The organism is Streptomyces sp. NPDC056296, from assembly GCF_042268605.1.
GTDB lineage: Bacteria > Actinomycetota > Actinomycetes > Streptomycetales > Streptomycetaceae > Streptomyces.
This window is the reverse complement of the sequence record NZ_JBHJRX010000048.1, coordinates 1-57671: the sequence shown is the minus strand read 5'-3', so window position 1 is coordinate 57671 and position 57671 is coordinate 1. Positions and strand designations below refer to the sequence as shown.

The following is a 57671-nucleotide window of genomic DNA, read 5'->3' as shown; positions in this document are numbered from 1 at the left end:
CGCCGAATTGGCCGCGCTTCACCCCGACCACCAGCGCGTCGACCTGCCCGACGGCGCGTCCGTCGACGACATCGCCGCACTGATCCGCTCCGCCTGTGCCGCGACCGGCGGCCGGATCGCCCGGATCGTCTGGGTCGCACCCGCCGAGCACCCCGACGGCATGGTCCAGGGCCAGGAGCGCGGCGCCGTCGAGGTCTTCCGGATCGTCAAGGCCCTGCTGGCCCTCGGCCACGGTACACGCGACCTCGCCTGGTCCCTCTACACGTTCGGCACCCAACTCGTCCGCGACCTCGACCCGGTCGCGGCCACCCACGCGAGCGTCCACGGCCTGGCGGGCAGCCTCGCCCGGGAGCACCCGCGCTGGACGGTCGACCTCGTCGACCTGCCGCACCCGGACTCCGGCGACCGCGCCGGCGACCGCCTGGGCGAGGAGCGGCACCTCACCGGCGTGCGCCCCGGCACCACCGTGGCCCTGCGCGGCGGCCGCTGGTTCTCCCAGGAGATGCTGCCCACCACCGCCCCGGAACCGGCCGCGGGCCCCTACCGGCACGGCGGCGTCTACGTCGTCATCGGCGGCGCGGGCGGCATCGGCGAACTGTGGAGCCGGTACATGGTCGACCGGTACCGCGCGACGATCGTGTGGATCGGGCGGCGCCCCCTGACCGACGCGGTCGGGCGGAGCCTCGCCGACCTCGCCGAGCGGGCCCGCGCCGCGGGCGCGGCCGCCCCCTCCTATGTCCAGGCCGACGCCCGCGACCACGAGAGCCTGCGGGCCGCCCACGCGCGCGTCAAGCGGGACCACCCGCGCGTCGACGGCGTCGTGCACTCCGCGATCGTCCTCGCCGACAAGACCCTCGCGCACATGGACGAGGACCGCTTCCGCGCCGCCCTGACCGCGAAGGCCGACGTCGGTGTCCGCGTCGCCGACGTGTTCGGGGCCGAGCCGCTGGACTTCCTGCTGTTCTTCTCCTCGGTGGAGAGCTTCGTCAGGGCCCCCGGGCAGGCCAACTACGCCGCGGGCTGCACCTTCAAGGACGCCCTCGCGCACGCCCTGAACCAGCGCGGCACCACCGTGGCCAAGACGGTCAACTGGGGCTACTGGGGCGTCGCCGGCGTCGTCAGTGACGCCTTCTACCGCGAGCGGATGGCCGCCGCCGGAGTCGACTCGCTCGACCCCGACGAGGCGTTCACCGCCCTGGAGTCCTTCCTCGCGGGCGAACACGGACAGATCGCGCTGATGCGTACCTTCGGCGACGAGGCGCTGCGCGGCCTCGCCCTGGACGAGCGGCAGGGGCACCACCGTCCCGCGCTGCCCTCCGTGCGCGACGCCGTCGTGGCCGCCCACCGCGCGCCGCACGGCGAGGTGGAACGGCTGCGCCGCTTCCTGCCGCACCCGCGCATGCGCGAACTCACCCTGCACCTGCTGTACGCGACGCTCCGCGACCTCGGTGCCGAACGCCCGGACAGGTCCGGGCACCGCGTCCTGCCCCGGTACGCGCGCTGGCTGGCGGAGAGCCACCGGCTGTTCGCCGAGGCCGGACCCGGTCTCGCCGCACATGACCTGGACAGTGCGGAGCTGTGGCGCCAGTGGCGGGCCGACCGCGACGGCCGGCAGGCGGGCGACAACCAGCGCGCGCAGACCGACCTGGTCGAGTCCTGCCTCGAAGCCCTGCCGGACGTCCTCACCGGCGCGCGCCAGGGCACCGAGATCCTCTTCCCGGGCTCCTCGCTGTCCCGCGTCGAGGGCGTCTACCGCGGCGACCCGGTCGTCGACTACTTCAACGACCGGCTCGGCGTGCTCGTCGCCGACGCCGTACGCGCCTGGGGCGCGGCCGAGCCGGAGCGGCGGCTGCGCGTCCTGGAGGTCGGCGCCGGGACCGGCGCGACCAGCGTCAAGGTTCTTCAGGCCCTCGAACCGTTCGGCGACCGCATCGTCGAATATCACTACACCGATCTGTCCAAGGCGTTCCTGTTCCGCGCCGAGGAGCGCCTGAAGCCCCGCTACCCGCACGTGACCACCGGCATCTTCAACGCCGAGCACGCGCCCGGGCCGCAGGGCGTCGACCTCGGCGGCTTCGACGTCGTCGTGGCCACGAACGTCCTGCACGCCACCGCCGACATCTCCCGCACGCTGCGCAACGTCAAGGCGACCTTGCGGGAGGGCGGCCTGCTCCTCCTCAACGAGATGAGCCGCAACACGCTCCTCGCGCACGTCACGTTCGGCCTCACGGACGGCTGGTGGCGGTACCGGGACGCGGCCCTGCGCATCCCCGGCAGCCCGGTGCTCTCCGCCGAGAGCTGGCGCGAGGTCCTGGAGGACGAAGGGTTCCGCACCGGCGCCCAGCCGGACACCGAGGCCCACGCCCTGGGACAGATGCTGCTCGTGGCCGAGAGCGACGGACGGTTCCGCACGACGGACGCCCCCCGGGCACCCTGGGTCCAAGCCCAGACCGCGCCCCGCCCCGCCGCATCCTCCGGCACGCAGCACGAGCCCGCCGTGGCCGTGCCCCTCGCGGACGACGAAACAGAGTTGCGCGCACGGACCGCCGACTACTTCGAGCAGTTGCTGCGCGAGGCCCTGCACTTGGCGGACGAGGACCTCGACCCGGCCAAGGACCTGCACGACTACGGCCTCGACTCCATCCTCGTATCGGGCATGAACAGCACCGTGGCCCGCGACTTCGCAGATGTCAGCAGCACCCTGTTCTTCGAACTGCGCACGCTGGACGAGCTCGTCGAGCACTTCCTGGAGCGGCGGCGCCCGGAGTTGAGGACGCTCTTCGGCCTCGGAAGCCGGGGCTCCGACGCCTCCCTCACCGACCGGGCCGTCGCGTACGTCACCGGCCTCGTCGCCGAGACCCTGAAGCTCGACCCCGAGCGGTTCGACGCGGACGCCGACCTGTTCGGCCTCGGCCTCGACTCCATCCTCGTGGTCCAGCTGAACAACACGCTCGGACGGGACTTCGAGGATCTCAGCAGCACGCTGTTCTTCGATCACTCGACGGTCCGCGACGTGGCCGCCTACTTCACACAGACGCACGCGGCACGCCTGGCCGAGGTCCTGGGTGCGGGTGCCCCGGAGGCCCCGCCGCGGGCAGACACCCACCCAGCACCGGTGATCACAGAGGTCCGGGAGGCCCGGTCGGCTCCCGAGGTCCGGCGCGGGCCCGAGCGGCAGTCCGCCGACATCGCCGTCGTGGGCCTCGCGGGACGCTACCCGGGCGCCGAAAGCCCCGCGCGCCTGTGGGAGAACCTGACCCGGGGCAAGAGCGCGACCGCGCCCTACCCGGCCGACCGCTGGTGGTGCGACTGGCAGGACGGGGAGCGCCCCTGGGGCGGCTTCCTCGACGAAGTGGCCTCCTTCGACGCCGCGTACTTCGGCATCGACGAGCGTCAGGCCGCGGCCATGGACCCGCAGGAACGGCTGTTCATCGAGACCGCGCACGGCGCCGTGCAGGACGCGGGCTACACGCCCGCGGCCCTCGCGGGACACGGCCGCGTCGGCGTGTTCGTGGGCGTCATGAACGCCACGTACAACGGACGCACGGCCTACTCCTCCATTGCCAACCGCACCTCGTACCTCTTCGACTTCCAAGGGCCGAGCGTGGCGGTCGACACGGCCTGCTCCGGGTCGCTGACAGCCCTGCATCTGGCCGTGCAGAGCCTGCTGTCCGGCGACAGCGCCTGTGCGGTGGCGGGCGGCGTCAACCTGGTCCTGAACACGGACCACTTCGAAGTGCTCCGGGAGCACGGCCTGCTGTCGTCGGGCGAGCGATGCCGCCCCTTCTCCGAGCACGCGGACGGGTTCCTCGTGGCGGAAGGCGTCGGCGCCGTGGTGCTGCGGCCGCTGCGCGACGCGGTGGCCGCGGGCGACCACGTCTACGGCGTGATCAAGGGAAGCGCCGTCAACTCCGGGGGCCGCACCAGCCGGTACAGCATGCCGAGCCTGGACGCGCAACGCGACGTCGTCACCCTCGCTCTGGCCCGCGCCGGGGTCACGCCGGACACGGTCAGCTATGTGGAGGCCCACGGTACGGCGACGCCCCTCGGCGACTCCCTGGAGATCTCCGCGCTCAGCCGCGCGTTCGCCGGCGACCGCCCGGGGCAGTACTGCGCGGTCGGCTCGCTCAAGTCCAACCTCGGCCACTGCGAGAGCGCCTCCGGCATCGCGGGCCTCACGAAGGTCCTGATGCAGCTGCGCCACGGCACGCTCGCGCCCTCGATCAACGCCGAGGACCTCAACACCGGCATCGTCTTCAAGCAGTCGCCGTTCCACGTCCAGCGCGAACTCGCCCCCTGGAACCCGGTCGACGCCGACGGGCGCCCCCTGCCGCGGCGCGCGGGCATCTCCTGCTTCGGCGCGGGCGGCTCGAACGCACACCTGATCATCGAGGGATACGAGAACATGCCCGACGACCAGGCACGGACCGACGAGGTGGCGGCCGACGAGGCCTGCCTGGTCCCGCTGTCGGCGCACACCCCCGAGCAGCTGCGCACGGCCGCCGGGCGGCTGGCCGCACACCTGGGCGACGTGGAGCGCGAGCGGCGCCCGCTGCCGCTGCGCGACATCGCGTACACCCTGCAGACCGGCCGCGACGAACTGCCCGTACGCCTTGCGCTCCTCGTCCGCTCCACCGCCGAACTCGACGCCTTGCTGGCGGAGTTCAGTGAGCACGGCGTCGCGGGCCCTGGCCGGTACGCCGACCTCACCAGCACCAGCACCAGCACCAGCACCAGCACCAGCAGGAGCACCAGCACCAGCAACAGCAACAGCAACAGCACCGGCACGGGTATGTGGCCCGCGGCGGGTGGCGTGGCCAGTGACCCGCACGCGGCGGCCCGTGCCTGGCTGACCGGAGCGAGTGTCCCGTGGGGCGAGCTGTACACCGGGCGCCCGCCGCGCCGCGTCAGCCTGCCGACGTACCCGTTCGCGCGACGCGCCCACTGGTACGAGCCCGCCGGGCACGGGGACGAGCCCGCTGCCGACGCGCTGCCCCGGGCCGCCGAACCCGCGTCCGCCACCTCGGACGAGGCACACCCTGAACCGCGCCCCGAGCCGCGCCCCGCGAGCGGCACCGCCGACCTCCGCGCCTGGCTGCGCGCCGCGCTGGCCGACGAGCTGGACGCGGCGCCCCACGAGGTGGCCACCGGCCGCGAGTTCGCCGCGCTCGGCGTCTCGTCGATGGGCCTGGTGCGCCTGGCCAGGCGGGTGCGCGACGAGCTCCACGCGGACTTCGCATCGGCCGCGCTCTTCGAGCACCGGACCGTGGACGCCCTGGCCGCGCACCTCGGCGGCCTCCTCCCGCCGGTGGCGCGGATCCCGGTCGAGGCCGACGCGTTCGTGCCGCACCCGCTGTCCGAAGGGCAGCGGGGCCTGTGGAGCCTCCAGAGGTCCGCACCCGACGCGAGCGTGTACAACGTGCCGCTCTGCTTCGAGGTGACCGGCCTCGACCTCCGCGCCCTGCGCACCGCCTTCGACGGCGTCCGCGTCCGCCACCCGCTGCTCGCGGCCGTCGTACGACGGGACGGCGACCGCCTCGTGTTCGCCCGGCCCGAGACCGCGCGGGCTGCGCTCACCGAGCACGAACTGACCGCGACGGACCCCGGCGAGGTGCGCGCCCGGCTGCGCGCCCACGCCCGGGAACCGTTCGACCTGGAGAACGGCCCGCTGTGCCGGCTGAGCGTCTTCCACGGCGCCCCCGGCACAGACACCTCCTGGGTGCTCCTGAACGCCCACCACCTCGTCCTGGACGGCGCCTCCGCCGTCACCCTCGTCAAGGACCTGCTGGCCGCCTACCGGAGCGCCGCCGAGGGTGTCGCGCCGTCGCCGGCCGTCGAGTCCGCGTCGTACGCCGAGTTCGTCGCCGCCGAGGCCGCCCTGCTGGCCGGGGACGAGGGCGCGGCCCGGCTCGCGTTCTGGCGCGGCCAACTGGCCGCGCTGCCGCCCGTCCCCGCCTTCCCCACGGACCGGCCGCGCTCCGCCCCGGAACGGGGACGGCACGGCGCCACCGAGGTCCTGCGGCTGCCCGCGGACCTCGGCGACCGCGTCGCGCGGTTCTCCCGCGAGCGGGGCGTCTACCCGTCCGCGGTGTTCCTCGCCGCGCACCAGGTCCTGCTGCGGCAGTACACGCAGCAGGACGACCTCGTCGTCGGCATGCCGGTCAGCACCCGGCCCGGCGGCCGCTCCGACGGCACGGTCGGCCACTTCGTGACCATGGTGCCGGTCAGGACCAGGACGTCCGGCGGCCGCACGTTCGCCGAACTGTGCGCGGACGTCCAGGGGACTCTGCTCGACGCCCTGGCGCACGCCTACCCGTTCGGGCCGCTGGTCCGCGAGCTCGGCCTGGGCACGGCCGACGGCTCCGCGCCGGTGTTCCGCCACGCCTTCATGTACCAGGACTGGCACGAGGACGTCACGGCGAACACCCCCGGCGTCCGCTACGTCGAGGGCATCCACCAGGAAGGCGAGTACGAGCTCGTCGTGGAGGTCATCGAGCCGCACGCCGCCGAGGACGCGTACACCGTCAAGGCGAAGTACGACCCTGCCCTGTTCGACGCCGCGACCGTGGACCGGCTGCTGCGGCAGTACGCCCACCTCCTGGAGTCGGCCCCGGCCAAGGACCCGCGCCGGTCGCTCGACGACTGCTCGGCGGCCTCGCCGCAGGAGCTCCACACACTCGCGGTGGAGTGGAACGACACCGCCGTCACGCAGCCCGAACGGTGCGTCCACGAGCTGTTCGCCGAGCAGGCGGCCCGCACCCCGGACGCGGTCGCGCTCGTCGCGGGCACCGAGTCCGTGACGTACGCGCGCCTCGACGAGCGCACCCGGGCGCTCGCCGCACGGCTGCGCGCGAACGGCGTGGGGCCGGGCCGCCTCGTGGCCGTGCACCTGGAGCGCTCCGTCGACCTCGTCGTCGCCCTGCTCGCCACGCTGCGCGCCGGGGGCGCCTACATCCCCCTCGACCCGGACTACCCACGCGAGCGGATCGTCCACATCCTCGACGACGCCGCGCCCGCCGTGCTGCTCACCCACACCGCGCTGCGCGCACGGTCCACGGACCTCGACCGGCCCGGCCAACGGCTGCTCGTGCTCGACGACCCCGGCGCCGACCCGGCGGCCGAAGAGCCGGGCGAGGGCGCGGCTCCCGGCGCCGAGGACCCCGCGTACGTCATCTACACCTCCGGCAGCACGGGCCTGCCCAAGGGCGTCGTGGTGCCCCACCGCGCGCTCACCAACTTCCTGTGCGCGATGGCGAAGCAGCCCGGCCTCGGCGCGGCCGACCGGGTCCTCGCGGTGACGACGCACAGCTTCGACATCGCCGCCCTGGAGCTCTTTCTGCCGCTGGTCACCGGCGCCGAGTGCCACCTCAGCGACCCCGCGACCGCGCGCTCCGGCGATCGGCTCGCCGCGCTGATCGCGCGCGTGCGGCCCACCGTGATGCAGGCGACCCCCGCGACGTGGACGATGCTGCTGCACGCGGGCTGGACCAACGCCGAAGGCCTGCGTGTGCTGTGCGGCGGCGAGGCGCTGTCCGCGTCCCTCGCCGAGCGCCTCACCGGACTCGGCGGCGAGGTGTGGAACCTGTTCGGGCCCACAGAGACCACCGTGTGGTCCACGGTCGCCCGCGTCGAGGCGGGCCGCCGCGTCACCATCGGGCACCCCATCGACAACACCCGGATCCACATCCTCGACAAGAGCGGCGCCACGGCCCCCGTCGGCGTGCCCGGCGAGCTGTGCATCGCGGGCGACGGGCTGGCGCTCGGCTACCTCAACAAGCCCGAGCTCACCGCCGAACGGTTCCCCGCCGACCCCTTCGCACCGGGCGGCAGGCTGTATCGCACCGGCGATCTGGCACGGCGCCTCGCGGACGGCGCGATCGAGTGCCTGGGGCGCATCGACTCCCAGGTGAAGGTGCGCGGCTTCCGCGTCGAACCGGGCGAAGTCGAGCACGCCCTGACCCGGCACCCCGCCGTACGCGAGTGCGCCGTCGTCACCAGGGACGAGCCGGCGACCGGCGCCACTCAGCTCGTCGCCTACTGGACCGGAACGGACGCCACCGCGCGCGAGCTGACCGAGCACCTGCGCCGCACCCTGCCCGCGTACACGGTGCCCGCCTTCGTCCTGCCGGTCGAAGGACTGCCGCAGACCCCGAACGGCAAGGTGGACCGGCTCGCCCTGGCGCGCCGGCCGATCACGCTGCCGGACGAGCCCGCGGCGGAGCCGGGCACGGCTCGGCAGCCTGCTGACGGCGCTGTGCTGGAGAGCGACGTCCTCGCCGTGTGGCGGGACGTGCTCGGCGTCGCCGGACTCCGCCCCACCGACGCCTTCCTGGACGCGGGCGGCAACTCCGTCCTCGCGGTGGTGCTCGCCGACCGCGTCGCCGAGCGCTTCGGCGTGCCCTTCACGTCGGCGGACGTCTTCGGCTGCGTCGACGCGGCCGGCACGGCCGCCCGGCTGCGCAAGGACCTCGGCGCGGAGCGCCGGCCGGACGCCGAGGCCCACACCGGCCACGTGCCCCACACCGGCCACGTGCCCCACACCGGCCACGTGCCCCGGGCCGAGCACGCGGCCCCGGCCGCCCCGGAGCTGCCCGCCCCGGAGCTGCCCGCCCCGGAGCTGCCCGCTCACCTCGAAGGCGCCGTCGCCGTCATCGGCGTCTCCGTCGGCCTTCCCGGCGCCGACGACCACCGCGCGTTCTGGCGCAACCTCGTCGCGGGCACGGAGAGCGTGGAGCTGTGCACGGCGGACGAGCTGCGCCGCCTCGGCGTCGACGAGGGCCTGATCCAGGACCCGGCGCACGTGCCGGTCCGCGCGAGCATGCGGGGCAAGGGCCACTTCGACCACGCCTTCTTCCAGGTGTCGGCGCGCGACGCCGAACTGATGGACCCGCAGGCGCGCCAGCTGCTCCAGCACGCCTGGAAGGCCGTCGAGGACGCCGCGTACCTGCCCGATGACATCGCCGACGCGGCGGTGTACATGTCCACCGCCAACTCCCTCTACCAGGCGCCCGTCACGGGCCCCGGCACACGCCGCGACTCGGAGGCCCTCGTCGGCTTCCTCCAGGCCCAGCCCGGCACCGTGCCGACGACCGTGTCGCACCGGCTCGGCCTGCGCGGACCGAGCCTGTTCGTGCACAGCAACTGCTCATCGTCGCTCGCCGGTCTCGCCCTCGCCTGCCAGGGCATCCAGTCGGGCCAGACCACGCACGCCCTGGTCGGCGGCTGCGCGATGTACGGCGAGGAGACCGTCGGCTACCTCTACGAGGAAGGCATGACGCTGTCGCCCGACGGGCACTGCAAGCCGTTCGCGGCGGACGCCCGCGGCATGGTCGGCGGCGAGGGGACCGTCGTCGTCCTCCTGAAGGACGCCCGTGCGGCCGTGCGCGACGGCGACCACATCCACGCGCTGGTGCGCGGCGTCGGCATGAACAACGACGGCGCCCGCAAGGCGGGTTACTACGCGCCCAGCCTCACCGGCCAGAGCGAGCTCATCGCCTCCGTCCTCGACCGCGCGGGGGTGCGCGCCGAGTCCGTCCGCTACCTGGAGGCGCACGGCACCGGTACCGTCATCGGTGACCCCGTCGAGGTGAACGCCGTGTCCGAGGCGTTCCGGAGGCACACACGGGCCACCGGCTTCTGCGGCATCGGCTCGGTGAAGGCCAACCTGGGCCACCTCGACGCGGCGGCGGGCCTCGCGGGCCTCGTCAAGTCCGCCCTCGTCCTGAGCCACCGCACGGTGCCGCCGACCATCAACCACGAGGCGCCCAACCCGCAGATCGACTTCGCGAACTCCCCGTTCCACGTGGTGGACCGGCTCACCCCGCTGCCGCCGTCGGACGAGCCGCTGCGCGCCGCCGTCAGCTCCTTCGGCATCGGCGGCACGAACGTCCACGCCGTCCTCGAAGAGGCCCCGCCGCGCGAGGGCCCCGGAGCGGACCTGCCCGGCCCCCACCTCGTACCCCTGTCGGCGCGGACCCCCGACGCCCTGCGGCGGTACGCCCGTGCCCTGGCCCGGCACCTCACCGACGAGCGGGACGCGCACCTCGCCGACGTCGCCTTCACCTTCCAGGTCGGCCGCACCGCCATGCCCTGCCGGGCGGCGTTCCTGGCCGGGACGGTGGCCGAACTCGTCGCGGCCCTGACGGACTTCGCGGAGCGGGGGCAGGTTTCCGCTCCGGCGCCCGGCGCCCTCGACGTCCTGGACGACGACGACCGGCGCGCCCTCCTCGACCAGTGGCTCGCCGAGCGCAGGCTCGACAAGGCGGCCCGGCTGTGGGAGGCGGGCGAGCCCGTCGACTGGCGGCGGCTGTACGCGGACGGGCCGCGCCCACGGCGCCTGAGCCTGCCCGCCTACCCGTTCGACGAGCGGCACTTCTGGCTGCGCGCGGAGCAGCCGCGCCCGGCGCGGGACGCCACCGCCCCGCACCTGTTCGAGGAGCACTGGGTGGCGCGCGCCGCCGCACCGGTCGCGGACGCCGCCGCCCGGCGCGTGGTCGCGGTCTTCCTGTCCGACCCCGCGGCCCAGGACGCCTACCGGGCCGCGGCGCTCCGGCACGCGCCCGGCACCCGCCTGGTCTTCCTCGCCAGGACCAGCAGCCCGGAGCCGGTCCCGGCGACTGGCACCCCGGAACCGCCCGCGGCCGAACTGCCGGTGTACCGCGTCGACTCCGCCGACGAGCACGCGCTGGCGCGGGTGCTCAACGCCGTCGCCGAGGCCCACGGTTCCGTCGACGCCCTGCACTACCTGTGGCCCACCGAGCGTGCGGACGGCGGGCCGCCGCTGCGCGAACTGGCCGACGTCGGCGTGCTCGTACGGGCCCTCGCCGCCACCCGCCGCCCCGTCCCCGACGCCCTCGTCGCCGGCCACTTCGACGACGCCGTGGAGCAGGCCGCCCTTGACGCCCTGATCGGTTACGAGCGTTCCCTGTCCGGGCCGCTGCCCGGCACCGCGCTGCGCGTCGTGCTGCACGAGGGCGCCGCGCCCGCGGGCCGCTGGGCGGAGTTGCTCCTGACCGAGCAGCACCAGGAGCCGAGGACCGCCGCCCTGTACCGGGGCGGACAGCGGCACGTGTGCGCGGTGCGGAGCCTGCCCGACACCGCCGCACCCGTCGCGGGCGCCCTGCGCGAGGGCGGCACGTACCTGATCACCGGCGCTTTCGGCGGCCTGGGCCGCCGCGTCGCGGAGCACCTGGCCCGCGGCTACCGCGCGAACCTCGTCCTGCTCGGCCGCTCGCCCCTGAGCCCCGCCGATGAGACCTGGGCCGCGGAGCTCGGTGAGCACGGAGGGGCGGTCGTCTGCCGCCGCGCCGACGTCACCGACGAGGACGCCCTCGTCGAGGCACTCAGCACGCTGCCGCCCGCGCTGCGCGCCATCGACGGCGTCGTGCACGCCGCGGGCACGGCGCAGCGGCACGCCGTGACGGACTCGACCCGCGACGCGGCACGGCGCGTCCTCGCCGCCAAGGTGGACGGCACCCTCGCCCTCGAACGGGCCCTCGCCCGCACCCGGGCCGGGCGCTCCGCGGAGTTCGTCTGCCTCTTCTCGTCCAGCTCCGCCACCCTCGGGGACTTCGGCAGCTGCGACTACGCGGTCGCCAACCGCTTCCAGTCGGCGTACGCGCGCGCCCTCGCCGAGCGCGGCGAGCGACGGCTGCTCGCCGTCGCCTGGCCGCTGTGGGAGGACGGCGGCCCGTGCGCCCCCGCCCAGCGCTCGGTCGAGCAACACCCCGTGGACACGTACCTGGGCGCCAGCGGCCAGCGGCCCCTGACCGCCGGCACCGCGCTCGCCGTCCTCGAACGGCTCCTCGTGGAGCGGCCCGGCACGGCCGCACCGCTGGTCCTGCACGCGCCCGCCGAGCAGGCCAGGGCCCTGGCCGAGCGGGCCGTCACGCCCGCGCCGCGCCGCCCGGAACCCGTGGCCGCCGCAGCCGTCGCACCGGACCCGGTCGCCGCTCAGGACCCGGCCCCCACACGCGAGTCGGCCGTGGCGCACGACCGGCGGCGCGCCGCCCTGGCCGACACGGTCCGCGAGGTCGTCGCGCACGTCCTGAAGTCCCCCGTGGACGAGCTCGACGACGACAGCGGCTTCCACGACCTGGGCCTGGACTCCCTCCGCCTCACCCAGCTCGCCCACCGGCTCGCCGAACGCCTCAGCGCGCCGCTCCAGCCGACCGACCTGTACGACCACCCGTCCGTGCGGCGCCTGACCGACCACCTGGTGGACGAGCCGGGCGTCCGACTGCCCGCGACCGCCGAGCCCGTCGCGGCTCCGTCCCGCCCGCGGCCCGCCGCCCCCGAAGCCGGCCGCTCCGGCTCCGGTCCCGGCACGGACGCCATCGCCGTCATCGGCATGAGCGGCATCTTCCCGGGCTGCCGCGACGTGGACGCCTTCTGGGCCGCGCTCGCCGACGGCAAGGACCTCGTCCGCGAGCTGCCGCCCGCCCGCTTCGGCGCGGCGCGGGACGGGGACGAGGGCGCGCCGCGGCCCTACCGGTGGCTGGGCGGCATCGACTGGGCGGACGAATTCGACGCCGCCTTCTTCGAGATCGCCCCCAAGGAGGCGCGCGCCCTCGACCCGCGCCAGCGCCACCTCCTCCAGGAGTGCTGGAAGGCCCTGGAGGACGCCGCCCTCGGCGCGCAGGAGCTGGAGGGCCTCAAGGTCGGCGTGTTCGTCGGCGTGGAGCAGGGCGACTACCAGCTCCTCGACGGGGCGGGCGGCAACCTCACCTCGAACCACGACGGCGTGCTCGCCGCGCGCCTGTCGTACTTCCTCGACCTGAAGGGGCCCGTCCTCGCGGTCAACACCTCCTGCTCGTCGGGCCTGGTGGCCCTGCACCAGGCACGCGCGAGCCTGCTCCAGGGAGAGTGCGACATCGCCGTCGTCGCGGCGGCGAACTTCGTCCTGACCCCGCAGGCCCTCGCAGCCATGAGCGACGCGGGCATGCTGTCGGTCACCGGCAGGTGCGCCACGTTCGACCAGCACGCCGACGGCATGGTCCCCGGCGAGGCGGTCACGGCCCTGGTGCTGCGCCCGCTGGCGGACGCGGAGACAGCGGGCGACCCCGTGCACAGCGTGATCGCGGCCAGCGGCCTCAACCACGACGGCCGGACGAACGGCATCACCGCGCCCTCGGGCGACGCCCAGCGCGAGCTCCTGGAGTCCGTGTACGCGCGCGGCGGCATCGACCCGGCGGACCTCGGCTACGTCGTCACCCACGGCACCGGCACGAAGCTGGGCGACCCCGTCGAGGTCGGCGCCCTGCACGCGGCCTTCGCCCGGCACACCGACGAGCGCGGGTTCTGCGCCCTCACCTCGACCAAGCCCAACGTCGGCCACACCTTCGCCGCCTCCGGCCTGGTCGGCCTGGTCTGTCTGTCCGAGGCGCTGCGCCACCGGGCCATCCCGCCCAGCCTGCACTGCGAGCGCGACAACGAGTACATCGACTGGAGCACGAGCCCCTTCTACGTCAACAAGGCGACGAAGGAGTGGCCCGCCCCCCGGCACGGCCACCGCACCGGCGCGGTCAGCGCGTTCGGCATGAGCGGAACCAACGCCCACGTGGTCGTACGGGAGTACACCGGCCGGCCGGACACGGCCGGCCCGGCCCGGCCCGCCTACCTCCTCCCGGTCTCCGCCAAGACGGACACCGCTCTGGAGGGGATCGTCGACGCCCTGCTCGACCGGATCGCGAGCGGCGCCCTGACGGACACGGACCTGCCCCGACTCAGCGCCACACTCCTCACCGGCCGGCACCACTTCCGGCACCGGTGCGCGCTGGTGGTGGCCTCCCTCGACGAGGCCGCCGCGCTCTGGCGCGCCTGGCGCCGCTCGCGGACCGCCGCGCCCGGCGCGTACTTCGAAGGCGTCGTGCCGCGCGGCTTCACCGCGCGGGTCCAGGACGCCGACCGGCTCCTGGCTGCGGCCGACCGCGCCCGGGACACCGGCCTCGACCCGGCCGCGCGGCGGGAGGCCCTCGTCGAGGTCGCGCACGGCTACGTCGCGGGACACACCGTCCCGACCGCCGTCGCCCGGCCCGACGGCCGCCGCGTCACGCGCCTGCGGCTGCCCGCGTACCCGTTCGCGCGCAGCCGCTACTGGGTGCGCGCCGATCAGCAGGCTCCGACCCCCGCGGTCGTGACCACGGCGGAACAGAGCCCGACCCCCGCTGCTCCGGCACCCGCCGCCCTGGCTGCCCCGGCCTCCCCGCCGGCGCCCCGCAAGCCCGTCGTCCTGCGGGACTTGGCGGACGTACCCCACCGGATCGACACCGCGGACGCCGCACCCGCCGCCGCGAAGCCGCAGGTCTCCCTGGCGCCCCTGGCGCCCGCGTCGCCCCACCCGGAATCGGAGCCCGAGGCCCCATCGGCACGCCCCGTCACGCTCGAGCACGACGTCCTGGAGGACCTCAAGGCGGCGGCCGACCTGGACTTCGGCGGGATGGTCGCGACCCTGAACCGCACCGGCGTGATGGTCGAGCGGCTGATCCCGTACTCCGAGGAGTTCGCGGAGTACGCGGGGAACAGCGGCGCCGAGGCCCTCGACCTGGGCTGTGCGTACGGCGTGGCAAGCATCGCCGCGCTCGAACGCGGGGCGCGGGTGGTGGCGCTCGACATGGAGCAGAAGCACCTGGACATCCTCGGACAGCGCGTCAACGACGAGGCCAGGCAGCGCCTGTCCCTGCGCCGGGGCATGCTGCCCGACGTCGACTTCGAAGCAGGACGGTTCACGGCCGTACACGCCAGCCGCGTGATGCACTTCCTGGCTCCGGACGACTTCCGGCTCACCCTGCGCAAGATGTACGACTGGCTCGCGCCGGGCGGCAAGGCCTTTCTCAGCTCGGACTCGCCGTACTTCGGCTACTGGGCCTCCAAGGCCGCCGACTACGAGGCGCGCAGGGACGCGGGCGACCCGTGGCCCGGCTACATCGACGACGTCGCCGCGCACTTCGAGGCGGCCCACGTCGTCGGCGGTCCGCCGCTGATCAACGCCATCGACCCCGAGGTGTTCCGCAGGGAGTGCGAGGCCGCCGGATTCGTGGTGGAGCGGGCCGGGTTCTTCGGCACCGTGGGCGTGGACCGGGAGGCGTACGGCGCGCCCGCCCCCGACATGGAGCACGTCGGCATCATCGCCCGCAAACCGGACGGGCCGGCCTCTCCGTCCGCCGCCGCGGCCACCTCCGCCGACGGCAACCGGATTCACTACCGGGTGCGCGGCGACGGGCCCACGGCCCTCGTCCTCATCCACGGCCTCGGCTGCGACGCGTCGTACTGGGACCGGCAGCTGGAGCACTTCGCGGACCGCTTCACCGTGGTCGCCCCCGACCTGGCCGGGCACGGCGGATCGGGGAGGTCCCGGCGGCGGTGGACCGTCGAGGCGTTCGCCGAGGACGTGGTGTCCGTCGTCGAGCAGGAGGGCCTCGGCGACGTGATCCTCGTCGGCCACTCCCTCGGCGGGCCCGTGATGGTGGCCGCCGAGCGGCTCCTGGGCGGCCGGGTCCGCGGCCTGATCGGCGTGGACACGCTGCACAACTTCGAGCCCAAGGTGCTGTCGGCCGAGCAACTCGACCGGTTCGTGCGCACGTTCAGCGAGCAGCCGGTCCAGGCGCGGGAGCTGTTCCTCGACGGCGCGCGCGACGACCTCGTCGCCCTGGTCGAGCGCACCCGCGAGGAGACCGGTGCCGCCGTGGTGGACGGCGCGTTCCGCGAGATGCTCACCTACCTCCAGGACGTGCCCAAGCACGTCGACGTACCGCTCGTACTGATCAACTCGACGTCCTGGATGCCGACGAACCTGACCGCGGCGCGTCGGTACGGCGCTGAGGTGGAACTGGTCGACGACGTCGGGCACTTCGTGATGCTCGAAGCGCCCCTCACCTTCAACGCGATCCTGCGCCGCCGTCTTGAGCAGCTGGCGCCGGATGACGCCGCAGGCCGGCACGGCAGCGGGCGACCCGCAGCCACGGTGGAAGGGGCCGATGCCTGATGCCCGCGCCACGTATGAGGATCCACACGAGAAGCGACCTGCATCGGTATCTGCGCGACACGCTCGCCGTCGTCCTTGGAACCGAAGTGGCTCCGAGCCGTGACGACGTCTCCCTCGTGGAGCTGGGTCTCGACTCGTTCGGCTGCGCCCAGTGGCTGCACGAGGTCAACCGAACCGTCGGGCTTTCCCTCACAGTGGCCCAGGTCTGCGGTCACCCCACGTTCCGTACGTTGTCCGCCCTGATCGAGGGCGCCATGGGAGAACAGATGAGTGCCACACCCCCTGGGGCCTCCGCCGCCAGCGGCACGTCCGCGCCGGGGCGCCCGGCCATCGCCGCGCACCTCCGCGAGAGCCTCGCGGCGGAGCTGGAGCTCGTCGCGGCGGACATCGACGACGAGGCGCCCTTCGTGGAGCTGGGACTCGACTCGATCACCGGTGTCACCTGGACCCGCAGGCTGAACACACACTTCCAGCTGTCGCTCTCCGCGACGCAGGTCTACAGCCACCCGACGGTCGACGACCTCGCGGACCACCTCGCCGAGCTGCTCGATGGCGGGGGAGAGGCGCGACCGGCCGCCGCCGTGGCCGGGCCCGAGCCGGAGCCCGAACCCGTGCCGGGGCCCGGCGAATCCGCCCCCGTGCCTCCGGTCGCCGCCGAGTCCGCGCTCGCCGCGGAGTCCGCGCTCGCCGCCTGGCTGCGGGCCAGCCTCGCCAAGGAGCTTGAGCTCGACGCGGCCGAACTGGACGACGAGGCGCCCTTCGTGGAGCTGGGTCTCGACTCGATCTCCGGCGTCACCTGGACCAGGGCCCTCAACACGCACCTTCGGCTCTCGCTGTCCGCGACCACGGTCTACGGGTATCCGACCATCAGCGACCTGGCGCGGTATCTGACGCGGGAGCACGGCGCCGCAGCCCCCGACGCGGGGGCGGCCGCACCGCCCGAGTCCGCACCCGAGGCCGCCGCGACAGGGGTGCCCGAGCCCGCCGCCGAGCCCGATCCCGTCCTGGAGGCCGAGCCCGCCGACGAGTCCGAGCCCGCCGGGGCGGCGGAGCATGAGGCCCTCGCTGAGCCCGCGCCCGCGCGCGTTCCCGGCCTCGTGGACATCGCCGTCATCGGCGTCTCCGGCGCGTTCCCCCAGGCGGAGAACGTCGACGCGTTCTGGCGGAACATCCTCGAAGGCCGCGACTGCGTATCCGAGGTGCCCTCCTCGCGCTGGCCCGTGGAGAAGTTCTACGACGAGCGGCCCGGCGTACCGGGGAAGTCCTCCAGCAAGTGGATGGGCGTCCTGGAGCACGCGGACCGGTTCGACCCGCTCTTCTTCTCCATCTCGCCCGGCGAGGCCGCCGCCATGGACCCCCAGCAGCGCCTCCTGCTCCAGGAGAGCTGGGCTTGCGTGGAAGAGGCGGGCTACGACCCCGACGACCTCTCCGGCACCCGGTGCGGCGTGTTCATCGGCTGCTCCGTGAACGGCTACGGCGCCACGGCCGACGCGACCGGGCTGAGCGCGCACCAGAACCTCGGCACCAACAGCGCCATCCTCGCCAGCCGTGTCTCCTACACCCTGAACCTCAAGGGCCCCTGCCTCTCCATCGACACCTCGTGCTCGTCGTCGCTCGTGGCCATCGCGCAAGCCTGCGACAGCCTCTGTCTCGGCGACAGCGACACCGCGCTCGCGGGCGGCGTCTGGGTCATCCCGGGCCCCGGCGTGCACGTGGCCATGAGCCAGCTGCGGGCCCTGTCGCCCGACGGCCGCTGCTACGCCTTCGACGAGCGCGCCAACGGCTTCGTGCCGGCCGAGGGCGTCGGCGTCCTGCTCCTGAAGCGGCTCGCGGACGCGCAGGCGGACGGCGACCGGATCCACGCCGTCATCAAGGGCTGGGGCGTGAACCAGGACGGCAGGTCCAACGGCATCACCGCCCCGAACGCGGAGGCACAGTCCCGGCTCCAGAAGCACGTGTACGACAAGTTCGGCATCGACCCCGGTGACATCGAGCTCGTCGAGGCGCACGGCACCGGCACCGCACTCGGCGACCCCGTCGAGATCGACGGCCTCGTCGACAGCTTCACCGCGCGCACCGACCGCCGCGGCCACTGTGCCGTCGGCTCCGTGAAGAGCAACATCGGCCACACCGCCTGCGCCGCCGGAGTGGCCGGCGTCCTCAAGGCCGCCCTCGCCCTGGAACACGCGACGCTCCCGCCGACCGCCCAGTACGAGCGCCTCAACCAGCACATCGACCTGGACGGCACGCCCTTCTACGTCAACACCCGGGCGCGCGAGTGGCCGCGCCGGGACCGGCCGCGCCTGGCCGCCGTCAGCTCCTTCGGTTACAGCGGCACGAACGCCCACGTCGTCCTGGCCGAGGCCCCCGAGGTCACCGCGGTGGCCCCGGCGCCCGAACGCGCCGACGGCTCCCGCCTGATCGTCCTCTCCGCCCGCACGGCCGGGCAGCTCCAGGACCGGGCGCGGCAGCTCGCCGAGCACCTCGACGCACACCCCGGCCTGAGCCCGCGCGACCTCAGCCACACACTGGGACGCGGCCGCAAGCACTTCCGCCACCGCCTCGCGTTTGTCGTGGACACCACCGAGCAGGCCGCGGTGCTGCTGCGCGCCTGGCTGGAGAACGGCAGCGCGCCGTCCGCGTACACCGGTGACCACAAGCCCCGGCGCGCCGCGCGGCCGGACGTGCGCGCGGCGCGGGAGGTGACGGACCCGGCCCGGCTGCGGACGCTCGCGCAGGAGTACGCCCAGGGCGCGCCCGTCGCGTTCGAGCTGCTCTTCGCGCCGGACCGGAGCCCGGCCCGGCTCTCCCTGCCCACGTACCCGTTCGCCCAGGACTCCTACTGGCTGTTCGGCGACGCCCCCACGGAGGCCGCCGACGTGCCGGAGGCCGCGGGCGACCTGCTGGCCCTCGAACCGTGCTGGACACCGCTGCCCCTGCCGCCCGCGACCGTGGACGCGGCCGACCGGGTCGTGTGGCTCGTCGGCCCCGGAGCCGGCGCGGCGGCGAGCGCCCTGCGCACCCGGCTGCCCCGCACCGTCGTCGTGCACACGACCGACATGGCCGCGGACCGTCCGCTGGACGCCATGTACGCCCGTCTGACCCGGGACGTACTGGGCGAGCTGCGCACCCGGATCGCCGAGGGGGACGTACCGGACGGCGGACTCGCGCAGATCGTGGTCCTCGGTCATGGCGCCCCGGCCGCCCGGGTGTTGACCGGAGTGTCCGCGCTGCTGCGTACGGCCGCGCTCGAGCATCCGTGGCTGCGGACCCAGCTCCTGGAGCACCTCGACCCCTTCGACGCCGCCGACGACCGGTCGGCGGCCGCGCTCGCCGAAGCCATCGAGGCGAGCGCCCGCGCCCACGCCGAGCAGCACATCCGGGGGCAGGGAGGCCGTCTCTTCGCGCGGCGCCTGACCGAGGCCGCGGCGCCGCCCGCGCGCAAGGCCGCTGCCTCGCCGTGGCGCGACGGCGGTGTGTACCTGATCACCGGAGGCACCGGCGGGCTCGGTCTCCACGTCGCCGGGGAGCTCTCGCGCACCCTGCGCGGCGGCACGGTCGTCCTCGTGGGCCGCTCCGCCGCCGACGTCGCGCGGCCGCGCCTGGCCGCCCTCGCGCCGTCGGGCGTCACCGTCGAGTACCGGCAGGCGGACGTCACCGACCGGGACGCCGTCGACGCGCTCGTCGCGGGAGTCGTCTCCCGCCACGGCGCGCTGCGCGGCGTCGTCCACTGCGCCGGAATCCTCCGCGACGGGTACCTCGCCACCAAGCCCGACGGCGACCTGACCGCCGTCCTGGCGCCCAAGACCACCGGCCTGGTGAACCTCGACGAGGCCACCGCGGACCAGCCCCTCGACCACCTGGTCGTCTTCTCCTCCACGGCGGCCGCGCTCGGCAGCGCCGGCCAGGGCGACTACGCCGCGGCCAACGCGTTCCTCGACACCTACGTCGAGTACCGCGCGGACCTCGCCGACCGCGGCCTCCGCTCCGGCCGTGCCGTGTCCGTCGGCTGGCCGCTGTGGGCCGACGGCGGCATGCGCCTCGACGACGCGGCCCTCGAACGGCTGCGCGGGATCGGCGTGACGCCCCTGCCCACCGGGGCCGGACTGCGCGTCCTGACCGCCGCCCTCGCGGGCGACGCCCGGCACACCCTCCTGCTGTACGGCGACCGCGAACGACTGCTCACCCGTCTGGCCGCACACATCACCACGGAGCGGCAGCCGCTGCTCGCCCCGGCCGCGGAGGCACCCGCCACGGCGGCGCGCCCGAGCCGCGAGGCGTGGGAGCGCACGCTGGCCGCGGTCGTGTCCGAGCAGCTCAAGGTCCCCGTCGAAGAGATCGACGGGGACGGCGAGTTCGGCGAGTACGGTTTCGACTCCATCAGCCTGACCGAACTCGCGCAGCGGCTGAACGACGCCCACGGACTCGGCCTGGCGCCCACCGTCTTCTTCGAGCACACCTCGGTGGGCTCCCTCGCGGCCCACATCGCCGAGCACGCGCCCGCGGCGCCCGGGACGCCCGCCCCGGCCGGCGAGCCCGCCAAGGCCGACGAAGCCGCCCCGGTGGCCGAACTCGCCCCGGTGGCGGCGCCCGCCCCGGTGGCGGCGCCCGGCATCGACGGGATCCGGCAAGCCGTGATCGCGGAGGTGTCCGGGCAGCTGAAGGTCCCCGCCGACGAGATCGAGGGCGACGGCGAGTTCGGCGAGTACGGCTTCGACTCCATCAGCCTGACCGAGCTCGCGAGCCGGCTCGGCGACCGGTTCGGCGTCCACCTGGCACCCACGGTGTTCTTCGAGCACCGGACCGTGGACAGCGTGGCGGCTCACCTCGCGCAGACCGCCCCCGCACCGGCGGCGCCGGTCGCAGAGGGTCCGTCCGGGGAGGCCGCGCCCTCCGCCGGGCCCGGGACCGCCGTGCTCCCGGTCGCCGACCCCGGCGCGCCCGAGCCCATCGCCATCATCGGCATGAGCGGCAGCTTCCCGCAGGCGCCCGACCTGTCCGCCTTCTGGGACAACCTGTACGCGGGCAAGGACTGCGTCACGGAGATACCGGGGGACCGCTGGGACTGGCGCGCCCTGGAGGAGGACCCGGAGATCCCGCGCGGCAAGAAGCCGGTGCGCTGGGGTGGTTTCCTCGACGGCGTCGACCGGTTCGACCCGCTGTTCTTCGGCATCTCGCCCCGCGAGGCACGCACCATGGACCCGCAGCAGCGGCTGCTGCTCACCCATGCCTGGCAGGCGCTCGAAGACGCCGGACACGCGCCCTCCAGCCTGGCCGGAAGCGACACCGCCGTCCTGATCGGCACCGCGCCGAGCGGTTACGGCAGCCTCGTCATGGGTGAGCGGGCGGGAGAGGACGGCTACGCCGCGACCGGCGTCTCCGGCTCCGTGGGCCCCAACCGCGTCAGCTACCTGCTCGACCTGCACGGGCCCAGCGAGCCCGTGGAGACGGCCTGTTCGAGCTCGCTCGTCGCGCTGCACCGCGGTGTCGAGCTGCTCCGCTCGGGCCGCAGCGGCCTCGCGCTCGTCGGCGGCGTCAACACCATCGTCAGCCCCGACCTGCACATCGGCTACAGCCGCGCGGGCATGCTGTGCGAGGACGGCCGCTGTAAGACGTTCTCCGCGCGGGCCGACGGATACGTGCGCGGCGAGGGCGTCGGCGTCCTGGTCCTCAAGCCGCTGGGCCACGCCCGGCGCGACGGCGACCGGATCCTCGGCGTCATCCGCGGCAGCGCCGTCAACCACGGCGGCCGCGCCCACTCGCTCACCGCGCCCAACCCGCGCGCCCAGGCGGACCTCCTCAAGAGCGCCTACCGCGACGCGGCGGTGGACCCGCGCACCGTCACCTACGTCGAGGCGCACGGCACCGGCACCGCACTCGGCGACCCCGTCGAGTTGAACGGCCTCAAGAGCGCCTTCGGCGAGCTGTACGCGGAGACGGCGGGCACGCCCGGCCACCTCGACGCCCCGGCCCGCTGCGGCCTCGGCTCGGTCAAGAGCAACATCGGGCACCTGGAGCTGGCCGCGGGCGTGGCCGGAGTCATCAAGGTGCTGCTCCAGATGCGCCACGCCATCCTGGTCGAGAGCCTGCACTGCGCGGACCTCAACCCGTACCTGGACTTCGCTGACAGCCCGTTCGAGGTCGTGCGCGCGCGGCAGCCGTGGCAGCGACCGCGCGACGCCGATGGCCGGGCACTGCCGCGCCGGGCGGGCGTCAGCTCCTTCGGCTTCGGCGGCGTCAACGCACACGTGGTCATCGAGGAGTACGCCCAGGAACATGACGGCCCCGGCACGGCCGGGCACGGACACGAGCGGCACCACCGCACCGAGGATCACGGGGGACACGCGGCCATGGGATCGCACGCCGACGCGCACACGGGCACCGCGCCCACGGCCGGGGCACCCGCACCGTCCGCGGCGGCGCTGATCCCTCTGTCCGCGCGCACCGGGGAGCAGCTTGTCGCGCGGGCCCGCGCGCTGCGCGACCACCTCAGGGCCGGACACGTCGGCGCCGGACGCCTCGCCGACCTCGCGTTCACGCTCCAGGTGGGCCGCGACGCGATGGAGGAGCGGCTCGCGAGCCGGGTCACCACGCTGGCGGAGCTGGAGCACAGGCTGTCGTCGTTCGTGGCGGACCCGGAGGCCCACAAGGGCTGGCACCGCGGCACGGTGTCCCGCAGGACGGGTGCCGCGTCGGAGACCGGACAGACCCGCGCCCTCGCGCCGGGGGAGTACGACGACGCCCTCGCCCAGTGGGTGGCCGGGCGGCCCCTCGACTGGCGGAGCCTGTACGAGCCGGGGAACCGGCCCGTACGGATCGGACTGCCGACGTACCCGTTCGCCGAGGAGAGCTACTGGGCGGGACGCGGCGCCGCGCCCACCACCGAGCCCTCGGCCGCGCGGCCGGACGGCACACCCCACGGGCACCCGATGCTGCACCCGGCCCCGGACGGCACGCTGACGGCGTACCGCACCGTCTTCGACGGCTCCGAGCCCTTCCTGAAGGACCATCAGGTACGCGGTCTGCGGGTCCTGCCGGGCGCCGCGCACCTGGAGATGGCCCGTGCGGCCGTCGCCCGCGCCACCGGGGCGCGGGGCCGCGTCCGGCTGAGCGACGTGGTGTGGCTGCGGCCCGCCACCTGCCCTGCGGACGGACGCCTAGAGGTGCGCCTCGACCTGACGCCGGAGGGTACGGACACCTTCGCGTACACGCTCCACACCGTGGGCCCCGACGGCGAGCGCACGCTGTCCAGCCAGGGGCGCGCGCACCTGGCCGAGACGCCCGCCGAGCGTCCCGCGCTTTCGCTCGCGGAGCTGCGCGCCGCCTGCGCCGGGGCCGCCTTCACTCCCTCCGACGTGTACGGCCAGTACGACCGCGTGGGCATGGAGTACGGCCCGGCGCAGCGCTCCCTGTCGACCCTCGCCGTCGGCACGGACGGCGCGGGCCGCCCCCAGGCGCTCGCCGAACTGCGGCTGCCCCGTGCGGCGGAGACCACCGACGCCTACGGGCTGCACCCGAGCATCCTCGACGGCGCCCTCCAGGCGACGATCGGCCTGGGGCTCGGCGGGGGCGAGGGCACGGCCCCCGCGCGGCCCGCGCTGCCCTTCGCCCTCCAAGAGGTGGACGTCCTGGCCGCCACCCCGGCCACGGCGTACGCCTGGATCCGCTACCAGGACGGCAGCCGCCCCGGCGACAACTCCGCCAAGCTGGACATCACCCTCCTCGACGCCGAGGGACGGGCGTGCGCGGAGCTGACCGGTCTGCTCGCGCGGGTGCTCCCCGCCGACGCGAACCCGAAGACCGCCGGGGCGACCGCGCGCCCGGCCGCCGAGACCTCCGGTACGCCCCTCGCCGAGCGCGCGCTGCCGTACCTGCGCGACCAGCTCGCCGCGGCGCTCGAAGTCGCCCCCGAACGCCTCGACGTGGACACGCCGTTGGAGTTCTTCGGCATGGACTCGATGATGGCGATGGAGCTGACGCACCACCTGGAGTCCACCTTCGGCGAGCTGTCGAAGACCCTGTTCTTCGAGGTTCGTACGGTCCGGGCACTCAGCGAGCACTTCGCGGACGCGTACCCGCAGCTCCTGCGCGCCGCCCTCGGCACGGCGGCCCCGGAGCCCGCCCCGCGGACACCGGCCCCGGCCCCGGTCCCTGTGGAGATCGCCGTCGCGCCGCAGGACGCGGACCGCGTTACCGACATCGCGATCGTCGGTGTCAGCGGCCGCTACCCGCTGGCGGAGAACCTCGACGAGTTCTGGCGGAACCTGCGCTCCGGCCGCGACTGCGTCACCGAGGTCCCCGCGGACCGCTGGGACCCGCGCGACCATGAGGGCACGTCCCGGTGGGGCGGCTTCCTCGACGGCGTCGACCGCTTCGACCCGCTGTTCTTCCGCATCTCGCCGCGCGAGGCGGAGTTCCTCGACCCCCAGGAACGGCTGTTCCTGGAGTGCGTCCATCACACCCTGGAGGACGCCGGATACACCGGCGAGACCCTGTCCCGGCAGTCCACCGGGTCCGACGGCACGGGCCTGGTCCCCACCGGCAAGGTCGGTGTGTTCGTCGGCGTCATGTACGAGGAGTACCAGCTGTACGGCGCCCAGGCGCAGGCGCGCGGCCACCGCGTGGCGCTCTCGGGCAGCCCCTCGTCCATCGCCAACCGGGTGTCGTACTTCTACGACTTCCACGGCCCGAGCATGGCGGTGGACACCATGTGCTCCTCCTCGCTGACCGCGATCCACCTCGCCTGCGAGGCGATCAGGAGCGGCCAGTGCGCTGCGGCCGTCGCGGGTGGCGTCAACGTCAGCGTCCACCCGAACAAGTACGTGATGCTGAGCCAGGGCAAGTTCACCTCGAGCGACGGGCGCTGCCGCAGCTTCGGCGAGGGCGGCGACGGCTACGTGCCCGGTGAGGGCGTCGGCGCCGTCCTGCTCAAGCCCTTGGACCGGGCCCTCGCCGACGGCGACCGGATCCACGCGGTCGTCAAGGGCACGGCCCTCAACCACGGCGGCAGGACCCACGGCTTCTCGGTGCCTAACCCGGCGGCCCAGGGCGACGTCATCACCCGCGCGCTCGCCCGCGCCGGCGTCGCGCCGCACGAGCTGAGCTATCTGGAGGCGCACGGCACCGGCACCTCCCTCGGCGACCCCATCGAACTGACCGGCCTCGTCAAGGCGTTCGGGCGGACGACAGGGGAGGCCGAGGCCGCGACCTGCGCGATCGGCTCGGTGAAGTCCAACATCGGGCACTGCGAGAGCGCCGCGGGCATCGCGGGCGTCACCAAGGTGCTGCTCCAGATGCGCCACGGCGAGCTGGTGCCCAGCCTGCACGCGAGCACGCTCAACCCCCATCTGGACTTCGACGGGACGCCGTTCACCGTGCAGCGCGACCTCGCACCGTGGCACGGGCCGCGCGTCGCGGGCGTCTCCAGCTTCGGCGCGGGCGGTGCCAACGCGCACGTGGTCCTGGCCGCGTACGAGCCGGTGCCCGAGCCCGCCTCCCGGCCGCGGGTGGTCGCCGTACCCCTGTCGGCCGCGACCGAGGGCCAACTGGTCGAATCCGCACGGCGGCTGCGGGACCGGGCGGACGAGCTCACCGAGGGCGACCTCGCCTCGCTCGCCTGGACGCTGCAGACCGGCCGCGTCGCATTCGAGGAGCGCCTCGCGTTCACCGCGGACTCCCTGGAGTCCCTCCGGCGCACCCTGGACGCGTTCCTGGCCGACCCCGCGGCCCCGGGCGGCTGGGTACGCGGCAGCGTCCGGCCCGACGGGCTCACGGCCACGACTGCGGGCGCGGCCACGAGCCCTCAGGCGTGTGCGGCCGGGTGGGCCCGCGGCGAAACCGTCGACTGGGACGGGCTGTACGCGGCGGACGGGCCGGCGCGCCCGCGCCGCCTGAGCCTGCCCGGCTACCCCTTCGCCCGCGAGCGCCACTGGCTCGACGTGAACGCGGACGTGGCGGCGGGCCGCGGGACGGCCACCACGCCGGACCACGTGATCCTGACGCACCCCGTGTGGGAGACGGAGGAGGGCGACGGCACCGCGGCCGAGCCCGTGGCCGAGCGGCACGTCATCCTCGTCGGCCGGTTCGCGGCGGGCGAGGAGTCCGCGCTGGACACGGCCCTGACGGCCACTCTGCCGGGCGCGGTGCACCACGAGACCGTGGACCTGGCGGCCGACGCCTCCCCGGACACCGCGTACCTGACGGCGGTACGGCATGTGTTCGCGCGGGCACGCGCCCTGCTGACGGACGGCGTCCGCGGCGGCGCGCTGCTCCAGGTCGTGCTCGTCGGCGACCGCGACCAGGACGCGGACCAAGGCGTGCTCGGCGGCCTGAGCGGCCTGCTGCGCACCGTGACGCTGGAGAACCCGAAGCTGCGCACCCAGCTCGTGGACTGCCTCGACGGCGCCGCACCGGCCCTCGTCGCCGAGCGGCTGCGCGCGGAGACGGCCCCCGGGACGGCGCCCGAGGTCCGCCACCACGCGGGCCGCCGCGAGGTCAGGCGGCTCACGGAACTCGCCCCGGTGCCGGACGCGGGCACCACCCCGTGGCGCGCGGGCGGCGTGTACCTCATCACCGGAGGAGCCGGCGCCCTCGGCCTGCTCACCGCCCGGGACATCGCCTCGGCCGCCGCGGGCGCCACCGTCGTACTGACCGGCCGCTCGGCGCTCGACGACAGCCGGCGGCAGGCGCTGGACGACCTGCGCGCCGAGGGCCTGACCGTGGAGCACCGGCGGACCGACATCACCGACCGCGCCGACGTCGCCCGCCTGGTCGCGCACATCACGCGGACGCACGGGCCGCTGACCGGCGTCGTGCACGCCGCGGGCGTGCTGCGCGACAACCTCCTCGTGAACAAGACGCCCGGGGAATTCGAGCACGTCCTCGCGCCGAAGGTCGCGGGCCTCGTCCACCTCGACGAACTGACCCGGGACCAGCCCCTTGAGCTGTTCCTGTGCTACTCGTCGACGACCGGCGCCCTCGGTAACGCGGGCCAGGCCGACTACGCGGCGGGCAACGCGTTCATGGACGCCTACGCCGCCCACCGGAGCCGCCTCGCGGCGACCGGGGCGCGCCACGGCCTGACGCTGTCCGTGAACTGGCCCCTGTGGGCCGACGGCGGCATGGGCACGGACGCCGCCGTCGCGGAACGGCTGCGGCGGATGGACCTCGTCCCGCTGGACACCGAAAGCGGCCTGCGCGCCCTGCGCACCGGCGTGGCCGCGCGCCGCACCGGCCTCGCGGACGGTCAGCTCCTCGTCGTCGCCGGGCGGCGCGACGCGGTCCTGCCGCGCCTGACCGCACGTCCCGCGCGGGGACCGCAGGCCGAGCCGCACGCCGACGGCGGGACGCCGGCCGTGGCCGAGCCGAAGGCGGGTGCGGCGGGCGACGACCGGGCCCTGCTCGACCGGACCCGTCGCCACCTGCGCGCGCACCTGGCGGCAGGCCTCAAACTCGGCGCCGACCGGCTGGACGCGGAGGTGCCCCTTGAGCGCTACGGCATGGACTCCGTCGTGGCGATGAGCCTGATCGCCCAGCTGGAGACGGACTTCGGCACCCTGCCCAAGACCCTGTTCTTCGAGGTGCAGACGGTCCGCGAGCTCGCCGAGTACTTCGTCGCCCAGCACGGCGACGCACTGCGCGCACTGTTCGGCGAGCCGGCCGTGGAGGCACCCGCGCCGGTATCCGCGCCCGCGCCGGTATCCGTGCCCGCGCCGGTATCCGTGCCCGCGCCGGTATCCGTGCCCGCGCCGGAACCGGTGACCACCCCTGCCCCCGTGGCCGCCGAGCCCGCGAATGGCGTGGGCGACCGGCCCCGGCCCGCCACCGTCCCGCCGCTCGCCCCCGGCCCGCACGACGAGGGCGTGGCCATCATCGGACTCGCCGGACGCTACCCGGGCGCGGCCGACCCCGACGCCCTGTGGAGCCTGCTGCGCTCCGGCGGCGACTGCGTCACCGAGGTCCCCGCCGACCGCTGGGACCACGACGCGGTGTTCGACCCGGACCGCGACGCGCCCGGCAAGAGCTACGGCAAGTGGGGCGGCTTCCTCGACGGCGTCGACCAGTTCGACCCGCTGCACTTCGGGATCTCGCCGCGCGAGGCCGAAACCATGGACCCGCAGCAGCGGTTGTTCCTGGAGACGGTGTGGCAGCTCCTGGAGCGGAGCGGCGTCACCCAGGAGGCCGTCGAGCGCCGCTACGGCCGCCGGGTCGGCGTGTACGTCGGCGCGATGTACCAGATGTACCGGGCCGACACCGCCGACGTGGTGCGCTCCGCCCTGACCTCGACGGCCTCGTACAACCTCATCGCCAACCGCGTCTCGCACTTCTTCGGCCTGGAGGGCCCGAGCCTCGCCGTGGACGGCATGTGCGCGTCCTCGGCGGCCGCCGTCCACCTGGCCTGCGCCGACCTGCTGAGCGGTGACAGCGAGCTGGCGATCGCCGGAGGCGTGAACCTGACCGTCCACCCCGACAAGTACCGGGCCCTCTCCCGGGCGGGTCTGCTCGGCAGCCACCCCGGCAGCCGCAGTTTCCGCGACGGCGACGGCTATCTGCCCGCCGAGGCGGTGGGGGCGGTCCTGCTCAAGCCGCTGGCCGCCGCCCGCCGCGACGGCGACACCGTCCTCGCGGTCATCAAGGGCAGCGCCTCGCTGCACGGCGGCCGCGCGGGCCAGTTCATGGCGCCGAGCCGCAGGACGCAGGTCAACGTGGCCCGCAGAGCCCTGGAGAAGGCGGGCTGCGAGCCGGAGTCGATCGGCTACGTGGAGGCCGCGGCCAACGGGTCCGCGCTCGGTGACGCCGTCGAGGCGGGCGCGCTGCGCGAGGTGTTCGGCGACGTCACCGAGCCGATCGCGCTCGGCTCCGTGAAGTCCAACCTGGGCCACCCCGAGGCCGCGTCCGGCATCGCCCAGCTCACCAAGGTCGTCCTCCAGCTGCGCCACCGGGAGCTGGCACCCCGCACCGCGGCCGGCACGCCCAACCCGGAACTGCGCCTGGACGAGGGCCCGTTGCGGCTGTGCGAGACGCTCACGCCCTGGGTACCGCGCCCCGGTACGCCCCGGCGCGCGCTGCTCAACTCCGTCGGAGCGGGCGGAAGCCACGTCAGTCTCGTCGTCGAGGAAGCACCCGACGACGACCGCGACGAGCGCGCGGAGGCGGCCCGGCCGATGCCGCGGCGGCCGGAGCTGATCCTGCTGTCCGCCGGTGACCCCGAGCGGCTGCGCACCGCGGCCCGCCTGCTGCACGACTTCGTCGAGCGGGCGGACGAAGCGGGCACGCACGACGCGGACGGCCCCGCCTGGCTCGCGGACGTCGCCCACACGCTGCGGACGGGCAGGGAGGCCATGGCCGAGCGCCTGGCGTTCGTCACGGACTCCCGCGCGGACCTGCTGCGCACCCTCGCGGACTTCCTGGCCGACCGGCCCCCGTACCCCACGCTGTACCGGGGCAACGCCGAGGCCGGCGCCGCCACCCTGGGCGACCTGCTCGCGGGCGGCCACGGCGAGGCGTTCGTCCGCGCGCTCGTCACCGACGGCGAACTCGACCGGCTCGCCGAGCTGTGGGTGCGGGGCGGCCGGATCCCCTGGCACGCCCTGCGCACCGGGCGGAAGGGCCGCCTCGTACCGCTGCCGACGACGGCGTTCCGGCGCAAGCGGTACTGGGTGGGGCACACGGGCACGCCCACGGCGGCAACGACACCCGACGCGGCCCCCGCACCCGACGCGGCCCCGCACGCCAGGCAGGCCGACCCCGTCGCCGCGACCGACGGCGGCGGCCACGGCGACGGCGACGACATCCTCCGCTACCTCGCCGACTACTTCACCGAAGCCCTCGGCTTCGCCCCCGGCGAACTCCCGCTGGACAAGGACCTGCACAGCCTGGGCGCCGACTCGGTCCTGTGGGTGCGCCTGCGGCGCGGCGTCGAGGCCGACCTCGGGCTCACGCTCACCACGCGGGAGATCGTCGAACTCGCCACCCTGGAGCGCATCGCGGAACGGCTCGCCGCGAAGCGCGCACCGGCCGACACCGGTCGGCACGACGTACCCGGGGCCGCGCGAGCGCGCGTGACCCCGCAGCCACCCGAAGCACCGGACGTACGCGAAGCACGGGCCAAGGCGCTGGAGGAGTTCCGCCAGGGCCACGTCGGACTCGAAGAACTGAAGTCACTCATGAAGGAAGCACCGGGCGCGTGAACGAGGATCAGATTCTGGCGGGCTTCAAGGCGGGCCTCTACACCGCCGAGGACGTGCTCGCGTTCTACGAACGACTCCAGGACTCCGTGCGGGCGGGCGGCACGGGCCGGCGCGCCCTCTCCGAGGGGCAGAAGGGGCTGTGGCTGCTCCACAAGCTGCGGCCCGCGTCGGACGTGTACAACGTCCCCGTCTGCTTCCGCACGTCGGCGCCGTTCGACGTCGCGGTCTTCGAGGAGGCCTTCCGGCAGGTGACGTCCCGGCACACGCTGCTGCACAGCGTGGTCGTCGAGGATGAGGGCACCCCCTATCTGGTGCGACGCCCCGACCGCGGCGACGCGCTCTTCCGGCACCAGACCGTGCCGCAGGGGCTGCCCGACGACGTTCTGCTCGCCCTCGCGCGCGAGCAGGCCAAGGCGCCCTTCGACCTGCACCACGAGGGACCGGCACGGGCCGTCGTGTGGACGGCGGGCACGGCCGACGCGCCGCAGACCCTCGTGCTGCTCGTCCTGCACCACCTGGTGTTCGACGGCGCCTCGACCCCCGTCCTGCTCCGCGACCTGCTCCACACCTACGACATCCTGCTCAAGGGCGGCACCCCCGAGCCCGCGTCCGCGCGGCACGACGCCTACGACGCGTTCGTGAGCTGGGAGGCGGACTTTCTCGCGGGCCCCGAGGGCGCCCGCCACCGCGCCTACTGGCATGACACCCTGGCGGGCGACCTGCCCGTGCTGCGCCTCGGCATCGAGCGCGCCCCCGCACCCGGCACGCCCGTGGTGGGCGAGACCGTCGCCCTGACGCTGCCCCCGGCCCTCGCCGCCCGGGTGCGCGACCTGTGCGCGGCCCGCGGCATCAAGCCCGCGGTGCTGTTCCTCGCCGTGTACGAACTGCTCCTGCACCGCTACAGCGGCGAGCGCGACCTCGTCGTCGGCGTACCGTCCCTGGGCAGGCCCGACGCCACCTACGACGACGCCGTCGGCTACTTCGTGAACATGCTGCCCGTGCGCCACGGGGTGCGCGCCGACGTGCCGTTCACGGACTTCGTACGCGATCTGACTCTGGTCATGGCCGACGGCCTCGACCACGCGGCGTATCCGTTCCCGCGCATGGTCCAGGATCTGAACCTGCGCACGGACCCCGACACCTCCCCGGTCTTCCAGGTGTCGTACGTCTTCCAGAACCAGCGCATGATGCGCCTGACGGACGGCGATGTGCGCGGCCTCGACCTGGCCCGCTCGCTGCGGTTCGTGGAGGAGATATCTCAGGAGGGGGAGTTCAAGCTCCACCTGGAGGTCGTCGAGCACGCCGCCGACGCCTACACCCTGCACCTGAAGTACGAGGCCGAGCGGTTCGCCGCCGTGGACGCCGAGCGGTTCCTCGGCCACTACGAGACCCTGCTGCGCGCCCTCGTCGGCGCCCCGGAGCAGCGGCTCTCCGAAGCCTCGCACCTGTCGGAGGAGGAGGTCCGCCGGTTCGACGAGTGGAACGCCACCGGCCGGCCCTTCTCCGCGGAGCGGAGCCTGCCCGACCTCCTCGCCGACGCCGTCGCCCGCCACGGCGACCGCACCGCCCTCGTGTACGGCGAGCGGTCCCTGACGTACACCGAACTCGCCGCGCGCACCGACACCCTGGCCGCCGAGCTGCGCCGCCGCGGCGTCACCGCGGACACGGTCGTGGGCATCTCCATGGAGCGCTCCATGGAGATGGTGATCGCCCTGTGGGCGATCATGAAGGCGGGCGGCGCCTACCTCCCCCTGGAGCCGGACTACCCGGCCGAGCGGATCCAGTACATGATCGAGGACTCGGGTGCCGCCCTCGTCCTCACCCAGTCCGCCTCCGACGTCTCCCCGCTGACCGGAGCGCGCACGGTGCTCCGCCTGGACGCCGACGGACGGCCGGTGCCCGGTGGCGGCCGGGACAACCGCGTGCCGGCCGCCCAGGCCGTGCCCGCCCGCGTCGCCCCCACCGACCTCGCGTACGTCATCTACACCTCGGGCTCCACCGGCCGCCCCAAGGGCGTCATGGTCGAGCACCGCGCGGCCGTCAACCGCGTCGAGTGGATGCAGAACGAGTACGCGCTGACCCCCGACGACGTCGTGCTCCAGAAGACGCCGTTCAGCTTCGACGTCTCCGTGTGGGAGTTCGTCTGGCCGCTGATCACGGGCGCGCGCCTGGTCGTCGCCGCGCCGGGCGGCCACAAGGACCCCGCCTACCTGGTGTCGCTCATCCGGGCCGCCGAGGTCACCACCGCGCACTTCGTGCCGCCCATGCTGCGGCTCATGCTCGACCACGAGGGCTGGGCCCGCTGCACCTCGCTGCGCCAGGTCTTCTGCAGCGGCGAGGTTCTGCCGCCGGAGCTGCCCGCGCGGCACTACGCCCAGCACCGCGCGCGCCTGCACAACCTGTACGGCCCGACCGAGGCCGCCATCGACGTCACCCACTGGGCCTGCCCGCCCGACACGACGACGCGCACCGTGCCGATCGGCCGCCCCATCCAGAACATCCAGCTCCACGTCCTGGACGACCTGGGCAGGCGGCAGGCCGTGGGCTGCGCGGGCGAGCTGCACATCGCGGGCGTCGGCGTGGCCCGCGGCTATCTGAACAACCCGGGCCTGACGCGCGAGCGCTTCGTGCCGAACCCGTTCGCCGCGGACCCGGACGCCCGCATGTACCGCACGGGCGACCTCGTCCGGTGGCTGTCGGACGGCACCCTGGAGTACCTCGGCCGCATCGACAACCAGGTCAAGCTGCGCGGCTTCCGCATCGAACTCGACGAGATCGAGGACCGACTCTCCCGCCACCCCGCCGTGCGCGCCTGCGCCGTCCTCGCCCGCGAGGACAACCCCGGCAGCCCGCGGCTCGTGGGCTACGTCGTCCTCGACGAGGACCACATCGAAGACGAGACCCGCACCGGGGACGAGGGGCGCACCAGGGGTGAGGGGCGCACCGGCGGCTTCCACGACGCCCTGGTGCGGCACCTGGGGCAGTCGCTGCCCGAGTACATGGTCCCGGGCGCCCTGGTCCGCCTCGACGCCCTGCCGCTGACCGCGAACGGCAAACTCGACCGGAAGGCGCTCCCGGCCCCCGACGCCGCCGCGTACGCCGTGTCCGGTGACCGCGTCGCCCCGCGCACCCCCACCGAGCGGACCCTGCTGGCGGTCTGCGCGGGCCTGCTCGGCTTCGACGAGGAGCGCATCGGCGTCCACGACAATTTCTTCGCCCTCGGCGGGCACTCCCTGCTCATCCCGAAGCTGACCGCGCGCCTGCACGACGCGGGGCTCGACTGCGAGCTGCACAGCGTGTTCGCCGCCGCCACGCTCGCCGACCTGGCCGCTGCGATCGACGCGGCTCACACGTGCCAGGGCCCCGACGCGCCGGACACCGCCCCGGCGCGGACGGCGTTCACCGTCCCGCCGAACGGTATCCCCGCGGACTGCGACCGGCTCACGCCGGACATGCTGCCCCTGGTCTCCCTGACCGAGGACGAGCTGGCGGCGATCGTCGCGGCTGTTCCCGGCGGCGCCCGCAACGTCCAGGACGTGTACCCGCTGGCGGCCCTCCAGGAAGGCATGCTCTTCCACCACCTCAAGGAGAGCGGCCGCGACCCGTACGTGCTCTCCGGCGTCTTCTCCTTCGAGAGCAGGTCCCACCTCGACGGCTTCGTCCGGGCCCTGCGCGCGGCCGTCGCTCGGCACGACGCGCTGCGCACGGCGATCCTCACCCAGGGCCTGTCGCGGCCCGTCCAGGTCGTGGTGCGCCGCGCCGACCTCGAACTGGAGGAGTTCGAGGTGCCCGCGGACCGCGACGCCGAGGCCGAGATCCGCGAACTCCTCGCCCGGCCGCAGGTGATGCGCCTGGACCGCGCCCCGCTGATCCGGCTGCGCGCCGCCCGGCAGCCCGGCGGGGCCACCTGGTACGCCGCACTCAACCTGCACCACGTCATCGACGACGCTACCTCGCTCGGCCTGCTGTTCCGTGAGGTCGTCGCCCATATGACGGGCCGCGCCGGGGAGCTGGCCCCGCCGGCGCCGTACCGCGACTTCATCGCCCACGTGCAGCACCGCGCGCGCGAGCTCGACCCGGCGGACTACTTCCGGGACCGGCTCGGCGACGTCTCCGAGCCCACCGTGATGTTCGGGCTCCAGGACGTCCACGGCGACGGCCGCCGCGTCCTCGACCTGCGCCGCCCACTGGACGCCCGCCTCGGCGAGCGGATCCGGGCCTGCGCGAAGGACCTGCGGGTCAGCCCGGCCACCCTGTTCCACGCGGGCTGGTCCCTGGTCGTGGCGGCGTGCGCGGGCCGCGACGACGTGGTCTTCGGCACCGTCATGTCCGGCCGCCTCCAGGGCCCGCGCGGCATCGAGCGCATGCTCGGCAACTTCATCAACACCCTCCCCGTGCGCGTCGACCTGGCCGGGACGAGCGTGCGCGACCTGGTGAGCACCACCGACCGCACCCTGCGCGACCTCGTGCGCCACGAGCAGACCCCGCTGGCCGTCGCCCACGGCCACAGCGCCGTACCGCCGGAGACGCCGCTGTTCAACGCGATCCTGAACTACCGGCACCTGGAGTCCGACGACCGCATCGACGACACCGAGCTGGAACGCGCGGGGGTCAAGTCCCTCGCGGGCGTCATCGAGCGCAGCAACTATCCCATCGCCCTGTCCGTCGACGACCTCGGGGACTCCTACTCGCTCGATGCGCAGATCGACCAGGCCCAGGACGCCGAGTTGGTCATCCGCTACCTGGAAACCGCCATGGAACGCCTCGTCGACGCCCTCACCACCGAGGGCGCGGAGCGGCGCCCAGCCCTGGACTTGCCGGTCCTGAGTGACGCCGTGCGTCGCCAGGTGCTTACTGGGTGGAACGAGGTGCCCGAGGCCGAGCCCGCGGAGCGCTGCCTGCATACGTGGTTCGAGGAGACCGCCGCCGCGCGGCCGGACGCGGTGGCGGTGGAGTTCGAGGACTGCTGTCTGTCGTACGGGGAGCTGAACGCGCGGGCGAACCGTCTGGCCCGGCATCTGCGTGGCTTGGGGGTGGGCCCGGATGTCCTGGTCGCGTTGTGTCTGCCGCGCAGCGAGCACCTCGTGGTGGCCGTTCTCGCGGTGCTCAAGGCGGGCGGCGCCTACGTGCCTGTGGACCCGGCTTCCCCGGCGGACCGGCTCGCGCACATCCTGACGGACAGCGCACCTCGCGTCCTGATCAAGGACGGTGCGCTGCCCGACGGCCTCGCCGTCCCGTCGGTCCCCGTCCTGGACGTAGGCACCGACTCCGACCAGTGGGCCGCCCGCGCCGCCGACGACCTGTCGCTGCCGGACCTGACGCCGTCCGCCATGGCGTATGTGATCTATACGTCGGGTTCGACGGGTGTGCCGAAGGGTGTGGTGGTCGAGCACCGTAATGTGGTGCGGCTGTTCGCGTCGACGGAGGACTGGTTCCGTTTCGGTGAGCGTGACGTGTGGACTCTGTTCCATTCCTTTGCGTTCGATTTCTCGGTGTGGGAGATCTGGGGGGCGTTGCTGCACGGTGGCCGGCTGGTGGTCGTGCCGCAGGCGGTGACGCGTAGTCCGGAGGATTTCTACGGGCTGCTGTGTGAGGCGGGTGTGACGGTGCTCAATCAGACGCCCAGTGCCTTCCGGCAGCTGATTGCCGCGCAGGGGGAGGATCCGGAGCCGCACGCGGTGCGGGTCGTGGTCTTCGGCGGTGAGGCGCTGGAGGTCGCCTCGCTCAGGCCCTGGCTGCGCCGCCCGGTGAACAAGGGCACCCAGCTGGTCAACATGTACGGCATCACCGAGACCACCGTGCACGTGACGTATCACCCGCTCACCGACGCCGATCTTGACCGGTCCGTGAGCCCCATCGGCCGCCGCATCCCGGATCTGCGCACCTACGTCCTGGACCCGCACGGCCGCCCCGCGCCCATCGGCGTCGTGGGGGAGCTGTATGTCGGTGGTGAGGGTGTGGCCCGCGGCTATTTGAACCGGCCGGAGCTGACGGCCGAGCGGTTCCTGGACGATCCGTTCCGTGAGGAGCCGGGCGGGCGTATGTACCGCTCCGGTGACCTGGCCCGCTGGCTGCCCGACGGTTCCCTGGAGTACCTGGGCCGCAATGACGACCAGGTGAAGATCCGCGGCTTCCGTATCGAGCTGGGTGAGATCGAGGCCCGTCTCACCGAGCACCCCGCCGTCCAGGACGCGCGCGTCCTGGTGCGCGGCTACGACGACCAGGATGACCAGCGCCTCGTCGCCTACGTCGTACCGTCGCCCGAGACCGCGCCGGCCGTACGCGAACTCCTGCGCCTGGACCGCACCGAGCCGGAAGCGCTCGAACGGACCTACGAGCTGCCCAACGGCATGACGGTGTTCCAGCAGAACAGGAGCGAGACCGACTTCGTCTACGACGAGATCTTCACGCACCTCGAATACCTGCGGAACGGCATCACCATCGAGGACGGCGACACCATCCTCGACGTGGGCGCCAACATCGGCCTGTTCACGCTGTTCGCGGGCAGCCGCTGCCCCGGCGCCCGGATCCACGCCTTCGAGCCCATACCACCCGTCTTCGACTCGCTGCGGCGCAACGTCGCGCTGCACGGTCTGAACGCCAAGGTGCACGACTGCGGCCTCGCTGCCGAGGCCAAGCAGGAGACCTTCACCTTCTACCGCCACAACACCGTCATCTCCTCCAGCGTCACCACCGCCGAACAGGCCCACGACCTGGTGCGCTCCTACCTGCGCAACCAGGAGGAGCTGACCGGCGAGGGGGCGGACGCGGCCACCGCCGGGGACGACCTCGTCGACGCGGTCGTCGACGCCCGCCTCGACAGCGAGCAGTTCACCTGCCGTCTGCGGACCCTCTCGGAAGTCATCGCGGAGGAGTCCCTTGACCGGATCGACCTGCTGAAGGTCGACGTGGAGAACGCCGAGTACGAGGTGCTCAAGGGCATCCACTGGCGGGACTGGCCGAAGATCCGGCAGCTCGTCGTCGAACTCCACGACGTCGACGGACAGCTGGAGAAGGTCGTCACCCTCCTCAAGGCCCTCGGCTACGACGTCGTCTGCGAGCAGGACAACCGCCTGCTGCGCAACACCACCCTCTACAACGTCTACGCCCGCCGCGCCGACGACGACGGCGCCCCGCGGATCCCCGCGCCCGCCACGACCGCGGCGTCGCGCTGGTCCGGCCGGGCCGCCCTGCTCGCCGACGTGCGCGCCGCACTCGGCGCGGCGCTGCCCGAGTACATGATCCCGGCCGCGCACGTCCTCCTCGAAGAGCTGCCCCTGACCCAGAACGGCAAGCTCGACCAGCGGGCCCTGCCCGCACCCGAGGACCGGCAGCGGCCCGCCGGGCGTCGCGTCGCGCCCCGCACCGAGGCGGAGCGGACCGTCGCGGGCGTCTGGGCCGAACTGCTGCGCACCGACGCCGAAATCCTGGACGTCGACAGCGACTTCTTCGCCCTCGGCGGTAACTCGCTGCTCGTCACCCGCCTCGTCAACCGCCTCGCCCAGGCGACGGGCGCCGAACTCACCGTGCAGGCCGTCTTCGAGGGGCCCACGCTCACGGCGATGGCCGCCGAGCTGGAGCGGCGCGCGCCCGTGGCGCCGCAGGGCGGGGAACTCGACGTCGCCGCGATCCTGGAGAGCATCGACTTGATCGAGAACATGAGCGAAGAAGAGCTGGACGCCTGGGAAGGCCGGATCAAGTGACCACGACGCCGACGATGAGCACCCCGAACAACGGCACCTCCCTCGACCTGATCCGGAAGATCAAGTCGCTGCCCGCCAACAAGCAGCGCGCCCTCATCGCGATGCTGAAGAAGCAGGGCGTCGACCTGTCGGCCCTGGAGGCGATAGGCCCGCGCCCGCACACCGCGGACGAGCCGGTCCCGCTGTCCTTCGCCCAGCAGCGCCTGTGGTTCCTGGCCCAGCTGGAGGGCACCAGCGCCTACTACAACATCCCCATGGCGATGCGGCTGAGCGGTCCGCTCGACCGCCCCGCCCTGCTGCGCGCCCTGGAGACGATCGTCCAGCGCCACGAGGCGCTGCGGACCCGCTTCGTCGAACGGGACGGCGTGCCGTACCAGGAGATCGGCGACGGCCGGGACTTCACCGTCGGCGAGGAAGCGCTCACCGACCCCGCCGCGCTCCCTTCGATCTGCGAGCGCGAGGCCGTGGCGCCCTTCGACCTGGCCTGCGACTCGCTCATCCGCGTCCGCCTCCTGCGCGAGTCGGAGCGCGAGCACGTCCTGCTCGTCACCATGCACCACAGCGTTTCCGACGGCTGGTCGCTCGGCGTGTTCTTCCGCGAGATGGTCACCCTGTACGAGGCGTTCCACGCGGGCGAGCCGTCCCCGCTCGCGCCGCTGCCCATCCAGTACGCGGACTACTCGCACTGGCAGCGCCAGTGGCTCGTCGACGAGGTGCAGGACCGCCAGCTCGGCTACTGGACCCGCCGGCTCGAAGGCGTCGACCCGCGCCTGCCCCTGCCGGCCGACCGCACCCGCCCGGCGATCAAGACGTACGAGGGCGCGCACGAACGCTTCCACCTGCCCGGGGAACTACTGCGGCAGCTCAAGGCCCTCGCCGAGCAGCACGACGTCACGCTCTACATGACGCTGCTGTCCGTCTACGCCCTCCTGCTGCACCGCTACAGCGAGCAGACCGACATCCCCATCGGCACGCCCGTCGCGAACCGCCAGCGCATCGAGTCCGAAGGACTCATCGGCTTCTTCGCCAACACCCTGGTGATGCGCGCCGACCTGTCCGGCGACCCGTCCTTCACCGACCTGCTCGGCCGCGTCAAGGACGTGGCGCTCCAGGCGTTCAGCCATCAGGACGTGCCCTTTGAAGCGGTCGTCGACGCCCTGCAACTGGAGCGCAGCCTCAGCCACTCGCCGCTGTTCCAGGTCGCGTTCGTACTCCAGGAGGCGCACACCGACCGCGAGGTGCGCCTCGGGGACCTCGACGTCTCCCTCATCGAGTTCGACTTCGACATCACCAAGTTCGACGCGACGCTCGACCTGCGCGAGACCCCCGACGGGCTGATCGGCGCATTCGAGTACAACACCGGCCTCTTCGACCGCGAGACGGTCAAGCGCTTCGTCCGCCACTACACCGCGCTGCTCCACGCCGTCGTCGCCGCGCCGGGGAAGCGGCTCTCACGGCTCAGCACCCTCGACGCCGACGAGCGTCGCCAGGTGCTTACTGGGTGGAACGAGGTGCCCGAGGCCGCCCCGGTGGACCGGTGCCTGCACTCCTGGTTCGAGGAGGTCGCGGAGCGTTCCCCCGACTCGGTGGCGGTGGAGTTCGAGGATTGCTGTTTGTCGTACGGGGAGTTGAACGCGCGGGCGAACCGTCTGGCCCGGCATCTGCGTGGGCTGGGGGTGGGCCCGGATGTCCTGGTCGCGTTGTGTCTGCCGCGCAGCGAGCACCTCGTGGTGGCCGTTCTCGCGGTGCTCAAGGCGGGCGGCGCCTACGTGCCCGTGGACCCGGCTTCCCCGGCGGACCGGCTCGCGCACATCCTGACGGACAGCGCACCCCGCGTCCTGATCAAGGACGGCGCGCTGCCCGACGGCCTCGCCGTCCCGTCGGTCCCTGTCCTGGACGTGCGTGCTGATGCCGACCGGTGGGCGGGTCTGTCGGCGGACGACGTCACCGGCACGGGTGTGGGGCCGGCGCACGCCGCGTATGTGATCTATACGTCGGGTTCGACGGGTGTGCCGAAGGGTGTGGTGGTCGAGCACCGTAATGTGGTGCGGCTGTTCGCGTCGACGGAGGACTGGTTCCGTTTCGGTGAGCGTGACGTGTGGACTCTGTTCCATTCCTTTGCGTTCGATTTCTCGGTGTGGGAGATCTGGGGGGCGTTGCTGCACGGTGGCCGGCTGGTGGTCGTGCCGCAGGCGGTGACGCGTAGTCCGGAGGATTTCTACGGGCTGCTGTGTGAGGCGGGTGTGACGGTGCTCAATCAGACGCCCAGTGCCTTCCGGCAGCTGATTGCCGCGCAGGGCGAGGATCCGGAGCCGCACGCGGTGCGGGTCGTGGTCTTCGGCGGTGAGGCGCTGGAGGTCGCCTCGCTCAGGCCCTGGCTGCGCCGCCCGGTGAACAAGGGCACCCAGCTGGTCAACATGTACGGCATCACCGAGACCACCGTGCACGTGACGTATCACCCGCTCACCGACGCCGACCTGGACCGGCCCGTGAGCCCCATCGGCCGCCGCATCCCGGATCTGCGCACCTACGTCCTGGACCCGCACGGCCGGCCGGTACCGGTCGGTGTCGTGGGGGAGCTGTATGTCGGTGGTGAGGGTGTGGCCCGCGGCTATTTGAACCGGCCGGAGCTGACGGCCGAGCGGTTCCTGGACGATCCGTTCCGTGAGGAGCCGGGCGGGCGTATGTACCGCTCCGGTGACCTGGCCCGCTGGCTGCCCGACGGTTCCCTGGAGTACCTGGGCCGCAATGACGACCAGGTGAAGATCCGCGGCTTCCGTATCGAGCTGGGTGAGATCGAGGCCCGTCTCACCGAGCACCCCGCCGTCCAGGACGCCCGCGTCCTGGTGCGCGAGGACACGCCGGGCGACCGGCAGCTCGTCGCCTACACCGTCCTGCGCCCCGGCGCCGACGAGCCGGACCAGCGCGCCGAATTCGCTCGCCACCTGCGCCGGATCCTGCCCGACTACATGGTCCCCAGCGCCTTCGTGGCCCTGGAGCGACTGCCCATCACCGGCAACGGCAAGCTCGACCGCGAGGCCCTGCCCGCACCCGGCATCGAGGCCTTCGCGCAGCGCGCCTACGCGGCACCGAGCACCGTCACCGAGCGGACCCTCGCCGCGTCCTGGGCCGAACTCCTCGGCTTCGACGAGGACCGCATCAGCGCGCACGACAACTTCTTCGCGCTCGGCGGCCACTCCCTGCTCATCACCGTCCTCATCGCCCGCCTCAAGGAGCGCGGCCTCGACGTCGCCGTCCGCAGCGTCTTCAGCAGCCCCACGCTCGCCGACCTCGCCGCCGACATCGACCGCGCGGGCCCGGCCGCCACCGGCTACGCCGTACCCGCACCGGCGATACCGGAGGGCTGCGAGCGGATCACGCCCGAGATGCTGCCGCTGGTCCGCCTGGACCAGGCCGCCGTCGACGCCCTCACCGCCCGGGTGCCCGGCGGCGCCGCCAACGTGCAGGACGTCTACCCGCTCGTGCCCTCGCAGGAAGGGATCCTCTTCCATCACCTGATGGACCCCGCCAACGACCCGTACGTCATTCCCATCCTGCTCACCGCCCCCGACCAGGAGACGTGCGACACCTTCGTGGCGGCACTCCAGGCCGTGGTGGACCGGCACGACGTGATGCGCACGGCCGTCGTCACCGAAGGCCTCGGCGAACCCGTGCAGGTGGTCCTGCGCGACGTCCGCCTCGACGTGGAGCGGCGCACCCTCGACGCCGCCGACTCCGAAGCCGCCGAGGAGCGGGCCCGCGCCTGGCTCGCGGATCCGGGCACGATCGCGCTCGACCGGGCGCCGCTGCTGCGGCTCGCCGTCGCCGCCGACCCGCACTCCGCACGGCACTTCCTGCTCCTTCGCGTCCACCACCTCATCGAGGACGCGACCTCGCTGCGCCTCATCCTCGAAGAGCTCGCCGCGCACATGGCGGGCCGCGCCGACGAGCTGCCCCCGGCCCCCGCCTACCGGGACTTCGTCGGCCACACCCTGCACCAGCTCGCCGCGGGCGGCGCCGAGGCGTACTTCCGCCGCGAACTGGGCGACGTCACCGAACCCACCACGCCCTTCCAACTCGTCGACGTGCACGGCGACGGCAGCCGCGTGCGCGACCTGCGCCGCTCCCTTCCGCCCGCCCTCACGAGCCGCCTGCGCGAGCAGGCCCAGCGCCTGCGAATCAGCCCCGCCGCGCTCTTCCATGCCGCCTGGGCCCTGGTCACGGCGGCCACCGGCGGACGCGACGACGTGGTCTTCGGCACCGTCCTGTCCGGCCGCCTCCAAGGCGTGCCCGGCGTCGAGCGGATGCTCGGCAACTTCATCAACACCCTGCCCCTGCGGGTGCGCCTGGCCGACCGCACCGTCAAGGACCTGGTGTCCGCAGTGGACGCCTCCCTCAAGGAACTGATCGCCTACGAGCAGAGTGCGCTGACCCTGGCCCAGCGCTCAAGCGGCCTGGACGGCGACGCCACCCTGTTCAGCTCGATGATCAACTTCCGGTACTTCGAGCCCCGCCAGGGCGACCTGGGCCCGGCCACCCTTGAGGACCTCGGCATCCGCTGGCTGGGCTCCCTCGACCGCACCAACTACCCGGTGGGCGTGTCCGTCGACGACACCGGCACCGAACTCTCCCTCAACGCCCAGGTCGACGCCGCGCTCTCGCCCGACGCCGTCCTCGGCTATGTGGAAACCGCGGTGTCCGGCCTCGTCGACGCCCTGGCCGCCGACGACGGCGCCGGCACGCGGGCGCTCGACATCGACGTGCTTCCGGCTGCCGACCGCCACCGCCTGCTGACCGAGTGGAACGACACCGACAAGCCCTACCCGGACGACCACTGCCTCTTCGAACTCTTCGAGGAGCACGTCCGGCAGCGCCCCGACGCCATCGCCGTCGAACACGGCGAGCAGCGCCTCACCTACGCCGAGGCCAACGCCCGTGCCAACCGCGTCGCGCACTGGCTGCGCGAGCAGGGCGTCGGGCCCGACACCCTGGTCGGCCTGTGCGCCCGCCGCTCCCCGGAGCTCGTGACGGGCCTGCTCGGCATCCTCAAGGCGGGCGGCGCCTACGTGCCCATCGACCCGGACTACCCCCAGGAGCGCATCCGCACCCTGGTCGCCAACTCCGGCGTCGGCATCGTGCTGAGCCAGTCCCACCTGCCGTCCGGGCCGCTCGCCGGCGCGGACGGGGGCGAGCGCCTCCAGATTGTCCACCTCGACACCGGCGAACGCGCCGGGGACGGCACGCAGCTGCTCGCCGGCCGCCCCGAGCACGACCTGACGCGCGCCGAGCTCGGCCTCACCCCCGAGCACCTGGCGTACGCCATCTTCACCTCGGGCTCCACCGGCGTGCCCAAGGGCGTCCTCGTGGAACAGCGCGGCGTTGTCCGTCTGGTGCGCAACCCCGACTACTTTCCGACGGACCGCGACACCGTCGTGCTCCACCACTCCTCGATCTCGTTCGACGTCGGCTCCCAGGAGGTCCTCGGCCCGCTGCTGTGCGGCGGACGGCTCGTCCTGCACGACGGCGATTCCAAGGACGTCGGCGCGCTCCTGGACCGCGCCGAGCGCTCCGGCGTCACGATGATGGCCCTGTCCGCGGCCTTCCTGCCCGCGTTCGCCGAGGCCGCGCGGGGGCGGCGGCTGCCGCTGACGTACCTCGGCGTCGGCGGCGAGGCCTTCTCCGCCAAGGACGTGCGCCGCCTGTACGCGGCCCACCCCGGCCTGACCGTCGTCAACGCCTACGGGCCGACCGAGAACAGCATCGCCTCCACCTGCCACGTGATCCCCCGGGACATCCCCGAGGACGCGGTCATCCCCATCGGCAGGCCCATCGCCCAATCCACCGCCCACGTCCTCGACGCGCACCTGCGGCCCGTGCCGCAAGGCGTCGTCGGCGAGCTGTGCGTGGGCGGCGCGGGCGTCGGCCGCGGCTACCTCGGCAACCCCGAGCTGACGAAGGAACGCTTCGTCACCGATCCCTTCGCCACGAAGCCCGGCGCCCGCCTGTACCGCACCGGCGACCTGGTGCGCCGACTGCCCGAGGGAACCCTGGAGTTCGTCGGCCGCGTCGACGACCAGGTGAAGGTCCGCGGCTTCCGCGTCGAACTCGGCGAGATCGAGAACGCGCTGCACTCCCACCCCGCCGTGCACGGCGCCGTCGTCACCACCCAGGCCGACGGCGAGACGAAGAGGCTCGTCGCCTACGTAAGGCCCACGACCGGCTGGCTGGACGCCACCGCGCGCGAGCAGAACGCCGACCGCCTGGAGCAGTGGCAGGACCTCTTCGAGGACCAGTACGGCACCGACGCGGACGAGCGGACGAACTCCACGACGCCCGACCCCGTCACCTCCGGGGACGACCTCAATCTGGTCGGCTGGAACAGCAGCTACACCGGGGACGCCATACCCGAGCACGAGATGCGCGAGTGGATCGACGGCACCGTCCGCCGCATCGAGGAGCTGCGGCCCCGCAGGCTCCTGGAGGTCGGCTGCGGAACAGGGCTGCTCCTGTTCCGCTACGCCGGAGCCTGCGAAGCCGTCCACGCCGTCGACATCTCCGCGTCCGCCCTGGCCGGAGTGCGGCGCGGCGCCGAAAGGCGCGGCTGGTCGCACGTCACCCTCGCTCAGGGCGACGCCCGTTCCGTGACGCTGCCCGAAGGCGCCGACGGTACGGAGAAGTTCGACACCGTCGTCATCAACTCCGTGGCCCAGTACTTCCCGAACCGGCTCTACCTCGAAGAGGTCATCGAGCGGCTGCTGCCACTCGTCGCCGACGGCGGCCGGATCCTCGTCGGTGACGTCAGAAACCTCGACCTGCTCTCCGCGCACGTCACGGCCGTCGAGCGCAGCCGCCTGTCCGCCCGCGCCACCGTGACGGCCCTGGCCCGCCAGGTGCAGCGCCGCCGCCAGCAGGAGACCGAACTCCTCGTCAGCCCGAGCTACTTCGCCGCACTGCCCCGGCGGTTCGCGGACATCGGCTCCGTCGACATCGCCGTCAAGCGCGGCACCGGCGGCAACGAGATGCTCAGCTACCGCTACGACGTGGTCCTCACCAAGGGCCCGGCAGCCGCCCCCGACGCCGACCTGCCGTGGCTGACCGCCACCACGCCCGGCGAACTGCGCGCCCTGCTCGCCGACGGCGGCCGCCCGAGGTTCGGCGTCACGGGCCTCGACAACCCGCGCGTCGCCGACGACGTCCGGGCCGGCGAGAGCCTGCGCGGCACCACAGCGCGGCAGCACGTCGAGCCCCTGGGCGCGAGCCGCCTCACGGACGCCGCCGTCCAGCGGGTGCACGACCTGGAGGACGCCCTCGCGTACGCCGAGGAGCTCGGCTACGGCGTCGCCGTCACCTGGTCCCAGGACCGCCTCGACGGCCTCGACGTGCTCCTCGCCAAGGGAGAGCGGCCGACCGCGCGGGCCCGGAGCGCGTACGCCGCGACCCATCTGGCCAACGTGCCGCAGATCGCCACCACCGGCCAGGCCCTGACCCGCACCCTGAAGGACCACCTGACGGGCAGGGTCCCCGAGTACATGGTTCCCAGCGTCTTCGTCGCCCTCGAAGAGCTGCCGCTCACCCCCAACGGCAAGGTCGACAAGCGGGCCCTGCCGGCGCCCGACGAAGCCGACGTGCACAAGGAGGCCTACGTCGCGCCGCGCACCGCCACCGAGCGGACGCTGTGCCGCCTCGTCCAGGACGTCCTCGACCTCGACCGCGTCGGGCTCCAGGACGGATTCTTCGACCTCGGCGGGCACTCGCTGCTCGCCACCCGGCTCACCATCCGTGTCAAGCAGGAGACCGGCAAGGAGCTGCCGCTCCAGTCGATCCTCGCAGGCGCGACCCTCGGCGAGCTGGCCGCCGCGCTGGACGCCTCGCCCGGTGGCCCGGCCGACGAGAGTGCCCCGCTGACACCCGTCACCGGGCCCGGCGACGAGAGCCCGCTCTCCTGCCAGCAGAGCGCACTGTGGTTCCTCGATCCGCACGAGCACCTCGGCTCGGCGTACGACAACGTGCAGATGGCCTACCGCGTCATCGGCCCCCTCGACCGGCAGGCCTACGCGCGCGCCTTCGAAGCGCTCGTGGCCCGGCACGCCGTGCTCCGCACCAGCTACCTGCGGCGCGGCGACACCTACGTCCAGCAGGTGAACGACGCCACCGGCTTCGCCGTCGCCTTCGAGGACGTCGCGGGCGACAGCGCGGTCACCGAGTTCCTCCGCGCCGAGCGGCCCCGGCCGTTCTGGCCCGAGGACCGGCACATGCTGCGCGTCCACATCCTGACGCTCACGCCGTTTGAACACGTCGCCGTCGTGACCCGGCCCTGGGGCATCTTCGACGGCTGGTCGACCGGCGTGTTCATCGCCGAACTCAACGCCCTGTACCAGTCGCTGAGCCGCGGCGAGGGGCCGTCGCTTCCCGAACTACCCGTCCAGTACGCGGACTTCGCACTCTGGCAGCACCGGGGCTTCGACGCCGGGGCCCGCGCACGGCAGGTGGAGTACTGGCGCTCCCAGCTCGCGGGCCTGCCGGCCCGCACCGCGCTGCGCACCGACTACCGGCGGCCCGGGACCAAGTCGTACCAGGGCTCCTCGGTCGAGGTGAACGTTCCCGCCGCGGTGCTCGACCAGCTCAAGCGGGTCAGCAAGGAGCGCGGCGGCACGCTCTATCTGACGCTCCTGTCGGCATTCGCGACGCTGCTCGGTGCCCGTACCGACGACCGGGAGCTCGCCATCGGCTCGCCGGTGACCAACCGGCCCCGCCCCGAGCTGGAGCGCCTCGTCGGTTACTTCATCAACGTCCTGGTCATACGCCTCGACGTGCGGCCCGAGCAGGCCTTCGACGAACTCCTCGCACAGGCCCAGCAGGTGACCGCGGCCGCCCACGAGCACAAGGACGTCCCGTTCGCCGACCTCGTCACGGCCCTGGCGCCCGAGCGCGACCCGGCGCACTCGCCGCTGTTCCAGGTCATGTTCAACCTGGTGCCCGTCGCCGAAGCCGCGCCGGCGGATCCCGGAGGCCTCGGCTTCGTGCCCCTGCCCACCGACAGCGGCACGGCGAAGTTCGACCTCAACCTCGTCGTCCGCGAGACCCCCGAAGGGCTGCGCGGCTACCTGGAGTACAGCACCGACCTGTACGCCAGGAACACGGCCCGAGAGCTCGCCGCCGGCTACGAGAGGCTGCTGCTCAAGATCGTCACACAGCCCGGCGCGAGCCTCGCCCGGCTGCGCGAGGCGGCGGCGGACGGCGGTGCCGGATGAGCACCACCCCCACCCCCACCGCCTGTCCCACCCCAACCAGCGAAAGCGCGCACATGACCAAGGAAAAGACCTTCACCCTGATCGTCGACGCCGTTCGCGAGATCCTCCCGGAACTCGCCGACCACGACTTCAGCGAGACCGACAGCCTGGACGCGCTCGGCGCCAACTCCATGGACCGCGCGGAGATCGTCATGACCGTCCTGGAGGAGATGGACCTCGACATCCCCCTGGTCGACACCCACGGGCCGCGGAACCTGGGCGAGCTCGCCCAGCACCTCAGCGACACGGCAGCGGTCAAGGCCGGGTGACGTGAGCGACTCCGCAGGGCTCGTCGTTACCGGCATCGGCGTCACCACCGCCGTGGGCCGGGGCAAGGCCGACTTCACCCGGGCGCTGTTCGCCGGGGAGCACCGGTTCGCCGTCATGGGCCGGCCAGGGCGGCAGTCCGGCACCCGCTTCGTAGGCGCCGAACTGCCCGCCCCGGTCCCGGCCACCCGGCTCGGCGCCCGCGAGCTGCGCACCGCCTCCCTCACCGGACAGGTCGCCCTGGCCACCCTCGAAGAGGCGTGGACCGAGGCAGGCCTCGACGGCTACGACGCCGACCGGATCGGCCTCGTCATCGGCGGCAGCAACCTCCAGCAGCGCGAGCTCGTCCGGGCCCACGACCGGCACCGGGCCAAGCCGCACTTCCTGCGGCCCAGCTACGGCCTGTCGTTCCTGGACACCGACCTGTGTGGCCTGTGCACGAGCGCCTTCGGGATCCGCGGCTTCGCCCACACCGTGGGGGGCGCCTCGGCCAGCGGGCAGCTCGCCGTCATCGAGGCGGCCGAGGCCGTCGCCGCGGGGCGCGTCGACGTGTGCGTGGCCCTGGGCGCGCTCGCCGACCTGTCGTACTGGGAGCTGCTCGGCCTGCGCGCCATGGGCGCCATGGCGGGCGAGGACCACGCCGACGCGCCCGCCGAGGCCTGCCGCCCCTTCGACACGGGACGGTCCGGCTTCGTCTACGGCGAGGCCTGCGCCGCCCTGGTCATCGAGCGCCGGGGAGCCCGCCCGGCCGCCCCCGCCCCCTACGCGCGGCTCAGCGGCTGGTCCGTGCGCCTGGACGGCAACCGCGATCCCAACCCGTCCCTGGCGGGCGAGACCGCGGCGATCCGCCAGGCCCTGGACCGCGCCGGGCTCACCGCACGGGACATCGACTACGTCAACCCGCACGGCACCGCGTCCCCCACGGGCGACGGGACCGAAGTGGCGGCGCTCAAGGCCTGCGGCCTCACCCACGCCGCGGTCAACGCCACCAAGTCGATCACCGGCCACGGTCTGACGGCCGCCGGAGCCGTCGAGGCGGCCGCCTCCCTGCTGCAGATGCGGCACGGGCGGCTGCACCCCACGCGCAACCTCACCGCACCCGTCGACGACGCCCCGCGCTGGGTGCGCGGGCAGGCCGTCGACGCCGACATCCAGCACTGCCTGAGCCTGAGCATGGGCTTCGGCGGCATCAACACCGCACTGTGCCTGAGCGCGTGCGCCGCATAGAGAGCAGAACAGCGAACCCCATGTCCCGCGTCGGAATCGAAGCGATGAACGTGTTCGGCGGCTCGGCCGTGCTCGACGTCATGCAGTTGGCGCGGCACCGCGAGCTCGACCTCGCGCGCCTGAACAACCTCCTGATGAAGGAGAAGACGGTCGCGCTGCCCTTCGAGGACCCGGTCACATTCGGGGCCAACGCGGCCCGGCCGCTCCTCGACCGCATGAGCGAGGAGGAGAAAAGCCGCATCGAACTCCTCATCACCTGCACCGAGTCGGGCTTCGACTTCTCCAAGTCGGCGAGCACGTATCTGCACGACCAGCTGGGCCTGAGCCGCAACTGCCGCATGTTCGAGCTCAAGCAGGCCTGCTACGCGGGCACCGCCGGACTCCAGATGGCCTGCAACCTCATCCTCTCCGGCACCTCGCCGGGCGCCAAGGCCCTGGTGATCGCCACCGACATCTCGCGCTACATCCTGGAGGACGGCGACGAGGTGGCCGCGCAGGACTGGGCGTACGCCGAACCCAGCGGCGGGGCGGGCGCCGTCGCCCTGCTCGTCAGCGACGCCCCGCACGTCTTCCAGCTCGACGTCGGCGCCAGCGGCACCTACGGCTACGAGGTGATGGACACCTGCCGCCCCGCCCCGGACAGCGAGGCCGGCGACGTCGACCTGTCCCTGATGTCGTACCTGGACTGCTGCGAACAGGCCTACCGCGCCTACGAGGCCAAGGTGGAGGGCGCGAACTACCGCGACACCTTCCAGTACCTCGCCTTCCACACCCCCTTCGGAGGCATGGTCAAGGGCGCCCACCGCACCATGATGCGCAAGGTCGCCAAGGCCAAGGGCGCCGAGATCGCCGAGGACTTCGAGCGCCGCGTCGCGCCGGGCCTCGGCTACTGTGGGCGCGTCGGCAACATCATGGGCGCGACGGTCTTCCTCTCCCTCGCCGGCACCATCTGCAACGGCGCCTACCCCGGCCCGCGGCGCATCGGACTCTTCTCGTACGGATCGGGCTGCTGCTCGGAGTTCTACAGCGGCGTCGTCACCCCGGACGGCGCGCGGCGGCTGCGGGCCATGGGCATCGAGGACCACCTCGACGCCCGCCACCAGCTCTCCCTCGACGAGTACGACGAGCTCCTGCGGGAGAGCGCGTTCGTCCGCGTCGGCACCCGCGACACCGTCGTGAACCAGGACTTCGTCGCCCGGACCGCCCAGGGCGCCGCGGGCGCCGCGGGCGCCTCTCCGCGCCTCGTCCTGCGCGCGATCAAGGAGTTCCACCGGGAGTACGCATGGATCGACTGACCTACTCCACCCTGCGCGTGCGCGAACAGGGCAGCGTCCTCTTCGCCCGGATCCACCGGCCCGACGCGGACAACGCCATCAACGCCACGCTCGTCCACGAACTCGACGACGTCCTCACGCGCGCCGCCCGCGCAGAGCACACCACCGTCGTCGTGCTCGAAGGCCTGCCCGAGGTGTTCTGCTTCGGCGCCGACTTCGGCGTGATCAGCGACGCGGCGCGCACCGGCCAGGACACGGCCTTCGATCCCGAGCCGATGTTCGAACTCTTCCGGCGCATGGCGTACGCCGACGTGCTCACGGTCGCGCACGTGCGGGGCAAGGCCAACGCGGGCGGCGTCGGCCTGGTGGCCGCGTGCGACGTGGTGATCGCCGACGAGGGCGCGACCTTCAGCCTCTCCGAGCTGCTCTTCGGCCTGGTCCCGGCCGTCGTGCTGCCCTATCTGATCCGCAGGACCGGCTTCCAGCGCGCCCACTACCTCGCCGCCACCACCCAGACCATCGACGCCCGGCAGGCCCACGAGTGGGGGCTCGTCGACGCACTCGGCACCCCCAGCGAAGCCCTCCTGAAGCGTCACCTCCAGCGTCTCGGCCGGCTCTCGAAGAAGGGCGTCGCGCGCTACAAGGCGTACCTGCGCGAGCTGTCCCCGCTCACCGAGCACACCAAGGACGTCGCCCTCGCCACCAACCGCCGCGTCTTCGGCGACCCCGACAACATACGGGCCATCCGGCGCTATGCCGAGGAGGGCGTCTTCCCCTGGGAGACCGCGACGCGGGACTCCACCACCGCTCCGCCCTCGCAGCCGTCACCGACCCCGCCCCCGCAGCAGTCCCCGAGCGAGACCACCGTGGAACCACAGCACCAGCGGCCCGCCGCCCCGCCGCGGCCGCCCGCCCTGTCGCCCCGAGCCCTCGGCAGCCCGCACTTCCGCGCGGCCCACGGCGTCGACTACGCCTACGCCGCCGGAGCGATGTACAAGGGCATCGCCTCCGTCGACCTGGTCGTCGCGCTCGGCAACGCGGGCATGCTCGGCTTCTTCGGCACCGGCGGGCTCCCCCTCGACGAGATCGACGACGCGATCACCCGCATCAGGAAGGAACTCGACCCCGGCCGCGCCTTCGGCATGAACCTCCTGAACAGCCCGGACGACCCGGACCTGGAGGACCGCACCGTCGAGCTGTACCTGCGCCACGGCGTGCGCTCCGTCGAGGCGTCCGCCTATCTGCGGCCCACGCTGCCGCTCGTCCACTACCGTCTCGCGGGCCTGCGCACCGACGCCGAGGGACGGCTCCGCCAGGACCACCACATCGTCGCCAAGGTGTCGCGCACCGAGGTCGCCGAGCACTTCCTGCGCCCCGCCCCGGAACCCCTGGTCCGCCGCCTGCTCGACGACGGCCTGATCACCCCCGAACAGGCCGAACTGGGCGCCCGCCTCCCGCTGGCGCAGGACCTGTGCGTCGAGGCGGACTCCGCGGGCCACACCGACGGCGGCAACGCCTACGTCCTCATGCCCGCCATGCGCGCCCTGCGCGATCGCGTGACGCGCGAGCAGAGCTACGCCGAGGAGAACAGCGCGCGCGTCGGCGCCGCGGGCGGCATCGGCACCCCCGAGGCCGCCCTCGCCGCCCTGACCCTGGGCGCCGACTTCCTCGTGACCGGCTCCATCAACCAGTGCACCGTGGAGGCCGGGACCAGCGACGCGGTCAAGGACCTGCTCCAGGGCCTTGGCGTGCACGACACCGAGTACGCGCCCGCGGGCGACATGTTCGAGGTCGGCGCCCGCGTCCAAGCCGTCAGGAAGAGCACCTTCTTCCCCGCCCGCGCCCAGAAGCTGTACGAGCTCTACCTGCGGCACGACTCCCTCGACGACCTCGACGCACGCACCCGGGCCACCCTGGAGAACAAGTACTTCAAGCGGTCCCTCGACGACGTGTGGGAGGAGACCCGCGCCCACCTGGCACGGCGCTCCCCGGCCCGGCTCGCGGAGGTCGAGCGCAGCCCCAAGCAGAAGATGGCCCACGTCTTCCGCTGGTACTTCGTGCACTCCACACGCCTCGCGCTGCGCGGCGCGGAGCCGCGCGTCGACCACCAGATCCACTGCGGCCCCGCCCTCGGCGCGTTCAACACCTGGGTGCGTGGCACCGAGCTGGAGCCCTGGCGCGGCCGCAGGGTCGACGTCATCGCCGAGCGGCTGCTGTGGGAGACCGCGGCCCTGCTCTCCGAGCGCCTGGCCGCCTACGGCGCCCTGGCCGCGGGCGGCACCCCGCCCTCCTCCGACACCACGACGGCTGAGTGATCACATGACTTCCGTGTACGTATTCCCCGGGCAGGGCTCCCAGCGCAAGGGCATGGGCAAGGAGCTGTTCGAGAAGTACCCCGACCTGGTGGCCCGCGCGGACCGGCTGCTCGGCTATTCACTGCGCGACCTGTGCCTCGACGACCCCGAGCGGGTCCTCAACCGCACCGAGTACACCCAGCCGGCCCTCTACGCCGTCAGTGCCCTGCAGTACCTCGACCACGTCGACTCCGGCGGCGCCCCGCCCGCCGTCGTTGCCGGGCACAGCCTGGGGGAGTACAGCGCCCTGTTCGCCGCGGGCGCCTTCGACTTCGTCACCGGGCTCGACCTCGTGCGCAAGCGCGGCGAGCTGATGAGCCGCGCTCCCAAGGGCGCGATGGCCGCCGTCGTCAACCTCGACCAGGAGCGCGTCGCGGAGATCCTGGCCGCGCTGCCGTACTCCGGCATCGACATCGCCAACATCAACTCCCGCAGCCAGTGCATCCTCTCCGGCGTCTACGACGAGATCTACGCGCCCGCCGTCCGCGCGGCGTACACCGAGGCGGGAGCGAGGTTCATCCCCCTCAACGTGAGCGCGGCCTTCCACTCGCGTTGCATGGCCGACGTCCAGGAAGAGTTCGCCCGCCACCTGGCGGGCGTCGCGTTCCGCCCGCTGCGAATCCCCGTGATCGCCAACTGCACGGCACGCCCGTACCCCACGACCGGATACACCGACCTGCTCGTGCGGCAGATCTCGAGCCCCGTGCGCTGGTACGAGTCCCTCTCCCGGCTGCTGGCGAGCGGCCACGACGACTTCCGTGAGATCGGCCCCGGGGACGTCCTGACCAAGCTCACCGCCAAGATCCGTGAGGAGCCACTGGCCGTGGCGGAGCCTCCGGGCCCCTCGGAGCCTCCGGCCCCCTCGGAGCCCGTCGACCCGCCGCATCCGGCCGCCCCCACGGGACCGCCGCGCCCAGCCCCGCACCGGACCCTGCGGCGCCCCGAGATCGTCTTCATGTACGGCGGCCAGGGCACGCAGTACTACCGCATGGGGCAGGAGCTGTACGACACCCACCCCGCGTTCCGCGAGGCCATGGACCGCTGCAGCGCCCAGTACGAGGCGGCGCAGGGCACGTCCCTGGTCGCCGCGATGCACGACGGCACCCGGCGCGGCCAGGACTTCGACGACATCCTGCACACGCACGCGGCGCTCTACAGCGTCGGCTGGAGCCTGACCGAGGCCCTGCGCGCGGAGGGCTTCCGGCCCGACGCGGTCCTCGGCCACAGCCTCGGCGAGTACGTCGCGGCCACCGTCGCCGGGGCGATGTCCTTCGAGGACGGCCTCGACCTCGTGATGAAGCAGGCCCACCTCCTCGAACTGCGCTGCCGCCCCGGCGGCATGCTCAGCGTCCTCGCCCCGCCCTCCCTGTACCAGCGGCGCCGTGATCTGTTCGCCGGACTCGCCCTGGCGGGCGTCAACTTCAGCGGCGATGCCACCGGCAACTTCGTCGTGAGCGGTGAGGCCGAGCGGGTCACCGAGGCCCGAGCCGCGCTCGACCGGGAAGGGATGGTCGCCGTCCGGCTGCCGGTGCGCCACGGCTTCCACTCCGGCCTCGTCGACGACATCCGGCACGAGTGCCGGAGCCTGGGGCGCGCGGTCACGGTGAGCTCGCCCGACCTGCCGGTGTATTCGTGCGCGTACGCGGCAGAGCTGGACGCCGCGGCGCTGACCGGCTGGGACGACTACGCGTGGGACGTCGTCCGGGGCCGCGTGCGCTTCGACGAGCTCATGGCCACCGCGTTCCGTGACCCGGCACGCCACTACTTCGTCGACCTGAGCGCCAGCGGCTCGTTCGTCAACTTCCTCAAGCACGGCTACGGCCCCGGCTACCGGGGCGCGTTCGCGATCAACCAGTTCGGCAACAACGCGGCGTCGATGCGCCGGCTGCGCGAGGGCCTGGAGGAGGTCACCGGGAGGGCGCCTGCCCTGGCCTGACCCCGGCGGGAAGGGCTCGGGGCCCACCGTGCCGCGGTGGGCCCTGGCGCCTATCAGGCAGGCGTGTCGGCGTCGGGCCGGTCAGCCGGCCGAGACCGGCAGCGAGGCCACGCCGCGCACGTTGATACGGCCGTTCCACGTCACGTCACCGGCCAGGGCGAGGTCCGGGAACCGCTTCAGCATCCGCTCGAAGGTGATGCTCGCCTCCAGACGGGCCAGGGCCGCGCCGAGGCAGTGGTGCGAGCCGGAGCCGAACGCCAGGTGGGCGCGGGCTCCTTCGCGGTCCAGGCGCAGCGTGTCCGCGTCCTCGCCCCAGCGTGCGGCGTCGCGGTTCGCGGAGGCGAGAGCGGCGACCACCATCGCGCCCGGCGGGATCTCCACGCCGCTGAACACCGTCGGCTCCAGGGTGATGCGACGGCTCGACTGCAACGGGCTGTCGTAGCGCAACAGTTCGTCCACCGCGTTGGGCATGAGATCCGGGTCCGTACGCAGCGCGGCGAGCTGCTCGGGGTGGCGCAGCAGCGCGAGAGTGCCGTTGGCGAGCAGGTTCACGGTCGTCTCGTGGCCCGCGATGTAGAGCAGCTCTATCTGCGCGACCAGTTCGTCGTCGCTCAGCTTGTCGCCGTCCTCCTCGGCCTCGATGAGGGCGGTCATGAGGTCGTCGGCGGGGTTGCGCCGCTTCCAGGCGATCATCTCGGCGGTGAGGGCGGCCAGTTCGGCGTCCGCGTTCTCGATCTCCTGCATGACGGCGGGGTCGGCGACGGGCTCCAGGGAGCGGACGAGCGTGTCGCTCAGCTCCCGGATCCGCTCGTGGTCGGTGGGCGGGGCGCCCAGCATGTCCGCGATCACCGTGAACGGCAGCGGCGACGCGAGCGCGGGCACCAGGTCCGCGCCGCCCTCTTCGGCGATCCGGTCGAGCATGCCGTCGACGAGCTCGCCGATGCGCGGCGCGAGCGCCTGGATCGACTTCGGCGTGAACGCCTGTTGCACCAGGCGCCGCAGCCGGGTGTGGTCCGGGGCGTCGCGGTCGCTCATCGAGAAGCCGTCGATGAGCGGCGTCTTGCGCGACTCGTCCTTCTGACGCAGGCTCTCCAACCCGCTGGAGTCGACATTACGCAATTCGACCGACGCGCCCGAGCGCAGCAGGTCGAACACGTCCTCGTACCGGGTGACCACCCAGAACCCCAAGGGGTGCGGATAGACCGGGGCGGTTTCGCGGAGCGTCGCGTACTGCGGATACGGATTGTCGGTGAATCCCTCGGCGAAGGGGTTGAACAGCGGTATCTGTTCCTGAGGGAGAACGCCCCCGGTCATCTCGTGCTCCTTGCAGTGGCACCGGTTGGAGTGGCCCTGGCGCTGGGTCCCGATGGAACCACCGCCTCTGCCATCGGCCCCGGCTGGATAAGAGTTCGCAGATCACAGTAGTGCGGCCGGGGGCACCAGCGGCACCGGTCGGACGAGGACGGAAAAAGCAGAGTACCCGGCGGGGACAGACAGCTGAGGCGGCTTGCGAGTCAAGCTGCCGTGGCGAGTTCGACGGAGAAGGGATGGTGCCCTCATCGAACGATGTGTGGCTCTGAGGCTGTAGTGGAGGTGTCGGTAGCGAGACTCGGCACCGAGCGAGGTGGCGATCGCAGACCGGTGGCCCGATCCGTGACCGCTCCTTCGAGTTCCGCATGAAGCACTACAAGATCCCCCGCGACCGGCGACAGCGCGGCACCCGCCCCCACTACGCCGCCGAGGCCGTCGTCCTCATGCGCGACCTCGCCCTCGCCACGTGACCGGACCGGCTCCAGAGCCTGCCCCGACCGGCCTGGACACAGCCTTCTGCAACACGCCTCAGGCGGCCCAGTGCGACGGGCGCTCCAAGGGGCGGGGGACCTTCGTGCGGGCGTCGCCGCGCGCGGCGTTCAGCTGAGGCTGGGTGAGGAACAGCGCGCCGCGCAGGTCTGCCCCGCACAGGTTGGTGTCCCTCATGTCCGCGCCGATCAGGTCGGCGTCGCGCAGGTCGGCGTCGGACAGGTCGGCCGCGATGAGGAGAGCGCCGCGCATGCTGGAGCCGCGCAGCTTCGCGCCGCGAAGCTGTGAGCCGATGAGGTTGGCGCCCCGGTGGTTCTTCTTGCGCCCCGGGACCGCCGCGCGGGCCAGTTCGCTGGCGCGCAGGAGCAGCGGGTTCACTTCGCCGCGCAGCGCGTCCACGTCGACAGCGAGCAAGGTCTGGGCCGTGTCCCGGGTGAGCGCGTCGATCTGTTCGTACGCGCGGCGGAGATCCCGGTGGGCGGGCCGGGCCGAGGGCAGGTCCAACGCCTGCGCGGTGTACTTCAGGAGCTCCTGGAGTTGGCGCACGACGGGGAAGACCTCATACATCGCGCGGGCCGAGTCCGGCTCCTCGCGCCAGCTGACACCCTCGAAGGTGACCTGGGAGACCTTCTGGCCCGCGCCGAAGCAGTCGAACACCGTGCAGCCGCTGTAGCCCTTGTCGCGCAGCCGCTCGTGGATTCCGCAGCGGAAGTCCTCCTGAAGGTTTCCGCAGGGTGTGCCGGCGGACTTGTTCACCGGGAAGTCCGACGAACGTGAGAAGGGCAGCGCCACGCAGCACAGACCGAAGCAGCTGCCGCAGTCGGCTTGCAGGTCGGGGTGGGCGGCGTGCGGGGTGCGCTCGGACAAGACGGTGACTCCTGGTTCGGCGTGCGGCGAGGGCGGCGTGGGCGTGGCCCCACGCCTCCATTGTCCCTCGTCAGCAGATTTTGCTCGTATGCGGATCCCGACAGGCGGTCTGTGGATGGCGAAAACGAGAAGAGGTGGCCGCTGACCTGGGGAAGCACCTCGTGGGTGAGATTTCCCACGGCCCGGCGACGCTGTTCGCCGCGTTCGACGACCGGACCGGATCGCACTGCCGAGCTGGTCCTGTCCCCGAGTGGTGGACACCTCCGAGCCCGGGCTGCAACGGCCGCTCAGTTCCGGCTCTTCGGCACTTTCCGTGAAGTGGACGATCTTGGGGTAGCCCTTCCCGGTGGGGGATCATGGTTCTGGTCTGCTGAAAGTTCTCTTCCCGCACCTGGCACAGGTGGTGATCAACAGCGTTGCCCGGGTTGGGAAGTCCATACGGATCGCCGCCAGATGCACTGCGCCCACTGCGCGGTGTTCGGGATGCGGCACCGTGTCGGCGCGCGTCCACAGCCGGTACGGCCGAAGGCTCGCCGACACCGCGGTGTCCGGACAGGAGACAGCGATCGACCTCGAGGTCCGGCGGTTCTTCTGCGACAACGCCGGCTGCGCCAAGAAGACCTTCGCCGAGCAGGTCGACCAGCTCACCTTCCGCTACGGCAGACGAACTCTGACGCTCCAACGCGCCTTGCGGCAGGTTGCGTTGGCGCTGGGTGGACAGGCTGGTGAACGCCTTGCCGAGCACTTGGCCGTCCCCGTGAGTGGGCCCACGTTGCTGCGGC

At 73.3% G+C, this 57671-nt stretch carries 11 protein-coding genes and 3 pseudogenes (1 of these 14 running past the window's edge); 12 read left to right on the top strand and 2 right to left on the bottom strand.

The window, feature by feature from the left end; all coding sequences use genetic code 11:
• The 11 genes and pseudogenes from ACFCZF_RS30120 to fabD form a co-directional block, all read left to right on the top strand.
• Positions 1–15982: the 3' portion of an amino acid adenylation domain-containing protein gene (locus tag ACFCZF_RS30120; RefSeq protein WP_376674306.1), read on the top strand. The gene continues 6170 nt to the left of window position 1, outside the view; only the last 15982 of its 22152 coding nucleotides appear in the window; its start codon lies beyond the left edge, outside the window; it ends in the stop codon at positions 15980–15982.
• Positions 15982–30171 carry an SDR family NAD(P)-dependent oxidoreductase gene (locus ACFCZF_RS30115; RefSeq protein WP_376674305.1) on the top strand — a complete coding sequence of 4730 codons (14190 nt, stop codon included), beginning with the start codon at positions 15982–15984 and terminating at the stop codon, positions 30169–30171. The genes ACFCZF_RS30120 and ACFCZF_RS30115 overlap by 1 nt, the downstream gene beginning before the upstream one ends.
• Positions 30168–34943, top strand: a pseudogene (locus tag ACFCZF_RS30110) (amino acid adenylation domain-containing protein); the annotation flags it as partial. The gene ACFCZF_RS30115 and the pseudogene ACFCZF_RS30110, both read left to right, overlap by 4 nt.
• A pseudogene (locus tag ACFCZF_RS30105) lies at positions 34926–36428 on the top strand (amino acid adenylation domain-containing protein); the annotation flags it as partial. The pseudogenes ACFCZF_RS30110 and ACFCZF_RS30105, both read left to right, overlap by 18 nt.
• A gap of 93 nt (positions 36429–36521) precedes the next feature.
• Positions 36522–37874 carry an FkbM family methyltransferase gene (locus tag ACFCZF_RS30100; protein WP_376674308.1) on the top strand — a complete coding sequence of 451 codons (1353 nt, stop codon included), beginning with the start codon at positions 36522–36524 and terminating at the stop codon, positions 37872–37874.
• A gap of 14 nt (positions 37875–37888) precedes the next feature.
• Positions 37889–47125 (top strand): amino acid adenylation domain-containing protein, encoded by a 9237-nt coding sequence (locus tag ACFCZF_RS30095; protein WP_376674304.1) that lies wholly within the window; start codon positions 37889–37891, stop codon positions 47123–47125.
• A gap of 53 nt (positions 47126–47178) precedes the next feature.
• The gene (locus ACFCZF_RS30090) at positions 47179–47433 is read left to right on the top strand and encodes an acyl carrier protein (RefSeq protein ID WP_376674303.1); all 255 of its coding nucleotides are present in this window, start codon (positions 47179–47181) and stop codon (positions 47431–47433) included.
• A gap of 1 nt (position 47434) precedes the next feature.
• Entirely contained in the window at positions 47435–48658 is a 1224-nt protein-coding gene (locus ACFCZF_RS30085; protein ID WP_376674302.1) for a beta-ketoacyl synthase N-terminal-like domain-containing protein, read from the top strand.
• A 20-nt stretch (positions 48659–48678) separates the two neighbouring features.
• On the top strand, positions 48679–49953 hold the full coding sequence (locus ACFCZF_RS30080) for a hydroxymethylglutaryl-CoA synthase family protein (RefSeq protein WP_376674301.1): 1275 nt from the start codon (positions 48679–48681) through the stop codon (positions 49951–49953).
• Positions 49941–52247 carry an enoyl-CoA hydratase/isomerase gene (locus ACFCZF_RS30075; protein ID WP_376674300.1) on the top strand — a complete coding sequence of 769 codons (2307 nt, stop codon included), beginning with the start codon at positions 49941–49943 and terminating at the stop codon, positions 52245–52247. The genes ACFCZF_RS30080 and ACFCZF_RS30075 overlap by 13 nt, the downstream gene beginning before the upstream one ends.
• 4 nt (positions 52248–52251) lie before the next feature.
• Entirely contained in the window at positions 52252–54222 is a 1971-nt protein-coding gene (gene fabD / locus ACFCZF_RS30070) for an ACP S-malonyltransferase (RefSeq protein WP_376674299.1), read from the top strand.
• An 81-nt stretch (positions 54223–54303) separates the two neighbouring features.
• Here fabD and ACFCZF_RS30065 read toward each other — a convergent pair whose 3' ends face one another.
• Positions 54304–55536: a cytochrome P450 gene (locus ACFCZF_RS30065; RefSeq protein ID WP_375908783.1), complete on the bottom strand. Its 1233-nt coding sequence runs from the start codon at positions 55534–55536 to the stop codon at positions 54304–54306.
• A 525-nt stretch (positions 55537–56061) separates the two neighbouring features.
• A complete protein-coding gene (locus ACFCZF_RS30060; RefSeq protein ID WP_376674298.1) occupies positions 56062–56889 on the bottom strand; it encodes a pentapeptide repeat-containing protein in 828 nt (275 codons plus the stop codon).
• A gap of 493 nt (positions 56890–57382) precedes the next feature.
• On the opposite strand from ACFCZF_RS30060, the pseudogene ACFCZF_RS30055 reads away from it, so the two are divergent.
• A pseudogene (locus ACFCZF_RS30055) lies at positions 57383–57671 on the top strand (ISL3 family transposase); the annotation flags it as partial.

Bases quoted from the DNA above. Each gene is read 5' to 3' on its own strand.
- ACFCZF_RS30100 (WP_376674308.1), top strand. From the start codon at position 36,522: ATGACGGTGTTCCAGCAGAACAGGAGCGAGACCGACTTCGTCTACGAC.
- ACFCZF_RS30090 (WP_376674303.1), top strand. From the start codon at position 47,179: ATGACCAAGGAAAAGACCTTCACCCTGATCGTCGACGCCGTTCGCGAG.
- ACFCZF_RS30080 (WP_376674301.1), top strand. From the start codon at position 48,679: ATGTCCCGCGTCGGAATCGAAGCGATGAACGTGTTCGGCGGCTCGGCC.
- ACFCZF_RS30095 (WP_376674304.1), top strand. From the start codon at position 37,889: ATGAGCACCCCGAACAACGGCACCTCCCTCGACCTGATCCGGAAGATC.
- fabD (WP_376674299.1), top strand. From the start codon at position 52,252: ATGACTTCCGTGTACGTATTCCCCGGGCAGGGCTCCCAGCGCAAGGGC.
- ACFCZF_RS30075 (WP_376674300.1), top strand. From the start codon at position 49,941: ATGGATCGACTGACCTACTCCACCCTGCGCGTGCGCGAACAGGGCAGC.
- ACFCZF_RS30115 (WP_376674305.1), top strand. From the start codon at position 15,982: ATGCCCGCGCCACGTATGAGGATCCACACGAGAAGCGACCTGCATCGG.
- ACFCZF_RS30065 (WP_375908783.1), bottom strand. From the start codon at position 55,536: ATGACCGGGGGCGTTCTCCCTCAGGAACAGATACCGCTGTTCAACCCC.